Genomic DNA, 56,445 nt, shown 5'->3' on the forward strand with positions numbered 1-56,445 from the left:
TGGAAGCAAGTAGGGCTGTTCGGCTAAGCTTTGCAGGTGAGGCTTCACCGCCTGCTTCCAGGTCTTCGTCTGGATTCCGGCCTTTATGTGGTTGTACAAGATCTGCTGCCGCTCCTCAGGACTGAGCCAACCTACGTCCACGACCGCCCGACCATCCGCAAAAAGGGGGTGATTTCTGGTGCCGAGCTTGTGCTTTGCCGCATTCCAAATGTGTGTACGGGACGTGAGGATAAAGTGATTGCCCAATTCAATCGCTGCCTTCATTTTCGGCATAAATTCGATCCAAGCGTCGACATAGTCATATCTCAGCTGATTCGGACCGAAGGCATCGTCTATCCAGAACAAGCGATTTCGCTCATGCGGATTCCAACGCGATCGTAGCTCAAGAGGGCCTTCACACTTGAAAGTTTGGTGATGTTCGCTGTCTATCGCGGTGGTTGCCAGAATTGCCGCCAGCATTGACTTGCCCGCGGCGGGAGAACCCAATAGCAAAACGAACTTGTGTTCGCCGAGCGCTCGGACGGCAGTCCTGTGCGCCCCGGTGGGCACATAAACTTTCAAGCTTGGTAATAAGTGTCCGAGAAGGACTTCCGTTTGCGCTGCACATCTTTCATCGACAATAGTTGATAGATCACCCAAGCCGTAGACGCGTGGCACTAACGCCCGTAGTCGCGAGCTGCTTTTAATTTGAAGCGTGAGCCACTCGCGCCCGAGAACGTGAGGCTCAAGAACCCCGGCTTCAGTCAGCGCGTCTCGAATCTCCGACGCTACGGGAGCATCTATGCCAAGGTTGGTAATGAAGTAGTAGACAGATGCTTTGCCGGCGGAAACAAGGTTTCTGACAGTATCCAATTCGTCGGATATATCGGATGATCTCAGCCTGCCGTCTGCCCGACTGCTGAATTTGCATTGGACAGTTGCTTCAGTGGATTGGTCACGCCCGTCCCTTGCCGGAAGCATGAAGACAGCATCCTGCCCACCATCCTGCGCTTCGCGATAAACTGAAACGGTACGGTTGAACGCTACCTCACATACTTGGGCGCAAAGATCTTGAAAGGCCTTCCAGCCCAGCGTGTTTAACGCGAGAAACACATTCGGTGCCTGAGGAATCGATTTAAAGTCTTCCATACACATTTGTTCCCTTCAACTTCACCCGCCCAACACATCACTCGTTAGCTTGCCTGCAAACTTGATTTGGGGAGTTCAGCGATCAGGGAGGCGGCAGCGGTTCGACAGTTTGACCAAAGTAGGCCATGCAAACGGCTTCCCGAAACGCGGCTGGTAGCTGGCCTTGGGCGTGGAGATCTTCCACGGTTCTGACAGCTAGAAAAGGCTTGTTTTTGCGAGGCGCTTGATATCCCAAGAGGCCCTCCAGATCTGGCGCAACCAAATGCCGTTGATTGGCACCAGCGACTAAAAGGGCGAGAATATTCTGATTGTTTGCCTGCTCGGCCGGATTGTCAGGATCTTCGTCGTGCAGTACGCGATAGGGGATGTTGAATGCATTCAGCACGCGCTGAAACGCTGTGATGTTCGATTTGCCGTTGCAATCCACAAGCGACACTTCGCGCCGAAGCCGTAGATGTCGTTCGAACAGTCCCATTAGCTCGGCGCCTCGCTCGAAGGCTGCAATAGTGCTAAATTCCTCCATAAGCACGACCCGTTTGGCGAAGAAAAGCTCGTTCACGGTAGGATCGAAGCGTGCCACAGTATTCAGTCGCTGCCTGTCGGCTTGAAGAGGTTGCCCGGGAAAGAGATCTTGGGTCACCTGATGCGCAGCCGCGTCACCATGTGGCGTCTTGAACATCCTAACGATGGCTCGATACTTGGTGGCGATATCAAGGAACACTGGTGAATGAGTGCAGCACGCCACTTGGGTAGAAGCTTGCTCAGTCAAACGATACAGAACGTCACGCATCAACCGTTCCATTTGTGGATGAAGATATAGCTCCGGCTCTTCGATCAGCAGGATGTTGGCTCTTACCGGTGCAAGGGCCGCGCCGGGTACAACCTGTGCCTGTGCATCGGCCAGTGATTGCAGCAAGGTGATGATCAATGTTCTCTGAAGGCCGTGTCCTTGGTGTCCAACGTCAGTATCGATGCCTGCTTCCACGTCGCGGATGACCAGAGACGTTGATGGCAACACCATCGATCGAATCTCCGGCGCTTCCGTACGAATCAGCGCCTGACCTCCTACTACTTCGTTAAGGCTCCGGTTGATCCGGTCCTGTAGGTCCCGAACCTCCTGGGCTTGGCGTTGAGGATTGGCCTCGTCAGGGCGGAACAAGGCCAACACCTCGTCCAACGCCTCTTGCAACCGAACCATTTCCGGGCGCTGTGCCAAGCTTCGCTCGACAATGAGGTTCACCAGCTTGCCGTAGGTCGATGCATCCTTCGCGTTGGTTTCGTCGCTAGCTTCTTGCACCGCCCGTACCAGTATGGGGCGTGGCAGGATGGAGTTGGCGTTGCTTTTCCAATTTCCGCCGCCACCGGGGTTAGGCACCCAATTGGGCGCGTCGAAAGCCACGAGGTCAGGCCGCTGCTGTCGCACCGCCTCGCGCAGCGTCTCTCTCGCTGTGTTCGTTGGGCGAACTCCGCGATTTGGCAGCGCCGCAATGAGTGGTTGATATTCCTCTGGAAATGCATTCCAGGTCGCGTCAGCCTCTGGCCAGCCTTCAAATCGCTCCGCGCCAGAGAAGGAATACAGCGCCTCTTTCCACCCGCCCGATTCGCCGTCCTCGCCGGCCTCGAACCAGTAGCGCTTCTTCAGGACCCAGCGGTCGCCGTTCATGCGACCACGAACTGCTACCTGAGTTGTCTCTTCGTCGCTGAGACCGTCGAAATGTCCAATGAGCTCGATCGCGTTCGCCACATCGGTCAGGTGTCGCCGGAACAGCGAAGGGTCCTTAATGGCGCTACCGCTCAGGAACGTAGCAATGGCGGACAGGATGGTTGACTTGCCGGTGTTGTTCTCACCGATTAGTACCAACATGTCCTCCCACTCCAAGCTGGCATACTCGACGCACTTAAAATTTCTGACCTCGAAGCGACACAGACGCATGCGATCTCTCCCCGATATCAAACTGTCTTAAACACTGGCTCCTCAGTACATCAGCTTCATTTGAATCGTTCGATGACGTCGTAGTGTGACTAGTCATCGTCAATCTTACGTCAACAACCAGATAGCCGCGACTGACTACTTGCCGAACCCTGCGATCGACCGATATGGTCGGCCGCTTATCACAATAGGATCAGCCTTAGTTTCGATACCGCACCGGGGCGTCATCAATAGCCAACGGCATCACGTACTGCCTGATCGGCTATTTCGCGACTTATTATGGGCTGAATCTCCCGAATGCTCGTCCTCCCTGCAACGTCCTGGCCTTGCGCAACCGGAACGAAGTGAAGCAGTTGTCACTGCCATCAGATCACGAGTGGCAGCTTCACTTGCTTGGCACGAAACAGTGGCTGCATCGACTGGAAATTATCGACATGCGCACCCAATGCGGTCGCTCCTTGCGGAGTCAGATAAAACCCAACGAATACCGTATCTGACGCAATGGAACGCGTCGCAGGTCGACCCCGCCACCGCCCGGCCTCATTTCAACGGCGTGTTGGCGGCCTATTCGCTCCTCTACTGCGGCCAGACCTTCGGATAATCCGGATCCTGTAGCCGCCGACATACGCCAGCACTGGTACAGACAGCGTGCACTCTCAATCTCCTCGGGGACGTACGCCACAGGAGAAATGTGCGAGAAAACCAAACCACATCGACACCGCACCATGCTCGGCCGAGTCACCATGATCGGCTTCTCGCACTGTGGACAAACGTCAAGCAGTTGAACAGCATGCACGGGACATGCCGTCATCCACGTAAGACGATGTGACGCAAGCATGATGCCGCCGTCTAGAAGGCACAGCGGACAAATCCGCTCGCGCTCTCGAACAAGCAAATGCCTCGCTTCAATCATGTGACGCCCCACCGCGTAACTGAAGGCGGTCCCTCGTGCTCGTCCACCAACTTCGACCGGACACATCAATCTCATCGTCGATTGCCCGATCCGGCAAACACGAGACAATTCCGCAATCTCGGCGGAAACCAGTGGACCGAACGCAACGCAACCGGCGTCACGCAGCAACGCACCAACGCTTCTCAGGCCGTTGGCATCCACCAGGCGCATGAGCACCGACGACAACGACTCGTCGGGATAAGGTTCGACGCGCAGCGCAAGAGGTAGTCGTAATATCGCACTCGCCGGCCTGACGGAACACGATACCCAACTTTGATTTTCCATATCGAACTCCAGTTCGACGCAGCGCTTATCGATAGCGGTAGGCACCTGTCTGCATGCTCAGCAGCGTCCGGGCCACCAGTTCCTCTCCGTCGACGGTATCGAGATATGTGGCCGGCTTCTTCCATCCGAGTGACGGAACCTCTTCGTGTAACCACGTACACAACCACTTTTTCGCATCAAATCCTTCCGGCTCGCCTGACTCGTCAACCATTTTCTGCACAAGATTCACGAGCCTGTTCCAAACCGATTCAGGCACGTGCTCGACCATGCATTCGGATCGCCATGTGCCGCAACGACACGTTTTTATGATATTCACCTCACCCAGATTCGAAGTCCCACGTCGGAACCCGTGGCGATCCGATTCAAATCGGATCGCCACGGCTTATTGAGAACACCGCGTCACACGGCCTGCACCACTTGGCCGCCTATTGCGTCGACCAATGCACGATGGAGGAACGCGAACGGTGGCTCCGGCAACTCCGCGAACAAACGCATAGAGATGTGCTCAACGCTTCGGGCCGAGCTCAGGAGCGACCCCGACCGAGGTCGGTATTGCCGTTCCGCGTTGACCAGATCCTCGAATCCCCGCGGCCAGTCCGACATGATCCGTCCGATTTTCTGCATGCGAGTCGCAAGTTCGTGAATGGCCTTCGAGCGCAGCCCCTTATCTGTAGATCCGCTTGTTGCACCACTGACGCGATACAGGAACGAAAGCACACGCAACAGTTCCCCAAGGTCAAGCGCGGCGAAATCGGATGGGACGCCTGGCGGACAGTCCGGCACATCATGCTCAAAGCTCATGCGCCAGCGCCGATCGATGAGCCGAGTGATCATCAGGTCGTCCGGCTTCGCGGGTTGACATGCAATTGACCCGAGATCCATCCCGCACTGACAACGCGCCAGGGCCGGCCGCATGGACGACACATCGCGTCGACAGCTCGGACAGCGGTCGAGCAGCTGGACGCCGTGGACAGCGCAGCACGTAGCGAATACGTAAGCATTCACGCCCAGCACATGTCGGTGCTCGGCGATACACACCGGACATATGCGCTCGTTGGCGCCGACAAGGATTGCATCGGGTTCAACCCAGTGACCGTACAAGCTGATCTTCGCGTGCTTCGTCCCGCTACGGTCGATCGCGCCCACGGTCAACGGTGTCATCGCCCGGACCAATTTCGGGGAGAGCCGGCAAACGCGGGCAAGCGCATCGACCTCCGAGGCAAAGCGCGGCCGAGCAGCAGCCACGCCGGCGCGGCGCAGGACCATCCCTGGTCCACTCAACCCGTTGACCTCGGCAACACGATGCAGCAACGACGAGAGCGACTCTCCGCGATGCGGAGCAACGCCAAGAAGAAGAGGGGTCGTCATTGCACGTCCTCCGCAAACGGTTCACCTGGTTGGTCAAGCGGAACGCCATTAAACTTCGAATCGAAGGGATCGCGAGAAGGCGGTGCATCCTTCCAGATATGAACGCGAAACGCCGCGGCAAAATCGTTCAGCGTGACACTTTTCCCACCGCGTCTCTCGGCAACCTGGTAAGCACCGTTCAACAGCTTGCACATGTAGTCCACCAGTCCTGCAGTTGCGTAGTACAACTTCATCACGACACGCTTGTCGACAATATCCGTCATCGGCAATGGCATATCTTTGGCGAGCGCCTGCATCACGCCAATGAACGTTTTGGCGCCTTCGTTGGTGTTCACATTGAACGGGCGCATCTCCGTCACGCGAGAAAATCGGCGCCGCAATTGCCCATTGACTCGCAGCACACCCAACAGCGACGGCAGCCCCGCGAGCACAACAGCAGCTGGGAGCCGGTCCAGCAGCACCTTCAACCAGTTCGCAACCTGTCTCAGCGAACGGCGATCGCCCTCGACGAAGTGCTGAAACTCGTCGAGCATGATGATCTCCACGCCACAGCCGTGTACCAGTTTGACAATCTGCTCTGTCAGGCGCGCACTCGATTGCCCAGCTTGCGCGATTTCACCCAAGGCAATCAACATAGCTTCAGCCAGCGATCTGACAGTCGGTACTGCAGGCACGATGACATAGAGGACCGGCACGTGCCGGCGCAACACCTCCTCTCGCACCGGGAATTGGGCACGATAGCATTCGAGCACGGTCGATTTTCCGGCTCCGGACGCCCCGATCGTCGCCAGACACCCTGCTTCACCGGATTCCCGCAGCCATTGATGGATCTCCTCGATACTCTTGAGCGCAGTAACGAAATCGGGATGTTCGACAATGCTTTTACGGACATTAAATCGCTTCATGATCAGCTCCTTACCGTTCATTGCGCTTCGTAACAGAAAATTCAGGAACACTATCGAATCTAACGACCATGGAGTCCACTTGATCGGACTGGGCGGAATCGTCCACGGCGTTCCCGCCAGCGGCTCCCAACAAAAGATCCTTGCTCGACTTCCCCTTGATCTGCGCAACCCATTTGCGCTTCTTGAGTTTCTGATCAAGCTCTGCCTTGGCAATGTCGTCTGCGAGACGGATACGCGCTTTTCGAAGCGAGACAGAGTTGATATCGATGCTGCTGTCTCGCATGGTGCCGGTGACTTCGTTGTGCATCCATCTGGTCAAATCCTTCGTGTAATCTGGGTCGGTGCAATCAACGCGAAGGTATTCCTTCTGCCTTGGGTCGTAGACGTAGACAAAGCTGGTCTGCTCGTTGAAATACCGAACCTTGACTTTTTCGTCGTCCGAGATGCTGTGACGAAGCAGTTGCAACGCACTGGAGTTGTACGACAGGTGATCAAACGTCACGCCACTGTTCGTGATCGGACGCATAATGGTGTCCGAGAACGCGACGGAAAGCTGATCGGGATCGGCTGGCATGTAGATAGGGGTCAGCCGTGCACTTTCCTGCCATGCCTGAAACGGTGTCTTGCCCTTCAAGCCACGATGTGGCGCGTGCTGGTAACACTCCACAATCCAGCGCACGACAAACACCGTTAGCTGTTCGAGGGTCACACACGCAAGCTTCTCGGACGGGTACTCTCCACGATCCTTGGTATTCGACCAAGTCGTCCCCGGAATCAAATGGAAGAGTTGTTCCGCTATCGTGCGCATGAACCGCTCCACACGGCCTTTGAACCATGGTGCACGGCTCGGGCAGTACACGAGTGAAATCCCCAGCTCGTCGCAGCCAGCTCGTGTGGCGCCGCCGTGGAATTCCCACGCGTTGTCACCGAAGATCATCTCGGCTACACCTCGCGCCAACCATTCAAGATGCCCCAGGCCTAATCGGTTCAGTAGATCGCGCTTGCTGAGCATGGCCATTTGCATTGCCCATCCGACCTCCTCCTGGCCAGGTGAGCGCGCCCCGATATGAAACCCCATCACCATGCGTGTGTGCGCGTCAATGATGAGCGTCAGTACGGGACGGACGATGACCATACGGGTGCGCTCGCAAACGCACAGCAAGTTCACCGGTGTGTGGTCAATCTCCCACCGCTCGTTGAGTCGTTTTGTCTTGAGCCGACGGAACACCGGTCGATACTGCTTCAGTGCTTCGGTGCGGCCCTCCCGGGCCGCGGTGACGAGATAGCTGTTCAGTTTCCCGACATGACGATAAAGCGTCGCTCTACTAATTGTGGGTAACGGATTTTCCAGGTCACGTTCGTTATGGGCGTCAATGGCATCCTCTACTTGATCGTACAATCTCGTCACGTTGAGTTTCTGGCCATTGAGATAGTGCGTTTCGATGACATCTTCCACCAGCGTGAGCAGTGGACCATCGAGGATTTCGCGTCGCCCCTTGTTTTCATGGCGCGGCACCACGTCCATGGCATCACGTGACGGTTGGTAGCGTTTTCTCCACCGACAGAAGGATCGATAGGTTGGCGGTATCGTTGCACCAACCTCACACGCCACCCGGTTGATGACGGTCTCGACTTCGCGCACGCGCGAGCACTTCGCCTCCTCGACGGCTCTTAGGTAGACGAGTCGCGCACGCATCACGACAAGATCTTCTTCTTTGAAGGTGGTGACATCACGTCGAGCAACAACAATCGGTGATGCAGCCGTCTCACGTAGCGATTCGATACTGACGGACCATGTCCCATTACCGTGGCGTGCCCATATTTCAGTTTCGTGCAGGCGTATTGGCGAGCTGTAGTCGGAGCTGAGCTCGATTCGACCATCGGGCAGCGCAGTCTGAACGCGCCAGACATACTCGCCCTCACGGAACTCGACGCCACGCTTAAGCAAAAATTTTTGCATGACGCACCTCCGAAGGAGCGACGTAAATGGCTGCGTCGGAGGTCAGCGGCACATCGAGATCGATACCCGCGGCGCCATTGGCGATCCAGGTCAACGCAACGTCGCGCGAACGGGCCAGATGCACGAGGTTTCGGAAAGTTTTCGGATACTTCTTTTCAACGAGCCACTGTGCTTCCCGGATCCGTTCGGACGAAATTCGCCCCAGCCACGGCCGCAAGAGCCGCAGAGTCTCGTGACGGGTGCCGGAGATGTAGGTACGTTCATCCCAAATGAAGAGGGCGTGTCCATGCTCCGCAAGGACGGCTCTCGCACGCGCCATGCGGGCCTGCACTGAAGGCTTCTGCAGATCCTTTGCAGGCTTGGCTTCGACGAAGACAGTCGAACTGTCGCGCCGCACAATCTCATAATCCGGCGTGTACCGAAAAAGCTGGCCGGCCTCACGGAGAACAAATGTTCTATCTTGAGCGCTACGAAAGCGCAGTACCTCAGGGCTGAACTCGAGCAAGAGGGTCGTCGCCTCTTCCGCCAGGGAATACCAAGGCATCGAGCAAGCGTTTTTGACAGAGGGCGTGAAACCTCGAAAATTTCCGCCACTGCGGGTATCGTACGAAGGCATGATGATGTCTCCTGCGCCCTTTCGGGCGCGTGGATGTGGGGGGCGCCAGTCCGAATGGACGAGCGCTGGCCGCGCGGATGTCATTTCCACGCAACGAGGAGACGAGTTGGGCCTTGACGCCGATGAGGGGGGAGCTATACTGAAGTCGCTTAGGTTTCAGTTGTGCTCCCGCTCAGTCGGGTCGAAAGAACCAATCCGTCGTAAAGGGTTGGTTTTTTCTTTTCTGTCGAATAGGCAGTACTCCTAATTCAATAGGTTGATGGGGAAAGGCATTTTCAGGATGACGTTACCGATCCAGCCTCGCCACCAGCTCATCAAGCAAGGTGACTTCGTCACCGCTTAGACGCGTCGACGCTCGCACCAGGCGATTGATCAGGCGCAACGTATCTGAGTGCAGGTCGTCAGGTAACCGCAATTTCCTTTGCGAGTCCAGAGCGGCTTCAAGCAATGAAGCGACATCGGCGTTGCTCATGCCGAGTACCGCAGCAATCCGCTCGATTTGTTCGGTCGATGGTGGCGGCTTAACCGCGCGTTCCAACTTCCAGACATATTGAATCGCGACCCCAAGCTGCCTGGCCACATTCGTCTGACTGAGGCCGGCTCGCTTTCGGTAGTGCACCAATGCGTTTGAGAATGGAGTCATCGCCTTGCACCTACACATGTCCTATCTCTCAATGTATGTGGTGACCCAGCCGGCGGACAAGTAAATTTTTTCTTCTTCCAGGCGACAGCAAAGGCAGAAGAACCCTCGTGTTAGTCAAAAAATAGAGGCACGCGTTATGGAAACGCTGAAAAGGAGAAGAAAATAATTTCCCTTTTTGTACAAGTGTCGGCTCGTATGTTTCTCGAATAGGGTCGATTCATTCGTCAAACTTCTGAACGGCATACGCAAGGAAATCGACGAAAATTAATCCATAGGTGTTCAAACGACGCGCAGATTTGCGGTGACGGATGAACGGTGCCGGCCGGCCGATAAGCATCCGTTGCGCGAAAGTTACACTCCCAAGACAAGTGTGGGCCGGGTTGCAAAGCAACACAAATAGCCATGGCTCACATCGCCACGATTGGTATGACAATTTGAAGCGTGTGCCGCAGAAAGGCTGCACAGAGCCTCTAGGTCTACTTCGTCAGGTCATCAAGACGATCGACAAAGCCATCCCCGGCGATTCGATCAAGTTCTCGCTAAAGCAAGATCACGACAACCTTCGACTCGGAGCGGCCGTAGAAGCCAATCTTGGCGATGCGCTCAAGTGCCACATCGACCTGTACGGGGAGGGTTAGCCGAACGAGCCGAGTAGCTTCGGCAGATGGCTTGCGCCTTAAACTAAGCATCGACCTCCCCATTGGCTTGAGGAGACACGCCCCAGACGTGAAACGGCGATTGAGCGTCGTCAATGCGGCGACATCGATCTGACACCATCGACTAAACATTGCGTCGTAGGCCGTCACTGCCAAATATTCTCCGATCATTTTCTGCCTATCCATACGGATTACATGCCCAACGCATGAAAGGTAGCCAATTATTCAAAGACAACTTATTGAGACTGCGGACATCTTTTCTGAGAGACAACAAAAAAACCGCCGCCTGAAAAACCATCCCACCCGCCCCGTACCGGCAATCGTCAATCCAACTGTACCGGTACTGTACCGTCAACCGTCGCTAAACTGACTTCCATCCCAGTCTCGAACCGAATGGAGAATCCGCGATGGAATTCCTCACCCTGAGCGCGCTGCCTGCCGGCATGCTGTTCGCGCTCGTCACGTCGATCACGCCCGGCCCGAACAACACGATGCTGCTCGCATCCGGCGTGAATTTCGGTTTCCGCCGCACGATGCCGCACCTGTTCGGCATCAGCGTCGGCGTCGCGATCCTGATGCTCTGCGTCGGTTTCGGCCTCGGCGAAGCGTTCAAGCGCATGCCGCTGCTGTACACGATCCTCGAAGCCGCGAGCGTCGCGTACCTGCTCTACCTCGCGTGGCGCATCGGCACGTCGGGCGAAGTGAAGGCGAACGGCGGCAAGCCGCGGCCGATGACGTTCATCGAAGCCGCCGCGTTCCAGTGGGTCAACCCGAAAGCGTGGATGATGGTGCTGACCGCCGCGACGACGATCCGCCTGTCCGCCGACTACGGAATGAACGCCGCGTGGATGGCCGTCGTGTTCATCCTGATCGGCTTTCCGTGCATCAGCCTGTGGGCCGCGTTCGGCCTCGGCCTGCGCCGCTTCCTGTCGAACCGCCGCGCGTTGCGCATCTTCAACGTGACGATGGCCGTGCTGCTGATCCTGTCGCTGTATCCGCTCATCGCGCACTTGCTGCCGCAGTGAGCGCTCACAGCGCGCCCGTTGAGATTCATGTGATGCAGGCGTACCCTTTCGGTACGGGCGCGCGCAGCCGCTTCGCGGTCGCGCCGCTGCTGCCGGGAGAAAGCCGATGAAACCCATGCTGAGGACGGGCGAGCACATCGAGGGAATGCACTGGATCGCCGAGTATCGCCCGCTCACGCACGACATCCGCGTGCTGCGCGAGAACATCGAAGTCGGCATTTACTGTGCGCCGCCCACGCTGTTCGGCGAAGAGGAAGAGATGGGCGCCGCGAACCTCGCCGATCATCGCGGCCGGGAGGCCGCGCTGCGCGCGTATCTGCGCAACTTCGTCAAGGAACACGACGCGGAGGAATAGCGGCGCGGAAGGCGCCGTTCGCAAAGGGCCGGCGCATCGCACCGGCCCGCGCTGCGCTCAATGCCCGAGCGATTCGATCTTGCCTGCCGGCTGCGCGACGCCATGCGGCCGCGCCATCTGCTTGATCAGCAGCGCGATGCACGCGAGCACGCCCGCGACGGCGATCGTCGCGAACACGCCCGCGAACGTGAAGTGCCGGCGCGTCAGTTCGGCGACGAGGAACGACCCGGCGATCCCGCCGAAGCGGCCGACGCCGAGCATCCACGCGACACCGGTGCCGCGCCCCTCGGTCGGATAGAACGCGGCGGCAAGCGCCGGCATCGACGATTGCGCGGTGTTCATCAGCACGCCGGCCACGAACACGACCAGCACGAGCAGCCCGACGTTGCCGGCCGCCTGCCCGATCGCATACACGCTCACCGCCGTCAGCGCATAGCACACGGCGATCACGCGGTTCGCGTTGAAGCGGTCCATCAGCACGCCGCACAGCACGGCGCCCACGCCGCCGAGCGGGAACAGCGCCGAGATCAGCGTCGCGCTCTTCGGCGTCAGGCCGGCATCCTTCAGCAGGATCGGCATCCAGTTGATCGAGGCATAGAAGATCACGAGGCCCATGAAGTACGCGATCCACAGCATCACGGAGCCGACGATGTACGAACGCGACAGCACGACACCGAGGCCCTTGCCGCCCGTCTGAGGCGCGGCCTCGGTCATCGCGAACGAGCCGGCATTCAGCGCGTCGCGCGAGATGCGCGCAAGCGTTGCGCGGATCTTGTCGACGGCCTGGCCGCTCGCGACCATGAAGCGCACCGATTCGGGCATCTTCAGCAGCAACAGCACGCCGAGCAGCAGCGGCGTCACGCCGCCGAGCATCAGCACGCTGCGCCAGCCGAAATGCGGAATCATCCACGCGGCCAGGAAACCACCGAACGCGGCACCGAGCGGGAAGCCGCAGAACATCAGGTTGATCACGGTCGCGCGGCGCTTGTCCGGACAGAATTCGCCCATCATCGTGACCGCGTTCGGCATCGCCGCGCCGAGCCCGACGCCCGTGACGAAACGCAGGATCGTCAGGTGTCCGATGGTCGTCGAGAACGCGGACACGAAACACGCGACGCCGAACAGGAATACCGAGCCGAGCAGCAGCGAGCGGCGCCCGAGCCGGTCGGACAGCGGGCCCGACACGAGCGCGCCGCACGCGAGGCCGAACAGCGCGGCGCTCAGCACCGGCGCGAGATCGGGTTTGGTCAGGTTCCATTCGCCGAGCAGCGACGGCGCGATGAAACCGATCGCGGCCGTATCGAAGCCGTCGAGCAGCACGATCACGAAACACATGAGGAACACGAGCCACTGAAAGCCGCCGAACGGCTGCTCGTTGATGAAGGTCTGGACATCGACCACGGTTGCGCGATTCATCGCGAGTCTCCTGTGTCGACCGGCGTTGGCGCTTCAGCGCTTACTCCGGTCCCATGCAACGCTAATATATGTATGAGCAATACGGCATGGTTGCCGCGCCCTTCCTTTGTGCGCCCACCGGCCATCCGGTGTGCCGCGCGCCGATACTCTGCCGGCGCGTTCATCGCTCCCGTCGTCGACGGCCCGCTTGCGACAGCGGGCCACGCGATCGATTGCGGTCGCCCTCAGCCGACCGCTCCTGACCTGCCGTCTTACGCGGCCGCCCTAGGCGGCCCCGTCCTGTTCCTTGAAGATCTTGTCCGCGAGATGGAACGCGGAATTCGCGGCCGGCACGCCGCAATAGATCGCGGTCTGCAGCAGCACTTCCTTGATCTCGTCGCGCGTCACGCCGTTGTTGCGCGCGGCGCGCAGATGCAGTGCCAGTTCCTCGCCGCGGTTCAGCGCCACCATCATCGCGATGGTCAGCAGGCTGCGCGTGTGGCGCGGCAGGCCGTCGCGCGTCCAGATCTCGCCCCACGCATAGCGCGTGATCAGGTTCTGGAATTCGTCGGTCACCTCGGTGCGGTTCTCGAGCGAACGGTCGACGTGTGCATCGCCGAGCACCGCGCGACGCACCTTCATCCCTGCTTCGTAACGTTCCTGGTCATCCATTGCCGGTGCCTCACGCGGTCAGGAAATCGAGCAGCGCGCGGTTGAAGCCGTCGGTGCACTCGATGTTCGAAATATGCGCGGCGTCGAATTCGACGTGACGCGCGCCGGGAATCGCGGCAGCCAGCGCGCGGCCCTGGTCGGGCGGCGTCGACATGTCCTTCGCGCCGGTCACGACGAGCACCGGCAGCGCGATGCCTTTCACCTCTTCGCGCAGGTCGGCCGCGTTCAGCGCGTCGCAGTTCGCCGCATAGCCGTCCTTGTCGGTATGCACGAAGGTGTCGCGGATCGCGTCGAACAGGCGCGGCTCGCGCTCGACGAACGCATCGGTGAACCAGCGCGGCAGCACGGCGTCCGCGAGCGCGGCCATCCCTTCGGCGCGTGCCTTCTGCGCGCGCGGCACCCACACTTCCGGCGAGCCGATCTTCGCGGCGGTGTTCGACAGCACCGCGCGAACGATGCGCGACGGGTAGCGCGCGGCCAGCGCGGCGCCCGTCAGCCCGCCCATCGAGATCCCGCAGAAATGCGCGCGCGCGATGCCGACATGGTCGAGCAGGCCGATCACGTCGCCGGCGAGCTGGTCGATCGTGTACGAACCGGCCGGCGCGTCGGAATGGCCGTGGCCGCGCGTGTCGTAGCGCAGGATGTTGAAGTGCTGCGTGAGCGGACGGATCTGCGGCGCCCACATCTGCAGGTCGGCGCCGAGCGAGTTCGAGAAGACGAGCCACGGCGCATCGTCGCGCGCGGCACGGTCGATCCGGTAATGCAGTTTCACGCCGTTGACTGTGGCGAAAGGCATCAATGTTCTCCTGGTTGGGTCGTGCCCGCATGCAGCGCGAGCACGGCGTCGACATAGGCCTGCGCCTCGCCGACGTAATGTGCGGGATCGAGCAGCCGCGCGAGCGCGTCGCGCGACAGGTGGGCGGACACGGTTGCATCGGCGGCGAGCACGTCGAACAGCGTCGCGCCGGTGCGCACTGCTTCCTTCGACGCGTGCTCGACGACGTGATGCGCATCGAGCCGGCCGATCCGGTCGCCGAGCGCGAGCATCACGGCTTCGCCGAGGATCAGCCCGTGCGTCAGGTCGAGGTTCGCGGCAAGGCGTTCGGTGTTCACGTCGAGGCCCGCGACGATCTGCGCGATCTGCGCGAGCGCGCCGCCCGTCAGCCGCGCGAGGTCGGGCAGCGCATCCCATTCGGCCTGCCAGCCGCCGAGCGCGCGCTCGTGCTCCTGGACCATGCCCGCGAACACGGTCGCGACGAGGTTCGGCGCGCGTACGGCGGCGGTCAGCACGGCCGCGCAGCCGACCGGGTTGCGCTTGTGCGGCATCGTCGACGAGCCGCCCTTGCCGGCGGCAGTCGGTTCGCCGAGCTCGCCGACTTCGGTTTGCATCTGCAGCGACACGTCGCGCGCGATCTTGCCGAGCGTACCCGTCAGCATCCCGAAGCACGACGCGGCTTCCGCGATGCGGTCGCGCTGCGTATGCCACGGCACGGCCGGCACGGCGAGCTTCAGGTCGGCCGCGAGCGCGGCCGTGACGTCGCGCGCGTGCTCGCGCAGGCTCGCGAGCGTGCCGGCCGCGCCGCCGAACTGCAGCACCAGTACGCGCTCGCGCAATTCGGCGAAGCGCGCGCGATGGCGAAGCAGCGCATCGAGCCATTGGGCGAATTTCAGGCCGAGCGTGATCGGCAGCGCCTGCTGCAGCCAGGTGCGACCGATCATCGGCGTCGCGCGATGCGTGCGCGCGAGCGCCGCGAGCGATGCACACGCTTCGTCGAGCATCGGATCGAGCACGTCGAGCGTGTCGCGCAGCTGCAGCACGGTGGCGGTATCGATGATGTCCTGGCTCGTCGCGCCCCAGTGCACGAACTTCGCGGCCTCGGGGTCGTCGGCCTTCACTTGCGCGGTGAGCTGCTTGACGAGCGGAATCGCGAGATTGCCGCCGAGCGCCGCGCCGTGCGCGAGCGCGTCGGCGTCGAGCCGGCTTGCGTCGCATGCGCGTTCGATCGGCGCGACCGCGGCGGCGGGAATCACCTGCCGCGCGGCGAGCGCGCGCGCGAGCGCGGCCTCGACGTCGAGCATCCGCTGGATCGTCGCACGCGGCGACCAGATCCGGTTGAGCGGCTCGGTGCCGCAGATGAGGGAGGTCAGGCGGGCGCTGTCTTCGAGCATGGCATCAGATTGGGGAAACGGCGTGCGCCTATTGTCCACCCAAGCGCGCCGGCGTGCGCTCGATCGCGCGCGCCGGCACGCCTGCGGTTCAGGCAGCGGCCTTTTGCGTCGCGTCGATCAACGGCACGCCGGTCAGCTTCTGCAGTTCGTCGAACGACAGGTCGGTGAAGATCTCGCTCACCGCGAGGCCGTCGGCCGTCACGTCGAGCACGGCGAGATCCGTATAGATACGGCTCACGCATTGCACGCCGGTGACCGGATACGAACACTGCGCGACGATCTTGCTTTCGCCCTGCTTCGTCAGGTGCTCCATCATCACGAACACCTGCTTCGCGCCGATCGCGAGATCCATCGCGCCGCCGACCGCCGGAATCGCATCGGGCGCGCCCGTATGCCAGTTCGCAAGATCGCCGTTCGCGGACACCTGGAACGCGCCGAGCACACAGTAGTCGAGGTGGCCGCCGCGCATCATCGCGAACGAATCCGCATGGTGGAAATACGCGCCGCCGGTGAGCAGCGTCACGTGCTGCTTGCCGGCGTTGATCAGTTCGTCGTCTTCCTCGCCCGGCGCGGGCGCGGGGCCCATGCCGAGCAGGCCGTTCTCGCTGTGCAGGAAGATTTCCTTGCTCGGGTCGAGGTGGTTCGCCACCAGCGTCGGCACGCCGATGCCGAGGTTCACGTACGCGCCTTCGGGGATGTCCTGCGCGACGCGCTTGGCCATTTCATCGCGGGTCAGTCGTTTCATCTGGATATCTCCCTCAAGCGGCTTGCGATGCAGCGTGTTCGGCGGCCAGCTCGGCCGCATGAGCGGCCTGCGGCACCTCGACGATGCGCTGAACGAAAATGCCCGGCGTCACGATGTGTTCCGGGTTCAGCGCACCGAGCGGCACGACTTCCGACACCTGCACGATCGCGACCTTCGCGGCGCTGGCCATGATCGGCCCGAAGTTGCGCGCGGTCTTGCGATACACGAGATTGCCCCAGCGATCGCCCTTGTATGCCTTCACGAACGCGAAATCGGCGTGGATCGGCGTCTCGAACACATACTGCTTGCCGTCGATCACGCGCGTTTCCTTGCCTTCCGCGAGCTTGGTGCCAAAGCCCGTCGGCGTGAAGAAGCCGCCGATGCCGGCGCCCGCCGCGCGGATGCGCTCCGCGAGGTTGCCCTGCGGCACGAGTTCCAGCTCGATCTCGCCCGCGCGGTACAGCCCGTCGAACACCTGCGAGTCGCTCTGGCGCGGGAACGAGCAGATGATCTTGCGCACCTGTTTCGCCTTGAGCAGCGCCGCGAGGCCCGTCTCGCCGTTGCCCGCGTTGTTGTTGACGATCGTCAGGTCGCGCGCGCCCTGTTCGATCAGCGCGTCGATCAGCTCGGACGGCATGCCGGCCGTGCCGAAGCCGCCGATCATGATTGTCGCGCCATCGTGGACGTCGGCAACCGCCGACTGAAGCGATTCGAAAATCTTGTTGACCATGTCTCTTCCTGATACGAACCCGCGGCACGATGCGCGGCCTGTCGAGGGGACACGCGCGTGCCGCGTGCCGCGCCGGGGCCGATTTCGACTCCGGTATTTGTTCGCTATTCGAACCTAGATTCGATTAGCGAACGATGGGCCGATCATAGAGTCGTGCACAGCGCGTTGTCAAGGCGGGTTGCCTCGGGGGTCGCTGCGTCGTCGAACGGCAGCCCGACGTAGTTTTCGGCGAGCGACTGCGCGGCGGCCCGCGAGCGCGTCACGTATTTCAGCTCGGCAAACTTCAGGCGATTGACGAACGGCGAATCCTCCGGCGACGAATGCAGCATGTTCGTCATGAAGTACGAGAAGTGCTCGGCGCGCCACACGCGCTCGAGGCAGGTCGCCGTATACGTGTCGAGCGGCGTCGCGTCGCCCGTCCGGTAACGTGCGCCGAGCGCGCGGGACAGCGCGCGGACGTCGGCCACCGCGAGGTTCATCCCCTTCGCGCCGGTCGGCGGCACGATGTGCGCGGCGTCGCCGGCGAGGAACAGCCGGCCGTGCTGCATCGTCTCCGACACGAAGCTGCGCATCGGCGTCACGCTCTTCTGCGTGATCCGACCCTCGGTCGGCGTCCAGCCCGTGTCGTTCGAGAAGCGCGTGTGCAGCTCGTCCCAGATCCGCGCATCGGACCATTCGGCGAGGTTTTCGTCGGGCTTGCATTGCAGGTACAGGCGCGTGACCGTCGGCGAGCGCATCGAGAACAGCGCGAAGCCGTTGTCGTGATGCGCGTACACGAGCTCGTCGAGCGACGGCGCCGCGTCGGCGAGGATGCCGAGCCACGCGAACGGGTAGACGCGCTCGAACGTGTTCAGCCGCTCGGCCGGGATCGTCTGGCGCGCGATGCCGTGGAAGCCGTCGCAGCCGGCGATGTAGTCGCAGTCGATGCGGTCCACGCGGCCGTCCGCATGCTTGAACGTGACGAACGGGTGTTCGCCTTCGACGTCGTGCAGCGCGACGTCGCTGACTTCGAAATGCATCTGGTGGCCATGCTCGACACCGGCCGCGATCAGGTCGCGCACGACTTCATGCTGGCTGTAGACGGTGATCGCGCGCCCGCCGGTCAGTTCGGACAGGTCGATGCGATGGCGCTGCCCGGAGAACAGCAGTTCGATGCCGTGATGCTCGAGCCCTTCTCGGCGCATCCGGTCGCCGAGGCCGGCGTCGTTCAGCGTATCGACCGTGCCCTGCTCCAGCACGCCGGCGCGGATGCGGTTCTCGCAGTATTCGCGCGAACGCGCTTCGACGAGGATGGAATCGACGCCTTGCAGGCGCAGCAGATGGGACAGCAGAAGGCCGGACGGACCGGCGCCGATGACCGCGACTTGGGTGCGCATTGTTCGCCTCCTGAACATTGGTTCGAGTAATGGAACACATTTGAGCGCTTTCCCGACTATGCGGCAACGCGATTCAGGAGATATGTTGTATACGTTTTGGAGATATTGGCCCGGTGATGGATTCGCTCGATCTGAACCTCATTCCTTACCTCGTCGCGCTCGACGACACGCGCAACGTGAGCCGCGCCGGCGACCTGCTCGGCGTGAGCCAGCCGCGCGTGAGCACGGCGCTCGGCCGGCTGCGCGAGTATTTCGGCGATCCGCTGTTCGTGCGCACGTCGCGCGGGATGGAGCCGACGCCGCGCGCGCTCGCGCTGCTGCCGGCCGCACGCGACGCGCTCGCGCAGATCGAGCGCGGCCTCGTCGCGCCGCACGACTTCGATCCGGCCGCGAGCACGCATACGTTCTCGATCGCGCTGTCGGACGTCGGCGAGATCGTGTTCCTGCCGAAGCTGCTGCAGGCGTTCGCGACACGCGCGCCGCACGCGAACCTGCGTTCCGTCTCGCTCGCGCACGACGAAGTCGGCCGCGGCCTCGAAGCCGGGTCGATCGATCTCGCGGTCGGCTACTTCCCCGACCTGGACGGCAACAACTTCTTCCAGCAACGGTTGTTCACGCACCGGTTCGTGTGCCTGATGCGGCGCGGCCATCCGCTCGAACAGGCGCCGCCGTTCACGGTCGAGCAGTTCCTCGCGTGCGGGCACGCGGTGGTGCGCGCCGAAGGGCGCAGCCAGGAAGTGCTCGAGAAATACCTGGCGAAGCAGCGCATGCAGCGCCGCGCGGTGCTCGAGACGCCGCACTTCATGAGCCTGCCGTTCATCCTGAGCCGCACCGACCTGATCGCGACGGTGCCGCATGCGATCGGCTATGCGTATGCGGCCGAGCATGCGTTCATCGTGCCCGTCGAGCCGCCGCTCGCGCTGCCGCACTTCGACCTGAAGCAGCACTGGCACCGCAAGTATCACAACGATCCGCGCACCGCGTGGCTGCGCGGCGTCGTCGCGTCGCTGTTCAACGACGAGCAGGACGAATGGCCGAAGTGAGCGCTAAGGCCTGTTCGCGCTAGTACGCACGACCCGCGAAAGCATGAAACAATTGTCGGATATCGGCCGCCGCGGGCGGCCTTCGATGGAGCCACTACATGGGTAAAAAATCCGCGCGGCCCGAGCCGGCCGCATCCCGGCCGAGCCGCGAAGAAGCCGAGGCCGCCGTCCGCGTGCTGTTGCGCTGGGCCGGCGATGATCCCGCACGCGAGGGCCTGGTCGACACGCCCGCGCGCGTCGTGCGCGCGTACGAGCAGTTCTTCGCCGGTTATGCGGTGGAGCCGCGCGACATCCTCGCGCGCACGTTCAGCGAAGTCGACGGCTACGACGAGATGATCGTGCTGAAGGACATCCGCTTCGAGAGCTACTGCGAGCACCACATGGTGCCGATCATCGGCCGCGCGCACGTCGCGTATCTGCCGAACCATCGCGTGGTCGGCATCTCGAAGCTCGCGCGCCTCGTCGACGCGTTCGCGAAGCGCCTGCAGATCCAGGAAAAGATGACCGTGCAGATCGCCGATACGCTGTTCGACGTGCTGCAGCCGAAGGGTGTCGGCGTGATCCTCGAAGCCGCGCACCAATGCATCTCGACGCGCGGCGTGCACAAGCCGGGCGTCGAGATGGTCACGTCGCGCATGCTCGGCTCGTTCCGCACCGATCCGTCGACGCGGCGCGAATTCCTGTCGATCGTCGCCAATCCTTCTTCAGTCAACCTGACGAATACGTAATGGAGTCGACGAAGCAAACGGCGCATGCGCCCGTCGTGCTCGTGACCGGCGCCGCGCGCCGGGCCGGGCGCGCGTTCGCCGAGTATTTCGCCGCGCACGGCTATCGCACCGCGGTGCACTACGACCGTTCGGCCGATGCCGCAAACGCGGCGGCCCGTGCGATCGCCGAACGCGGGCACGATTCGATCGCGCTGCAGGCCGACCTGTCGGATGCCGCGCAAATCACCGCGCTGATCGACCAGGTGTATGCGCGCTTCGGGCGCCTCGACGTGCTCGTCAACAACGCGTCGGTGTTCTGGCAGGACCACTTCCCGAGCTTCGACCTCGCGGCATTCGACCAGGCGTGGGCCGTCAACTGCCGCGCGCCGATCCTGCTCACGCGCGCATTCTACGAACGGGCGCGCGCCTCCGGCACGCAGGGTGTCGTCGTGAATGTGGTCGACCAGAAGATCAAGGAAAACTTTCACCGCGACCATTTCAGCTACACGGTCGCGAAGGCCGCGCTCGGCAACCTCACGCAGATGCTCGCGCTGTCGTGCGCGCCCGTGCTGCGCGTGAACGCGGTGTTCCCGGGGCTGATGCTGCCGAGCGACGACCAGACGCAGGCCGACTTCGAACACGCGAGCCGCGCATCGACGCCGCTCGCGCGCATCGCGGGCCCCGACGACGTCGCGAGCGCGATCCTGCTGCTGACGGGCAACGCCTACAACGGCGTGGATTTCGTCGTCGATGCGGGGCAGAACCTGATCCGTGTGGACCAGGACGTGCTGTACAAGCACCGCTCGCCCGCCGGCAAGCACTGACGCACGCGCGGCGGCGGCCGGCGGCCGGCGGCCGCGCCGCGTTACGGCTTCTCGGCGCTGCCGCCTTCGCGGGCCCTGGTCTGCGCGACGCTCGTGCCGGGCGGCACGCTGTGCGTAAGCCACACGTTGCCGCCGATCACCGAGCCGCGCCCGATCGTCACGCGGCCGAGAATCGTCGCACCCGCATAGATCACCACGTCGTCCTCGACGATCGGGTGCCGTGCGTTGCCCTTGACCAGCGCACCTTCGCCATCGGCAGGGAAGCTCTTCGCGCCGAGCGTGACGGCCTGGTACAGGCGCACGCGCTCGCCGATGATCGCCGTCTCGCCGATCACGACACCGGTGCCGTGGTCGATGAAGAAGCTCGGGCCGATCCGCGCGCCGGGGTGGATGTCGATGCCGGTAGCCGAGTGGGCGATTTCATTGATGAAGCGCGCGAGCAGCGGCACGCCGAGCTGGTGCAGCGCATGCGCAAGCCGGTGGTGCATCATCGCCAGCACGCCCGGATAGCACAGCAGGATCTCGGTGATGTGCTGCGCGGCCGGATCGCCCGCGTACGCGGCCTGGATGTCGCTGACGAGCAGCGCGCGGACCGCCGGCAACTGCCGGCCGAACTCGCGCGCGATCTCGAACGCGCGCTCGTCGAGTTCCGCGAACGGCGTGTCCGCATGCTCGGGCAGGAACGGCAGCGCGCGGCGAATCTGCTCGCACAGCACGCGTAGCGTGCTTTCGAGCGTGTGGCCGACGTAATAATCGACGCTTTCGTCGGTGAGATCCGGCGCGCCGTAATGCGTCGGAAACATCGACGCGCGCAGGCCGGTCACAATCTTGCAGATCGCATCGCGGGACGGCAGTTCGCGGATGCCGCGCGGATGGCGCGTGCGATGGAGCTCCTCGCGCGACTCGCGCAAGCCGGCGACGATTTCTTCGAGGCCCCACTGACGGACGGGTGATGTCGACATATGCAAATGCACGCGGCCGCGCTCGGTCGCACGGCCGCTAATAAAGTGACGGGTTCCACAAGATTACCGCGTTTTTTGTCCGGAAGCGGCACACCGGGGATCGACCGGACGGCCGACGATGCCGGAAACGCGACGGCGTCAGATCACGATGCTGCTCGCGTCGATCCAGCGCACGGCCCAGTCACGCGCGTGCGCGATCGCGGCGCCTTCGTCGTTGAACTGGAGCTCGGTCGGAAAAAAACGGTTCGCAACCAACTCCCCGTCGCTCGATCGGGAGATCACGACGTAGGGCTTGAACGAACCGTCACTGGCGCGCGCGGGCGCGCAATTCAACAGATAACCGCGGTGCGTGAAGGCAGTAGTCGCTTGCATGAATCCGCCACCTCTAGTCCCTTGCTTTGTTGTTCACTACCCGTCTTTAAGGGTGCTGCGGCGCCCCGGCGCGGGCAGAGGCGGCGAGATCGCATCCCCTGTCGCCGCTTCGCAGGAAAAGAATCATACTCTGTAGAAAACGCGTCTTCTAGCTGAAATAAATCACGACAAATCAGTGCGCGTCGCGCGACCGCGGCGATCGTCCGCGCGCCTCTTCCCCGTCTTACCCGGAACGGGACTTGCTTCGATCCGGAACGCTTCGCCGCCAGGAGAGCCGTGATGGAATCATCCGGTCAAACAGGTCATTTGCATCCGCACAGCGTCGAGCTCGACAACGACGACACCCACGACAGCACGGTCGACACCGACGGCAAGAACCGCGAGGCGTGGCTGCTCGCCGGTGGCGGGCCGATCTCGCCCGACCAGATCACGGGCAGCAACGCGTCGCTCGTCAATGCGATGCCGGAAGCCGGCGACGGCCTTGCCGGTTTCGACAGCCGCACCGGCGGCAACCATCCGGCGTTCGCGCTGCGCGCGGGCTACGTAGTGATCGAGAAAGGCTTCGCCGCGCCGTCGCCCGCTGACGATGCGCAGTTCGGCCCCGTCCACCGGATGTACGGCAGCGCGTACTGGCCCGGCCACGGACGGCGGCCGGAACGAGTGATCGAACTGACGGCCGTGCCGAGGTAGCCGGCGCGGCGTTTGAATCGATCGTTCGTTTGCGGATCGACGTCGGTCGACAGTCGATGCCGGCGGATTGGTGCACGCGACGGTTGCGCAAGCGAACGATTCCGCGCATCGGCATCGGCGGTTTCATGCATCCCGCGAATCGCACCGAGCACATGCGTTGATCGAAGTCATGTCGAAACGGCGCGGTTGCGATTGAATGACGATGCTTGCAGTTCATCGGCGCGGCTGTTGCACCGTGTCGGTGCGGCATGCACGCGCCGCAATGCGTGCACCGGTGCAACGCGCGATTCCGATGCCCGCGTATCCGTTCCCCGCGACGATGCGGTCTTCATCCACCAGCGCTCCGGAGCCGGCTGTCGCGAACCACGCGAACCACGGATGCGACGCAGCCATGCGACACGCGTCGCGCAGCGCGGCATGCATTGCGTGCATGGCCGTGCGCCGCGGCGCCGGAGGCGCTGCTGTAGCGCGGCAGGACAGGCACCGCACTGCAAAGTCCCCGCCATTGGTTTACTCTGCCTCGCAGCATTGCTCAGACAGATCGGCCATCCGGCCGAGTTCGTTTCAACCCGCCACTCGGAGACACTATGTACAAGCGTATTCTGGTTGCCGTCGACGGCAGCGACACGTCCCGCCATGCGTTCGATGCCGCGCTGGCGCTCGCGAAAGCGCACGGCGCCGAGCTGCAACCGTTCTACGTCGTCGAGAACGCCGCGATCTACTACAACGTGCCGGGCTACGATCCGTCGGTGCTGCGCGATCAGCTCGTCGCGCAAGGCAACGAGCTCGCGAAGGATTTCACGAAGCAGATGCAGGCAGCGGGCGTGAAAGGCGACACGCGGCTGACCGAAGCGACGTCGCTCGTCGATGTGTCGTCGCTGATCCTCGAGGGCGCGAAGGCGTTCGGCGCCGATCTGCTCGTGCTGGGCACGCACGGCCGCCGCGGGTTCCGCCGTCTCGTGCTCGGCAGCATCGCCGAACAATGCGTGCGGCACGCGACGCTGCCCGTGCTGCTGATTCCGGCGGCCGCCAACACGGACGAGCAGGCCGCGTGAACGGTGTTCGACATCCGCGGCCGGTCGCGACGTTTTGTCACCCGACAGCGACAACTTGCGGTGGGACAATGATTCAGTCGATTCAACGCCGGAGTAAACGATCATGCTGACGCCCGTCGCCACACGCACCGCCGCCACGTCTCACGCCGGCAGCTGGGCTCCTCGCCAGGCCGCGCACTGCTCGACGTGCGCAATGCGGCACCTGTGCATGCCGCAGGGCCTGGCGCCCGAAGCGCTCAGCCGGCTCGAGTCGGTCATCTGCGCGGCGCGCCCCGTCAAGCGCGGCGAAGCGCTGTTCCGCGAAGGCGACGCATTCGACAACCTGTACGCTGTGCGCTCGGGTTCGCTGAAAACCGTCGCCACGCGCCATGACGGCCGCGAACAGGTCACAGGCCTGCATCTCGCGGGCGAAGCGCTCGGCCTCGACGGCATCTGCGACGACACGCATCCGCGCACCGCGGTCGCGCTCGAAGACAGCTCCGTCTGCGTGATTCCGTACAGCGCGCTGAAGGCGCTGTGCTCGGAAGCCGGCTCGATGCAGTTGCGCATGCACAAGCTGATGAGCGAACAGATCGTGCGCGAAACGTCGCAGACGATGCTGCTCGGTTCGCTGAATGCCGAAGAACGTGTCGCCGCTTTCCTGCTCGACGTATCGTCGCGCTACCTGAAGCGCGGTTACTCGCCGTCGGAATTCAATCTGCGGATGACGCGCGAAGACATCGGCAGCTACCTCGGCATGACGCTCGAAACGGTCAGCCGCACGCTGTCCAAATTCCAGAAGCGCGGCCTGATCGAAATGCAGGGCCGCCACGTGCAGATCATCGACTTCGACGGCCTGCATCACGTCTGACCCCGCACGGCGCGCGCATCTCGCGCGCCACCCGCGTGACGTTACCGATCAATCGAGAAACAGCGCGGCGCGCGCCTTCAGCGCCGCGCTGAAATCGTCGAGCCAGCCGATCGACAAACGCCAGCTCTGCCAGTAAAGATCGATGTCGACGGTCCGCCCGCGCGACATGTCGACCAGTTCGCCCGCCGCCAGCTGCCGGTCGACCATCCGGTCCGGGCACATCCCCCATCCCAATCCCGTTTCGCATGCGCGCAGATAGCCCGCGACGTGCGGTATCCAGTGCTGCGGCGGATCGAGATCCGCTCGCGTCACGCGCCGGATGAAACGCGCCTGCAACCCGTCCTTCGGATTGAACATCACGCACGGCGCGCGGCGCAACGCATCGCGCGTGATGCCCGCGCTGAAATAGCGTTCGTAAAACGCCGGCGAGCACACCGCGCGATAGCGGATACGCCCGAGCCGCTCCGACCGGCATCCCTGGATCGGCTCGGCCTGCGCGGTCACTGCGCCCTGCACGCTGCCGTCTCGGATGCGCGCGGCCGTGTAATCCTGGTCGTCGATCACGAGGTCGAGCAACGTCTCGCGCTCCGTGCAGAACGGCCCGACCGCGTCGATGAACCACGTCGCGACGCTGTCGTCGTTGACGGCCACGCGCAACATCGGCCATGCGCTCGCGATCTGGCCCGGCAACGCCGGCATCCGGCCGCCCAGTTCGGCCTCGAGCAGTTGCACGCGCTCGGTGTGCCGGCACAGCAGCGCGCCCGACGTCGTCGCGACGCACGGCTGCCCGCGCTTGACGAGCACGCTGCCGACGCGCTCCTCCAGCAGTTTCACGCGCTGCGATACGGCCGACGGCGTGACGTTCAGCTCCTTGGCCGCGCGCTCGAACGAGCCATACCGGATCACGGCCGCGAGCGCATCGAGCAGGGCGTAGTCGAGCATTAGATTTCCTTAATCCGCATTAGGTGAATTAGCTTCTCTTATTTTCATGCTGACCGCAGACTAGCGCCATCCGATTCATCCGTCTACTGCTTCCACTGCTGTCACCACCATGAACTGGCTCGCTTTTTCCCACGGCGCCGCACTGTGCGCATCGCTCATCGTCACCATCGGCGCGCAGAACGCGTTCGTGCTCCGCCAAGGCATCATGCGCTCGCATGTCGGCAAGATCGTGCTGCTGTGCGCGCTGTCCGACATGATCCTGATCGGCGCCGGTGTCGGCGGCGCATCGGTACTCGTCGAGCGGTATCCGACTTTCGTCCACGCGGTGCTGTATGTCGGCCTCGCGTATCTCGCATGGTTCGGCATCAACGCGCTGCGCCGTGCGTTCAAGCCGGGCCACGCAACGCTCGACGTGCGCGGCGACGCGGTCGCGCCGCCGCCGCAGAGCGGGCTCGCGATCGTGCTGATGACGCTCGCGTTCACGTGGCTCAACCCGCACGTATATCTCGACACGTTCCTGCTGATCGGCACGGCCGGCGCGCGCGAGCCGGAAGGCGCGCGGCTCGCGTTCGCGATCGGCGCGATGGCGGTCAGCGTCGTGTGGTTTCTCGGGCTCGGTTACGGTGCGCGATTGCTGGCGCCGTGGTTCCGCAAGGCCGTTGCGTGGCGCGTGCTGGACGGCGCGATCGGCAGCATGGTGCTGTTTCTCGCGGCGGTGCAGTTGCGCTGACCGACTCGCCGACGCACGGGCGGCTGCTTGCCGCCTGTCTGCCGATCTGCTCCGGTGCAACGCCGGGGCATCCGTCCCTCCCATCCGCTTCCGCCGACACGGCATCCCGCTTCCCGCAGCGCATCGCCGCCACGAAATTCAGCTCCAGATCCAACGCAGTCGTACGGACCACCAACGTGACGGACGATGCTTCCGTCATCTGTCGCAGGCCGTCCATCATCGCGGCGACGCGCCGCCTGCACGAATCCGATCGTTCGGCGAGAATGTCCGCTGTCCTGCGACAACGGCGCAACTGCTTCGCGCACCCCGTCGACTCGTCTCGCTCGATCTGGCCAATCGCGCAGTTCAATTCCGTCACCCCACCGATATCGGAGCAGAACATGGCACTACGCACTCTCGGCACATCGAACATCCAGGTTTCGCCGCTCGCCTTCGGCGGCAACGTCTTCGGCTGGACCGTCGACGAGAACGGATCGTTTTCGCTGCTCGACGCGCTCGCCGACACCGGCATCAACTTCATCGACACGGCCGACGTCTATTCGGCCTGGGCGCCCGGCAACAGCGGCGGCGAATCGGAAACGATCATCGGCAAGTGGCTCAAGCGTTCCGGCAAGCGCGAGCAGGTCGTGATCGCGACCAAGGTCGGCCTGCTTTCGACACGCGCGGGCCTGACGAAAGACAACATCCTGAAGGCCGCCGACGATTCGCTGCGCCGCCTGCAGACCGACTACATCGACCTGTATTTCTCGCACCGCGACCTCGCCGATACGGCCCCGCTCGAGGAAACGCTCGGCGCGTACCAGACGCTGATCGACGCGGGCAAGGTGCGCATCATCGGCGCATCGAACTACAGCGGCGCGCGCCTGCGCGAAGCCGCCGACATCAGCAAGCGCGACGGCCTGCCCGCGTACCAGGTCATCCAGCCCGAGTACAACCTGATCGACCGCGCCGACTACGAACGCGATCTCGAGCCGGTCGTGCGCGACCTGAAGCTCGGCGTCGTCAACTATTACGCGCTCGCGAGCGGTTTCCTGTCGGGCAAGTACCGCAGCGAGGCCGACCTGAAGAAGAGCGTGCGCGGCGATCGCGTCGCCGGTTATCTCGACGAGCGCGGCCTGCGCATTCTCGCGGCGCTCGACGCCGTGTCGGCGAAGCACGGCACGCAGCCGGCGGCAATCGCGCTCGCGTGGCAGATCGCGCGGCCGACGATCACCGCGCCGATCGCGAGCGCGACGTCGCTCGCGCAGCTCGAATTGCTCGGCGAAGCGATCCGCCTTCAACTCGATCAGGACGACATCCGGCAGATCGACGAGGCCAGCGCGACCTGAAGTCGGCGGCGGCAGGCCGCTCAATGGAATCGCGCGGTCATGCGGTTCCGCGACCGGCCTGCGTCATCTGTGCTCCGCTATCGCCGAAGTCGCAGTCGCAGTCGCAGATGCGGATGCGGATGCGGATGCGGGAACGATCGGGAATCTACGCGAACGTCTACGACCCAAAGCGGGCCGGCCACGTGAGCGTCGAATTCCTCGACAACACGATGGGATACGACAAAGACGTTTCGCTCGGACTGCCGTCGTCTTCGTCCAAGTAGGCCGGTCGCACCTGTCGGCAGCGCGTAGCGATACGCGCGCTACGTAGTCGAAAATCGCACTTGCGTTTTGACTCGCACGGCCGCTTCCGTTGACCCAGCCGGACATCGATCGCGCATCCGGCCGCAACGCCACGCTGCACGTGCGTCGCGCGCCGGCCCCGGTCTTTCACGGATTGACCGCGGCATTCGACGTGCCCGAGACTGCGCGGCAGCGATCCGGCCGCGCCGATCCTGTTCGACAGCGGCGCGCTGTCCGACCCGGCCGACGTCGACGGCCTCGTGCGCGGCGTCGCGCTCGCCCGGCGGATCATCCGCGCGCCGTCGCTCGCGCGCATCGTTCGCGAAGCCGAGACGCTGACCGATGCAGCACTTGCCGACTACGTGCGGCGCCGCGCGAAGACCGTCTACCACCCGGCCGGCACCTGCCGCATGGGCAACGACGCGCACGCGGTCGTCACGCCGCGCCTCGCGGTGCAAGACATCGACGGATTGCGGATCTGCGACGCGTCGGTGATGCCGCGCATCGTGTCAGGCAACACGAACGCGCCGACGATCATGATCGCGGAGCGTTGCGCGGAGTTCATGCCGGCGGAGTGACGCGGCACGTGTGCGCCGCGCTGCATCGTACCGAAAACAAAAACGGCGCGTGACATACGCGCCGTCGCCACATCGACTGCCGGGATCAGAATTCAGCCGCGCGCGCCGCATCGCGCAGCGCGATCGGCGACGCGCCGTAGCGCTCGCGAATCGCGCGGCTGAAGTGCGCCTGGCTCGAGAACCCCCAGCGGAACGCGATCTCGCCGACGCTCGTCTTGCGCAGCCGCGCATCCGTCAGCTCGCGATGCGCGTGCATCAGCCGTTCCGACCAGATATGCTGCGTGATCGACTCGCCTTCGGCCGCAAAAAGCCGGCCCAGATGGCGCAGCGACAACCCGACCGCGTCGGCAACAGCCTGCGGCCCGAGCTCCGGCTCGCCGAGATGCGTCGCGATGTACTGCTTCGCGGTCAGCAGGTACGACAACGACGCGCGCGATGCGCCCGCGCCGTTCACTTCCGCGTCGATGAGTTCCGCGATCAGCGTGCGCGTGTGCTCGGCAAAGCGCGCGGCATCGCGCTCGACCGGATCCTTCATGAAGCGCTCGACGCTCGCGCGCAGCGTCGCACCGAGCATCGCGCCCGCGCCCGGCTTCGGCGCGATCCGCAGCGGCAGCGCCGCCAGCTCCGCATCGAGCCGGTCGTCGAACGTCGTGATCGGAATATCGATCAGCAGTTGCCGCATCGGCGTCAGGAATCCGAACAGATAAGGCACGCGCGTGTCGTAGACGACGACATCGCCGGCTTCCGCAAGCAGGCACCGGTCGCGCTGGATGAAATACGCGCGCCCGCTCAGGATCTGGCACGCGAACAGCGATTCCTTCGGCAGTTGGCGCACCAACGCGGGACTGCGCTCGATCACGTGATCCTGGCCGCTGATGTCCGCGATGCCGAGGCCCGGCAGCGCAATGTCGGTCTTCTCGACTTCGAGCCCCGCCGGCGACAGCGACGAGCAGCGCAGGCCGACCAGCGTCGCGGCGTTGAACGCATCCCAGTACGCCATCCGGTCGCGCACCGGCACGTCGGCCGTCGAGCCTCGCGTGCGTGAAAAAACGGTCGAATTCGTCACGTCGCCTCCTGCTGGCGCCCGTCGTACGGGGCGGCATGCATCGCGGAATTGGGGGATGGATCGTTTAAACGTCGTGCGGTGCGATGTCCGGCCCGATCAAGCAATTCGTCCAGCCCAGTCAAGAGCGGCGCGCACCGGCTGGCTAAAGTCGAGCCCACGACACCCAAACACAAGGAGACAAACCGTGGTCGACAAAGCCGTAGCCGAATTCTGGCAAAACATCCCGCCGATTGCCAATCCGTTCAAGCCCGATGCGCTGCCCGAAGCCTACATCGCGAACGCGGCCACCGAAGACGAGCGCTATTACGTTCCGTTCACCGAAACGGTTTCGTCGCGGCCGCTGTGGATCTCGCCGTCGCAGAACAAATGGTGCGACATCCTGATGGCGAAGGAAGCGGGGCTCGTGAACCGGCACTATCACCCGCACGAGGTGTTCGCGTACACGCTGTCCGGCAAATGGGGCTACCTGGAACACGAATGGACCGCGACGAAGGGCGATTTCGTGTACGAGACGCCGGGCGAAGGCCACACGCTCGTCGCGTTCGATCACCCCGAGCCGATGCGCGCGTTCTTCATCGTCAAGGGGCCGCTGATCTGGCTCGACGAAGACGGCAACCCCGACGGCTATTTCGACGTGCATTCGTACATCGCGATGTGCAACGCGCATTACGAGAAGGTCGGCCTCGGCGCGCAGGCGATCGAGAAGCTGTTCCGCTGACGCGCGACGAGGCCCGCCATGACATCCCGCCCTTCCCCCAAGCTTGCATGGACGTATGAGAACAGGCTGCTGCTGATCCTGTTCATGACGTTCGGCTTCGTGTTCTTCGACCGCCTCGCGCTGTCGTTCCTGTTCCCGTTCATGTCCGCCGAACTGCACCTGACGAATGCGCAGCTCGGCATGGTGTCGTCCGCGCTCGCGCTCACGTGGGCGCTGTCCGGCGCCGCGACCGGCGCGTGGTCCGACGCGCGCGGCACGCGCAAGCCGCTGCTGATCGCGGCCGTGGTCGGCTTTTCCGTGTGCTCGGCGCTGTCAGGGCTCGTCGGCGGCTTCGCAAGCCTGATCGCGTTCCGCGCGCTGATGGGTATCGCCGAGGGCCCCGTGCTGCCGCTGTCGCAGTCGCTGATGGTCGAGAGTTCGACGCCGAGCCGCCGCGGGCTGAACATGGGTCTGCTGCAGGGCTCGGCCGCCGGCCTGCTCGGCGCGATGATCGGCCCGCCGGTCGTGATCGGCATCGCGACCGCATACGGCTGGCGCCACGCGTTCTACGTGTCGTGCATTCCGGGTTTCCTGATCGCGTTCTGCATCTGGCGCTGGGTGCGCGAAGTGCCGCCCGGCGGTGCGCGGCATGCGCAGGCTGACACCGTCGGCACGCCGGCGGCGGGCGGCGTGCCGATCAGCCGCTGGGCACTGCTGAAGGAACGCAACATCCTGCTGTGCGTGCTGATCAGCTGCTTCTTCCTCACGTGGTTCATCGTGATCATCTCGTTCGCGCCGGTTTTCCTCGTCGACAGCCGCCACCTGTCCCCCGCCGACATGGGCGTCGTGATGACCTGCCTCGGCGCCGCATGGGTGTTCTGGGGCTTCGCGGTGCCGGCGATCTCCGACCGGATCGGCCGCAAGCCGACGATGATCGTGTTCGCGCTGGTCGCCGCCGCGTGCCCCGTCGCGATGATTCACGCGAATTCGCTATGGGCGCTCTGCGCGCTCGTGCTCGCGACCTACACAGGCCTTGGCTGCTTCACGCTGTTCATGGCGACGATCCCGGCCGAAACGGTGCCGCCCCGCTCGATCGCCAGCGCGCTCGGGCTGATCATGGGCGCCGGCGAACTGATCGGCGGCTTCGTCGCGCCGACCGTCGCCGGCTTCGCGGCCGACAAGTACGGCCTGCAGTTCGCGATGTGGACGTCGGCAACCGGCGCGATCCTCGCGTGCGTGCTGTCGTTCGGCCTCGTCGAAACCGCGCCCGCCGTGCTGCGCAAGCGCGCGCTCGCCGGCGCCGCCGCGAACCGTCTCGATACGCAGAACCTCGGAGGACGCTGACATGCGTGCACTTCAATGGCATGGCCCGCGCGACGTCCGTCTCGTGGAAATCGACACGCCGCGCGTCGGACCAGGCGAGGTGCGCATCGCGGTTGCCTATTGCGGCATATGCGGCAGCGACCTGCACGAATACGCGGACGGCCCGCACGCGATTCCGGTCGACGCGCCGCATCCGCTGTCGCGGCGCACCGCGCCGCTGACGCTCGGCCACGAGTTCTGCGGCACCGTCGTCGAAGTCGGCGCCGGCGTGACGACGCTGAACCCGGGCGACTGCGTCGCCGTCGAGCCCGAATATCGCTGCCACCAATGCGCGTACTGCCGCTCGGGGTCGTACAACCTGTGCGTGTCGATGGGCTTCGCCGGGCTGATGGGCGACGGCGGGATGGCCGACTTCGCGGTCGTGCCGGCCTACATGCTGCATCGGCTGCCCGACGGCGTCAGTCTCGAACAGGCCGCCGTGATGGAACCCGCAGCCGTCGCGCTGCATGCGTTGCGCCGCGCCGAGCTCCGGCTCGGCGACACCTGCGCGGTATTCGGGCTCGGGCCTATCGGCCTGTTGCTGATCATGCTCGCGAAGCTGCAGGGCGCGACGACCATAGTGGCGGTCGATGTGTCGCCCGAGCGCCTCGCGGCCGCCGCGCGCTTCGGCGCGACGCACACGTTCAACGCGCGCACGCTCGACGCGTCCGTGCTGCGCGACGCGATCCGCGAAGCGTCGGGCGGGCTCGGCGTCGATGCGAGCTTCGAGGCGGCCGGTTTGCCCGCCACGTTCGAAGCGGCGATGCAGGCGCTGCGCAAAGGCGGCCGCGTCGTGATGGTCGGCCTGATGCCGCATGCGGGCTTCGATGCGTTCCGCGCGGTCAACGACGAGCTGACCTTCACGGCAAGCGTCGGCTACCGGCACGCATACGAAGACCTGCTGCGCATCGTCGCGTCGGGCGCGCTCGACCTCACGTCGATCGTCACGCGTACCGTGTCGCTCGAAGATGCCGTCTCCGACGGTTTCGACGCGCTGCTCGCCGATCGCACGCAGATCAAGATCCTGGTTTCCCCCGCGCAGCGGTCCGCCCGCCGCGCACACACTGTCGGGAGCATCGAACATGCGTCGTCCGTCGGCGTTTGAAGGCAAGACTGTCGTCGTGACGGGCGGCACGTCGGGCATCGGCGCGTGCACCGCATGGCGGTTCGCGGAAGCCGGTGCATCGGTCGTCGCGCTCGGGCTCGACGCCGCCGGCCCGCATGCGCCCGTGCACGAGCGCATCCGGTGCATCGAACTGAACGTGATCGACAGCGATGCGCTGACGGGCACGATCGCCGCGCTGCCGCGGCTCGACGTGCTCGTCAACGGCGTTGGCATCAGCCGGCACGCGGACGAATACCGGATGGACCAGTTCGAACTCGTGCTGAACGTGAACCTGACGTCGGTGATGCGCGCATCCGACGCCGCGCGGCCGGCGCTGTCGGCGCGCGGCGGCAGCATCGTCAATGTCGCGTCGATGTACACGTACTTCGGCAGCAAGGACCGGCCCGCGTACAGCGCGAGCAAGGGCGGCATCGCGCAGCTCACGCGTTCGCTCGCGCAGGCGTGGGCCGATCGCGGCATCCGCGTGAACGCGGTCGCGCCCGGCTGGATCGACACGCCGCTCAGCACCGGCCTGATGGCCGACACGCAGGCGTCGCGGCAGATCATCGATCGCACGCCGCTCGGGCGCTGGGGCACGACCGACGAGGTCGCGGAAGTGATCCTGTTCCTGTGCTCGCCCGGCGCGTCGTTCGTGACCGGTGCGGTCGTGCCGGTGGACGGCGGGTATTCGACGGTCTAGCGCACAGCGCGCGGCGTGTCGGCGGGCGGGCAGCCGCTCTCGATGCGCCGTGCGCGACCCGGTCCCTTTCGGTTGCACCTGAATCCGGATCATTCCGGTTCAGGTTTTTTCATATCAATCAGTAGTCCAATCAAAAAATATCCGACCCGATCGGAAACATGTGAGGAGCATTTGGAGATGACGAAAAAGACCATTCTGGCACTCGCGGCCTGCGCGATTCCGGCGGCGGCGTTCGCGCAGAGCAGCGTGACGATGTTCGGATTGATGGACGCCGGCCTCAGTTACGTCAGCAACGAAGGCGGCCACGGAAACGCGAAATTCGACGACAACATCTTCTTTCCGAACCTGCTCGGTTTCGAAGGCAAGGAGGATCTCGGCGCAGGCACGCGTGCGATCTTCCGGCTCGTGAACCAGTATTCGCTCGGCAACGGCTCGATCATCGGCGGCGGATTGTTCGCGCGGCAGGCCTACGTCGGGCTGGAAAACGACCGTTACGGGAAGCTGACGCTCGGCAACCAGTACGAGTTCATGGTCGATGCACTCGCCGCCGGCGGCAACGAGATCGCGCAGGATCTCGTCGGCCTGTACGGCTTCCGCAACGGGCCGTTCGACAAGCTCGCGCTGCCGAACAACCCGACCGGTGCGTTCGACTGGGATCGCGTCGCGGGCAGCAATCGCGTCGCGAATTCCGTCAAATACACGAGCCCGTCGCTGTCGGGCCTGACCTTCGGCGCGCTGTACGGTTTCGGCAACGTCGCGGGGTCGGTCGGCGCGAACAACACGGTCAGCGTCGGCGCGAGCTACGACAACGGCCCGTTCGGCGCGGGCGCGGCCTATACGAACCAGAAATACGGCGCGTCGGCGGGGCTGCCGCCGACCAGCGTGCGCAACTGGGGCGCGGGCGCGCACTACACGCTCGGCACGGTCACGGGGAAGGCACTCTTCACGACCGTGCGCAACGCGCAGAACGGCGCGGGCGTGTGGTCGGCGGAAGCCGGTGCGGCGTGGCATCCGTCGCCTGCGTGGGTGGTCGGCGCGAGCTACACGTACATGAAGGGCAACGACACGCTCGACAACGCGCATACGCACCAACTCCTCGCCGCCGTCCAGTACTGGCTGTCGAAGCGCACGATGGTGTACGTGGCAGGCGTTCACCAGCGCGCGAGCCGCGGCAGCCACGCGCAGATCAACGGCGTGATGGATGCGAACGGCGCGTCGAGCGGCGCGCTGCAGTCGATCGCGCGGATCGGGTTCAGTACGCGGTTCTGACACGCGCGGCGGCCGGCCGCGCGAACCCGCATGGCTGGCCCCGCCTCATCCCGTCCGGCCATGCCCTTTACGTCGTCAGAAGCGGATCGTCACCGATTTCGGCTCGGTATACGCATCGATGAACGCCGACCCGTATTCGCGGCCGATGCCGGACCCTTTCGCGCCGCCGAACGGCACGGCCGGATCGACCAGCGTATGCATGTTCACCCACACGGTGCCCGCCTGGATGCGCGGTACGTAGCGCAGCGCCTTCGACAAGTCGTTCGTCCAGAGGCTTGCCGTCAGCCCGAACGGCGTGTCGTTCACCATCGCGATCAGTTCCTCCTCGTCGTCGAACGGCACGAACGCGCCGACCGGCCCGAAGATTTCGTTGCGGTACACGCTCGACTGCAGCGACTTCGGCACGACGAGGGTCGGCTTCACGTAGAAACCGTCGCGCGCATACGCGCCGCCGCCCGCGACGATGTCGTCGCCCTCCGCCTTCGCCAGCGCGAACGCATCGAGGCACTTGCGGAACTGCGGTTCGTTGCAGACCGGACCGATCATGCCCGCGTCGTCCATCGGATCGGACGGCTCGAAGCTGTCGAGGCGCGCTTTCAGTTTTCCGACGACTTCATCGAACTGCGAACGATGCACGAAAAAGCGCTCCGCCGACGCGCAGATCTGCCCGCTGTGCAGGAACCCGGCCTCGACCACGCCGTCGAGAATCTTCTCGACCGGCGTATCCGGAAGGAACGCGGCCGCGTTCTTGCCGCCCAGTTCGAGCGTGAAGCGCGTGAAGTTCGCGTTGACGGCTTCCTCGCCGATGATGCGGCCGGTCGGCACCGAGCCCGTGAACGAGACCTTCGCGACGCGCGGATCCCGGATGACCTTTCCGCCGACCTTGCCCGCGCCGTTGACGACGTTCAGCGTCCCGGGCGGCAACCCGGCTTCGGTGCCGAGCTCGGCGATGCGCAGCATCGTCAGCGGCGTGAACTCCGACGACTTGATCAGCACCGTGTTGCCGGTCGCGAGCGCCGCACCGAATTTCCACACCGGAATCATCACCGGGAAGTTCCACGGGATGATGCCGAAGACAACGCCCAGCGGCTCGCGCAGCGTAAACGACGTGTACCGCTCGCCATTCATGCTCGGAAACGACGGCGCCAGCGTTTCGCCCGCGATCTTGGTGGCCCAGCCCGCGTAGTAGCGCAGCCAGCGCGCCGACCACGCCACCTCGATCATGCGCGACACACCGATCAGCTTGCCCGACTGCGCGGTTTCGATCTGCGCGATCTCCTCGCCGTGCGCGTCGATAAGATCCGCGAAACGCAGCAGGATGCGCTCGCGATCGGCCGGGGTCACGCGCGCCCACTCGCCGCGAAACGCACGATCGGACGACGCGATCGCGGCCTCGATCTCGTCGTCGGTCGCCTGCGCGACGGAACCGACGACCGCGCGCGTCGCCGGATTCACGACTTCGATCCGTTCGCCGCCGCGGCCGGCCACCGCCCGGCCGTCGATGTACTGACCATGCTCGCGCGCGAGAAACGCTTTGACTTCGCCAAGCATCTGCACCAACGCCATTTGTTTTACCTCCGGAAATCGATTGGGATGAAAAATCGGTCAGGCCGCGTTCGCGATCAGATCCGACGCCTTTTCGGCGAGCGCGATCGTCGGCGCGTTCGTGTTGCCGCTCGGGATGCTCGGCATCGTCGAGCTGTCGGCCACGCGCAGCCCCGCGATGCCGTGCACACGCAGTTGCGGATCGACGACGGACGACGCCGAGTCCATGCCCATCCGGCACGTGCCCACCGGGTGATAGACCGTCTTCGCGGCGCCGCGCACCCAGTCCTCGATCGCCGCTTCGTCGTCGGGCGGGCAGTCCGGCGAGAAGACTTCGTCGACGAGCTCGGCGAGCGCGGGCTGGCGCAACAGCTTCAGCGCGAGCTTCGTCGCGCGGATCTGGCCGTCGACGTCCCGGCGGTCGGACAGATAGCGGCCGTCGATGCGCGGCAGGTCGTCCGGGTTCGACGAGCGGATCGTCACGCGGCCGCGCGAACGCGGTTGCAGATGCCCCGTCTTGATCGTGATGCCGTGCGTGCGGCCCCGCGTGACGCCGACCGGATCGTCGAACGAGTCGATCGTCGGCAGGAAGTGGAACTGGACGTCCGGTTGCCCCTGCCCGCAGGTGTCGACGAACGCGAACCCTTCGAGCACCGGCGACGTCAGGACGCCCGAGCGGAAGCACTTCCACTGGATGCCGTGCTTGAGCGCGCGCCAGCCGCGATCCTCGCCGTAGAGCGAGATCGGGGCCTTGATGGTCGCGTTGACCGACATGTGCAGGTGATCGTGGAAGTTCTCGCCGACCGGCAGCACGTGCTTGACCGGCACGCCCGCATCGTCGAGCACGCCGCGCGGCCCGATGCCGGAAAGCTGCAGGATCTTCGGCGAACCGATCGCGCCGGCCGTCAGAATGACTTCCGCGCGCGCCCGGGCCGTCACCTTGCGGTTGCCCTGGCGATACGTGACGCCCGTTGCGCGGCCGCCTTCGACCTCGATGCGCTCCACCAGCGCATCGACTTCGAGTTGCAGTTCCTGGCGGTGCCTGACCGCCTTCAGATAGGTCGCGGCCGTCGAGCCGCGCTCGCCGTTGAAGATCGTCGCCTGATAGAACCCGACGCCCTCCTGCCGCTCGCCGTTGTAGTCGACCAGGTAATCGAGACCCATCTGCTGGCCGGCCCGCACGAACGCCTGCGAAAGCGGATGCCGGTAGCGGATCTCGGTGACTTGCAGATGCCCGCCGTTGCCGTGATAAGGCGCCGTCAGCGACTCGTTGTTCTCCGCCTTCGCGAAGTAGCGCAGCATGTCGTCGGCACCCCAGCCCTTGCAGCCGAATTCGTTCTCCCAACGGTCGTAGTCGTTGCGGTGCCCGCGCACGTAAAGCATCCCGTTGACCGAACTCGAGCCGCCGAGCACGCGCCCCTGCGGCACCGCGATCGACCGGCCCTTCACGTCGTCCGACGGCTCGGCCGCATACGGCCACGTGTAGCGCGGAATGGCCTTGGCGATCCCGCCCGGCATGTGGATGAACAGGTCCTTGTCGTGCCCGCCCGCTTCCAGCAGCAGGACGGTGCCCTTGCGGCGCTCGACGAGATGGGTCGCAATGGTGCAGCCCGCCGACCCGGCGCCAATGACGATGTAGTCGAAAGTTCTATCGGACATCCTGGTATGCGCCGCCGTCGTCCGCGCAACGCTCGCCGGCGCGTGCTGCCGCCGCGTGCGTCGCCTGGCCTTCGGCGGAGTCTCCTTGAAAATCGGTGGTTGTTCTTGAAGGCGCGAGCCAGCCTGTGCGGTTCGTCCCGCCGCCGCGGGAATCGCCGCGGCGAAAACCCGATGCGAGCCAATGACTTGTCGACCGCGTTTCGATTCTAGAAGCGCGCCACCGGCGTACCTCGGCGTTGCGTGCACACTTTTGGCTTCAGCGTGCAGAACGGCGCGGCGACCGTACCGGCTTGTTTCATTTGCATTAACCTTGGTGCGTTCCAGGAACCTTCCCTCTCCCGGCCATGGCACATGAACTCGTCGTCAGCGCCACCAGCGGCAGCGCAAACCTGCGAGAGCTCGTCGCAGACAGTTTCCTGCCGCTGGTTTTTCACGACACCGGCCCTCTTTTCCAGATGTCGGTGCGCGTTGCGTCGGTGGGCGGGCTGCGCATGGCGGAGGTGGACACCACGGCCGTCCGGGTGGACCGCGATCGCGCGCTGGCCGCGCGCACGGAAAGCGACTGCTACAAGATCCTGTTCCAGATCGCCGGGCAAAGCCGCATCACGCAGCGCAACACGACGTCGATCGTCAATCCGGGGGAATGGGTGATCTACGACGCGACCCAGCCATACCGGATCGACTCCGCGAACGCGTCGCGCTTCGTCGCCGCGCTGACGCCGCCGAGAAGCAGCACGATGTGGCGGTGGTTCGTGGAACGTGCGGGCGTTCAGGTTCGCCAGACCGTCGGCAATGCGCGGCTGGCGCTGCAGTCCATCCACTTTCTGATGGACGGGCAGGTGCCGAACGATCCGGAAAGCCTGTTCGGCTTCGAGCAGTCGACGCTGATGCTGCTCGATTCGGTGATCCGCCGCGAAGCCGGCGATTCGCTTACCGGCGCCGACGCGCGCAGCGCGACCTTGCGCATGAATGCCGAAATCCATCTCGCGCATCACTACCACGATCCCGACCTGTCGCCGGACCGGCTGGCAAGCGCATTGAACGTATCGCGGCGCACGCTTTACAGCGCGCTCGCCGCAACCGACCAGACGCCGCAGAGCCTGATCCAGGAATACCGGCTGCAGGCGAGCCGGCGCGCACTGGAGGATCCGGCGGATACCAACCGGAACCTGCTGGAGCTGGCGATCGCGTGCGGCTTCTCGGACATCACGCATTTCGGGCGGGCGTTCAAGGCGCGGTTCGGATGCAGCCCCGGGGCTTACCGGTTCGCGCATCGAAATATTCCGGGGGCTTGAAACGCTGTTTCCGGCGGCCGCTCATTCTTCCGTATGCCGTAACGAATGCGGAGCAGCAACAAGACAGCAGCGATCGAAGCATGCAACGGGAATAAATCCGGCCCGGCTCCGGTATATCGGCGGTCGCCACGCCGTTCGCCGCACCGGACGTGCGGGCGTGCGACGCCCCACCCGAAACAGCGAGACCGCTCATGTCACAGTCCAACCGCACCGCCTACGCACGCTTCGCGATCGCCATGCACTGGTCGATCGCGATCCTGATCCTGTCGAACCTGTCGATCGGGCTCTACATGGATACGTTCCCGCACAACTCGTCGCAGTTCAACGGCATCCTGTTCTATCACGCGTCGATCGGCAGCCTGATCTTCATGCTGACCGTGCCGCGCCTCGTGTGGCGCGCGACGCACACGCCGCCGCCGCTGCCGGACAGCGTTCCGGCATGGCAAGCGCGGATCGCCGGCGCACTGCACGGCGTGCTGTACCTGCTGCTGTTTCTCGTGCCGCTGACCGGCTACGTGCACCGCCTCGCGGGCGCGCATCCGGTCAGTTTCTTCGGCATCGCGGATTTGCCGATACTCGTCGGCCGCGACGAACCGTTGCGACTCCTGACCGATGCACTGCATCGTGCACTGGTGCTCACGCTCGGCTTGCTGCTGGCCATGCACGTCGCGGCCGCGCTGAAACACAAGTTCGTCGATCGCGACGGCGTTGCCGGGCGGATGGGCATTTGAGCGGGCGCGGCGGAATCGGGCCGGCGCCCGCCCCTCGTCGCGCATCGCGTTGCGTCAGTCGTCGCCCTTCTCGAGCACGTTCTGCGTGAGCGCGACCGACGGAATCGTCGGCTTGAGCGACGCGCGGTGCGCGCGGCTGCTCAGCCACTTCCAACCGATCACGAGCAGCAGCGCGACCAGCGGGATCGAAGCGATCGTCCACGTGCCGTTCGGATAGTCGAATGCCATCAGGACCAGCACGCCGAGCAGGAACAGCAGCGTCAGCCATGACGTCACGGGCGCGCCGGGCATCCTGAACGACACGTCGTCCACCTCGCCGCGCGCGACCGCTGAGCGGAACTTCATCTGGCAGACGACGATGAATGCCCACGTGCTGATGATGCCGAGCGACGCGATGTTCAGCACGATCTCGAACACGCTCGACGGCACCAGATAGTTGAGCAGCACGCCGACGACGTAGATCGCGACCGTCACGAGGATGCCCGCGTACGGCACGGATTGCCCGCTCATCCGCCCGAGGAACGCAGGGGCCGAGCCGCCCATCGACAGCGAACGCAGCACGCGTCCGGTCGAATACAGTCCCGAGTTGAGACTCGACAGTGCGGCGGTCAACACCACCAGGTTCATCACCGAGCCGATGCCGGGCACGCCGAGCGCGCCGAAGAACGTGACGAACGGGCTCTGGCCCGCCTTGTACGCGCTCCACGGCAGCAGGCAGACCAGCAGGACGACCGACGCGACGTAGAAGATCGCGATGCGCCAGATCACGTTGTTGATCGCGCGCGGCAGCACCTTGCGCGCGTCCTTGCATTCGCCTGCGGCGGTGCCGACCAGTTCGACGCCCGCGAACGCGAACACCACGCCCTGTACCAGGACCAGCGCCGGCATCAGCCCGTGAGGGAAGAACCCGCCGTTGTCGGTGATCAGGTGCATGCCCGTGTCGTGGCCCGCGACGTGCCCGCCGGTGCCGAGGATCACGCTGCCGATCACGAGGAACAGCACGATCGCGGCGACCTTGATCAACGCGAACCAGAATTCCATCTCGGCGAACCACTTCACGCCGATCAGGTTCATCGTCGCGACGATGCAGAGCGCGACGAGTGCGAAGATCCACTGCGGCACACCCGCAAACGGCGCCCAGTAATGCATGTAGAGCGCGACCGCGGTGATGTCGACGATGCCGGTCATCGCCCAGTTCAGGAAATACATCCACCCTGCAACGAACGACGCTTTCTCGCCCAGGAATTCGCGCGCGTACGACACGAAGCTGCCGCTGCTCGGGCGATGCATCACGAGTTCGCCGAGCGCGCGCAGGATCAGGAAGGAAAACGCGCCGCACACCAGATAGACGATCGCGAGCGACGGCCCGGCAGCCTGCAGGCGCGCGCCCGCGCCGAGGAACAGGCCGGTGCCGATCGCGCCGCCGATCGCGATCATCTGCACCTGCCGATTGCCGAGGGTCTTGTGATAGCCGGCCTCGTGGGATTCGAGCCAGTTCCGTTTGCTGGTGTCGCCGGTCGGCGCGGGTTCGGGAATCGATGCCATGATCGCATCCTCATGTGCTTGCGTGATTGCGTTCGGACCGTACCGCGATCCGGGCCCGTCGGCGCCCGCGGCCGCACGACGCCCCATCACGCCGCGCATCGAGGCCGCTGCACGCCGGACATGGCGCGCGGCACCGTCAACCGCAAACGTATGCAGCCGTAATTCCGCTCACAAACGCTATGCAAATTTCGACTTGCATGGCTCCGAATCGCGCATGCGACACGAACGGAAAGCATTTCGAAATACGTCAGAATTTCGAAAGATTCGGCGCGATCCGTCGGGTTCGGCAGGACTCGTCCCGCACGTGGACTCAACGCTCGAGCCCCCCGTGGAAGTCATGACGGCCGATACGGCCACGACACCTCGGGCGCGTGTCTCGCCCGCTGCCGCGTGGAGCGCGTCGGCGTCAGAAACAGCGGGAGCACGAGATAGAACTGCTCGTCGACCGACAGGCTCCAGTACTGCGCGAGCGGCACGCCCGGTGCGAACTTGTAATCGGGTACACGCGCGCACTGTAACCACGTGTAATCGACTCGTGGATCAGTCCTCCGTACGCTGTCGATACTCTTCCGCCCGCCCGATTTCTCCACAGGTGCTGCTTCGCAGGATGGGAGAGATACCGGCGCCACGGGCGTCGTCACTCAGCAGCGTGTTCTTCAACGATAAAACGTGAAAGGAACTGCCATGTCTCATAGCTTGGATACCTTCAAATTCATCGATGTCCTGATTGCGTTCGATGTCGATGAGATCCTGAAAAAGAACAACAACGCGCTCGGCACGGAGCCGGATAAGGCAACCTCGCTCGGGAACGACCCCGATTCCGTCTACATGATCACCCCGCTGGCGGATGCGGCGGATGGCTATGGCCAAGGGTCGGTGCAAGGTGTGTACCAGGGCGAGGCCGGCAGCAACTTGCTGCTCAAGGCCAATGTCAACGACAGGATTTACTGGCGCACCGTGTCTCTGACGGACACGGAAAACTACAAGTGCTTCCTGTATCGCTTCAAAGCGATCGGCCGCAACCTTCTGGGCGAAGTTTCGTACCGCACCGAGAACGTCACCGAGCCTTACCCGGTACAGGGCTGGCCCGACGACAACAGTGTGAAAACAGAGCAGCGCGCGGACTACTGGGCGCAAGCCACCGTGCTCGCTCCCGGCCAAGAGACCTATGCGTTCGTCGTCGCCGTTTACGACCGGCACGCGCAACTGAAGGGCTACGTCACCTGGGATGCTTACCTCACCATCAGCAAGGGGTAATCTCGAACCGGCGCCTCGACAAGACCGCGACGTGATCGGCACGAGGCGCCCGGCAGCACCGGGCGGCCGGAATCGGCCCACCCGTCGCTTTCCGCCGGCGAATCCATATCCCGCCGCCATGAAAGGACAAACGGCCAAGTCATAGAAACAGCAGTGCCGGATTCAGTTCCTGTTCGCCGCACGGCTGCGCGCGCCATCCCAGTTCCACCGGAACCGAATAAAGCCGTCGCGCGCCAAAACGCGGCCAGAAATGGCACAGCCCCGGCGCGATGACCTGCACCACGGACAAGCCTATATCGGGCCGCGTCTTGTCGACGACGAGCACGTCGATGCCGGCCGCCGCGATGCGCCCGACGCAATGCGCAAGCGCCGCCGGCAACGACGCGGCGTCGATCGGCTGCCACGTCGAGCGCGTCGTGCAGCGCACGCCGTTCGCCGGATACAGGAATCCGGTTACCGACAGTTTGTCGCGATCCCACGGGTGCGGCGCCTCCGCCGCGACATCGAGCAACTGGTTGACTTCGGTCAGCGCCCGCTGCACCGCGATTCGGCCGTCCGGATGGCAGCCGAAACCGATCGAGAAGCGCCCGTCCCGCGGATTTTCCGCCAGCGCGGCCACGGTCGGCACCCCGAGATCGGTGGTGATGTCGAGCGCCCACAAACGCCACCCGAACGTCGCGTATTCACGCACGAGCGCGTCGAAATACGGATCGTCGAAACTCGCGAGATCGATGCCGGAGCGCGGAATCCGGTTGTACCACCAGATCGCGACCGCATCGCGCTCGATCAATTCGAGCATGCCCTGCAAAATCGCCTCGTCGACGCTCGATCCCGCCGCGCAGCCGTTGGGATTGTGTACGCATGCTGCGTGTGCCCGCGCACTGTCGGGCGTTTCCGCATAGCAGTAGCTCAGCGGTACGAGGTGGCGCCTGCCGGTCACGAGCGACCAGGCCGGCGTCCAGTCGATGACGTCGCGCGCAGTGAAACGCGGCGGCACCTGCTTTCGAACATCGCGCGTCAATGCGTTGATCGCGTCGCGCGCGTCGAATTGCCGTTCGCTGAACTGCTGAAGATCGTTCACGTGAATCGGTGCGGCGTCGCATGCCGGATCGGCGAGCAGGCTTTCGATGCTTCCGGTCAACGTCGCCTCGTCGCCTTGATACACGCTGCTGAACCGTTCGAGCGCCTCGCATAGCGCGCTCACGCGGGCCTGATCGTCGGTGCGGCCTTTGCCGGAGCAGATCCTGTCGAACCGGTTGCTGTCCGGCACGGCGGCCGGGCACACGAGAAAACCCGACGCATAGACCTTGCGCAGCCCCGCATGCCGTTTCGGCATCGGGTGCAGGTATGCGATCGCGCCGGTGACCGGGGATATCAGATGCACATAACGCTCGAACACCTGTTGCGGATCGACGGTACGGTAGCCGCCGTCGGCGCGCGCCAACGGCGCATGATCGGCGAGCAGCGGCGCCCGCGCCGCCTGCTCGCGCATCCACGCGGGATCGCCGCAGCACGGGCATTGCGGACGCTTCAGCACGCGGTGCCGCTCGGCGGCCAACGTGTCGATGCGCTGCGCCACGACATGCGTTTGCGACCGTTCCGATGCCGTGCGGTTGACCGCGATCTGCTCGACCGTCGCCGCCACGAGCGCCGCCGCTGCCGCTGCCCCGGCGCGCGAGGCGGCCGGCGGCAGACGCGTCGCGTCGCTGCCGTGATGGCGCGCAAGCAGCGCCTCGACAGGCCGGTTGATGCGAATCCAGTAGCGCACGCATTCGATGCACGGTGCGTCGGCCAGCGCGCCGCGGCCGGCCAGCAGGGGCCCGATCAGCGTCTGCACGCCACCGGCCGCCACGACGAGCAATGCCCCGCCGCGCGCGGCCACGCGGGCGGCGCACGCGGCGAGATCGTCGCGATCGTGCGTATCGGCGATCGCGACGGTCAATTCGGCGTCCGGCACGACATCGATGCCGACCGTGTCGAGCGCGCGCCTGAGCGCCGCATCGTCGGCGCCGAACGCCTCGACCGCGACGCGCAGTTGAACGACGCGCGCACAAGCCGCGTCGCCGTCGAGTCCGGCACGCTCGAAGAAGCCGCGCGCCGAATCGTCGTCGTGCGGTGAGTCGGCGCGCACGTACCCGCGACGCACCAGATGATCGAGCCGTGCGAGCACGTCCCATTCTCCAAACGTGTCGGCAAGCGATGTCACGATCTCGGCGATCGTCATCTGCGCCCGCAAGCAGGCGGCGATCCGCACGAAGATCGCGCCCGACAGCATCGCGCGTTTGAATTCGTCGACGACGAACAGCGTCTCGGGGCCCGCATCGAGCACGAGCAAATGCGGTTTGAAGCGCAACACGCGCGAAAGGTCATCAAGCATCGTCGGGTTCCGTGCGGCGGGTCAACGAACATCGCGCGACCCGGGCAGCCGGCCCAGGGCCGCGCGACGGTGCGCGGCTCGGCCGCGCCAGGTCAGCAGCAGGTGAACAGGTAGCTCGGCCCGGCGTCGCAGTAGGCCGCGAGCGCGACGGCTTCTTCATCCAGGTCCGTCGGTTGCTCCGGTATGCCGACCGTCATCACGTTGCGCGGCAGGTTCCAGCTCCCGCTGCCGTTCCGGTGGTTGGTCCAGCCATGATCGCCGCCCGTTTTGACGACCTCGATGTCGATGATCCACGGGCACTGGTAACCGAAGTATTTCGCGAGCGTCTCCAGCGGCTTCTCCAGCAGTTCGCCCTTGAACTCCGGGTTCCGCCATGAAAGCGCGATCGCACGCAGGTAGACCTTCTGAAACTCCAGCATCGATTCGAGCGTCGGATTAGCGTTGTTCTGTGCCATGTCGGTTTCCCCGAGGTCATTCCATGATGGTGATGTGGTTCGCGTTGTACGCGGCCAGCGCCTGCGCGAATTGCGCCTCGTCCGCCGGTGCGGGCGGCAGAAACAGGGTGAGCTTGTTTTTCCGGCCGGACGTCCAGTCGCCGTTGACGCTCGGCGTCCAGGCCGACGACTTGGTCTGCACCTTCAGGTCGAGCTTGAACGGAAAGTGATAGCCGAAATGCTCGCGCAACGCCTGGACCGGATCGGCCTCGAGTTCGGCGACAAACGCCGGGGAATGCCACGCGAGGGCGATCGCCCGGATGACGGTTGCCCGGTATTCGAGAAACTGTTCGTACGTCGGTAATCGAAGATCCTTGCTCATCGCTATGTTCTCCTGAATGACGAATGGAACCACTTACGGCAACGACTGCAACATCGCTTCGGCCAGCCTGGCAATGCGGCCCATGCCCGCCGTTGTTGCGATTTCGCATGCGCGCCGGCACGCGGCCACGCCGCCGCATCGCGGATCGGCCTGGCGCAAGTACTCGCACTTCTTCAGCAGCAGCTGTGCTTCGTAATACCGTTCTCCGGTCGACTCGCACCACGCGAGGCACTGCTCGATCTGCGCGAGCGCGGCGTGGTAATCGCCGCGCCCGGCATCCAGCTCGGCCAGCAGCGACGCGTAGTAGGTCAGGCCGAGCAGGCCGCCCGACTGCCGCTGCGCATCGAGATGCGCGACGACACCCGCGCGATCGCCTTGCGCCCACGCATGAATGATCGCGGCGTAGTGCCCGACCGCGCGCAGCCGATGCACGTCCGACAGACGCAGAATCGCTTCCGACAGCGTGCGGGCCGCGTCGCGATCGCCCGCCAGTTGGTGCGTGCGTGCGAGGTACATCATCGTGACGCCGAGCGTCGGCAAATGGTCGAGGCAGGTCGCGCAATACACCGCGTCGCGCGCCATCGCGAACGACGCCTGCGGATCGTCGTCCGTGCACCAGCGCACGCTCGCGAGCGATGCCATCGTCCACGCGCGCGTATCGAGCCCCAGGATGCGCCGATGGTCCACGTCGCGCCGCACGTCGTAGCCGGCCAGCACCGCGTCGAACGCGGCGCGGGCGCGGGCATAGTCGCCGTCGACCCACAGGCTCATGCCGCGCATCGCATCCGCCGCGACCTGGACGCCGGCATCGCCGCGCTCGGTCGCGAGCGCGTCGAGCCGCATGCTGATCCCGCGCACGGTGGGGCGATCGCCGGCGACGTGGTAGTAGGTCGACAGCGTCCATAGCGCGCTGATCTCGAGCTCCGGATCGTCGAGCGTCTGCATCTGCCGCAACAGCTGCTCCGCATGCTCGCGCACCTGCGGATCCGCCCAGCCGAACCGTGCCATCGTCGCGTGCGTCAACGTGGCGCGGATGCGTGCGCTGTCGTGCTCGCGTTGCGCGTAGTCGGCGTTGCCGAGCCAGTCGAACACCGACTGCCCGTAGCGGATCGCGTCGTCGTACCGGGAACGTTCGAGCGCGCGGCGCGCCGCGTCAATGCCGTGAGCGATCGCGTCCGCGAAGGCGCCCGCGCGCGCGAAGTGCCCGGCGACGCCGAACGCATGCGCACCGGCGCCTCGATCGGCTTGCGCGACCAGCGCGCGGCCGACGCGTGCGTGGTTGCCGCGCCGCACGGCCGGCGGCATCGACTCATACGCCGTGTCGCGAATCAACGCGTGGCGGAACGAATAGAAGACGCGATCCCGCCGATGTTGCGCGTACACGATCCGCTCTTCGAGCAGCAGCCGCAGATGCGCGTCGAGCGTGGCCCGATCATGCGGCGATGCGTCGGCGAGCAATTGCGCATCCACCTCGAGCCCGATGGTCGCGGCGAGCTGCGCGGTGTCGCGCGCGTCGTCGATCCGGTCGAACGCGAGTCCGAGCATGTCGCCGAGGCTGAGCGGAAGCGGATACGGGTCCGTTGCCCGCAGCCCCGCGAGCGAACCGTCCGCGCCGCTCATCGTCAGCTCGCGCGCGACGGCCTCGATGAACAGCGGGATGCCCGCCGTGCGATGCGCGAGCTGGTCGAGCCAGGCCGGATCGAGCGCGCCCTGGCCCAGGCACGCCGATATCAGGCGCTGCGCGTCGTCGCGCGGCAGGCGGCGCAGCACCAGGCGTTCGGTCGCGCCGCGCCAGCGCCCGAGCTTGTCGGGGCGCGACGTGAACACGATGCCGAGGGCCGCTGCGCGCGGCGAGCGCTGCAGGTACGCAAGAAAGTCCTCGGTCGAGCGATCGATCCACTGGACGTCCTCGACCACGAGCAGCACCGGAGCGCCGTTGCCGAGCGACACGATCAGTTGCTCGAGGACGTCGAACAGCGCGTGTTGTTCGCGCGCACTCGACCACAGAAGGCCCTTCGCATCGCAGGGCAGCCCCAGCCAGGTCGCGAGCGCGACACGGGCCGCCGCGTGATCGCATTCGAGCGGCGCGATCATGGCGTCGATCGCCGCGAGCGCGAAACCGGCCGGGCTGTCGGCGTCGATATGCCAATGCGCGCCGATGAATCGCAGGATCGGAAACAGCGCATGATTCTCACGCTCGGGCAGGCACCCGCAATGCGCGAAGGCGTGGCCCTGGATCCGGACGGCCTCGCACAGCTCGTGCACGAGGCGCGACTTGCCGATTCCCGCGTCGCCGACGACGAGCCGCGGCACACCGTGCGGCGCAGGCTCGCCGCGCGTCACGCGACGATGTCGTGCGAGCGTCTCCTGCCACGCGCGCATCAGCGCGTCGAGTTCGCGCGTGCGGCCGACCATCGGCGCACGCATGCCGGCGTCGAGCGAATCGAACGGCGTATCGGCGCGCCGCTCGCCGAGCAATTCATGAACCGGCTGCGGCACGAGGCCCGCCCGCGCCAGCCGCAACGCGGTCGGCCGATAGTCGGCATGCCGTTCGAGCGCGAGCCGCGCATCGTCGCTGATCAGGATCTGCCCGGGCCCGGCAAGCCGCAGCAACCGCGCCGCCGCGGCGGGTGCCGATACGCCCGACATGCGCGACGCATGTGTGAGAACTTGCCCGACGTGAATCGCGGCGGCCACGTCGACACGCCAGCTTTCGCCACCGGCGGGGCCGCCGGCCGCAACCAGCGCCGGCAGCCGTGCGCGCTCGGCCATCCGCACCATGTCGAGCGCCGCGCGCGCCGCGCGGCGCGCCGGCCGGTCGATGTCGCCTCGCAGGCCGAAATGGAACAGCAGCGTGTCGCCGAGCCGCCCGTCGACCTGCGCGCCATAACCGACGGCGATGTCGGCGCACTTCGTCAGCCATTGCTCCTCGTAGCCGTCGAGCAAGTCGCCGTGATCGGGTCCGGCGTGGCGTTGCCGACCCTCTCCGGTTATCGTCACGCAACAACACAGCGTGGTGATCTGCCGGTACTCGCCAGCCGTTGCGACCGTGTCGCGGCGCGGCGCGAACGGGCGCGGATGCGTGTGCCCGCTTGCGCGGCCGGCATCGAACTGGCCGACGAGCGCGGCGAAGTTGAGCGCGCGAAACGGCTCCGCGAGTTCGTCGGCCGACGCGGCGCGCTGTTCCGGATTCTTGCTCAGCGCGCGCCGCAATACCGAGCCGAGCGGATGCGACGCGATCGACGGAGGGAGCGCGACATCCACCGGGCTGAGCTGCTGATAGAGAATGTCGGCCACGCTCGCGCCGCGCATGACGACTTCGCCCGTCAGGCATTCGATCACGACCAGGCCCCACGCATACAGATCGCTCCTGGGCGTCGGCGGCTCGTTGCGCAATTGCTCGGGCGCGCAATAGGGCGGCGAGCCGAGCACCTCGGTTTCCAGCGTCGAGGTCTGGCGCGCGATGTCTTCCGTGCCGGGCAACAACGCGCCGATGCCGAAATCGAGGAGCTTCGCGTGCGGCCCGTCGTCGGCCATCGTGATCGCGATGTTCTGCGGCTTCAGGTCCCGATGCACGATGCCGCGCCGATGCGCGGCCGCGAGCGCGTCGAGCACCTCCGTCATCAACAGGCCCGTGTCGACGGCCGACAGCGGCCCCTGAGCCGCGAGCTGGTCGCGCAGGGTCCGGCCCTGCACCAGCTCGAATACGGCGAACAGCCGGCCGTCGGGCGCTTCCCCCTTGTCCAGCAACGCCACGATGTTCGGATGCCGAAGCGCCTCGCACAGGCTCGTCTCGCGCTGAAAGCGCGCGCGCTCCGTCGCGGTCCGCACGGCGTCATCCCGCATCAGCTTGATCGCGACGTCTTGTCCCGTCTCGCCGCAGGTCGCGCGAAACACCACGCCATTGCCGCCTTCGCCGAGCAGCGAGCCGAGCCGGTAATGCCGCTTGCCGGCAAGTTCCGCGAAAGGCGCGGCGGGTCGCCGGGGTTCAAGTACTTCCGGCACGACGGGCGCGCGGGGCGCTATCGACAACACAGCCGGTTCTCCCGTGATCACGAGTAGTGGACGACCGGGTCCGGCGCCGGACGATGCACGCCGATACGCGGCTCGGCGCCCGGCACCGACTGGCATTCGAGATGCTCGCCGCGCATGACGCGGAACGGAAAATCGCCGAACCGGACGCTGCCGCGCCGGCGCTCGACGAGCTGGCTCGCATCCAGCCCCGGCAGGGCCGCGAACTGGCTCCGGGCGCGGTGGATCTGCACGTTGACATGGGATGTATCGATGCCGAGCATGCGCGCCAGCCGATCGAGTTCGATCCAGCCTTGCGTGGCGGCGTCGTAGCCGGCCTGCATGTCGGCCGAGCGCGCCCGGGCGAGCGTGACGAGACTGTAGTGATGAGCGCGCTCGCCGAGGTCGACCACGCCGCCGCGGACATGCAGCAGCATGCGCACGTGCTCTTCGTCCCGGCTGACGAAGAACTCGAGCAGTTGCGCCGGCACGGCCGGATCGGCGGGCGCGGCGAGCATCATCGTCGAGCCGTTGCGCACGAGCGCCAGGCGCCACGTGACGTCGCCGGTCGATATTTCATCGCCGTCATGGAGCGCGCGCGGCGGCAACGTGTCGTCGCACAGCCAATCGCCGGCCGGCGACCGGACGATCGTGACCGGCTGCGCGGCGCGTGCGGCCAGGATCTGGCGCGGCGCGAGCACGATCGGATGCGCGGCGCCTCGTATCGGCCAGAGCGTATCGGCCGGATCGTCGAGCGCATCGACGCGCCACGGCGCAATGCCTGCCCTGCCGAACCGGATCACGTCGCCCCGTTGCAGCACCGCGTGCTCGCCGTCGCGCAACGGCACGCCCGAGACCGACGTGCCGTTGCTGCTGTGATCGTGGAGCTCCCACCGCCCGCCGATCCAGCGGATATGGGCATGGACACGGGACACCGACGCATCCCGGATGACCGTGTCGCAGCGCGCGGCATCGCGGCCAAACACGTGATACGCGCGGAGCAGGCATGCTTCTCCGGATGAATCGTTCTTGAGTATCGCCATGGCAGCCCCGCGTCGGATTCGCCCGGATCGCTCGAGTGACGCATCGGCGCTGCCGGGCAAGCGATTGATTCGATGATCGCGAACAATGTCGACTGTTCGCCGCTTCGTTACCTGATTTCTCGTCAGCTTCCTTTCGAATCGTTGCTCATCCGGTGCCTGTCATTTCGGTCAATTGAATTGTCGACCGTTTTGTTGTTTTAAAAGCGAGCAACTTGTTGAAAATCCTGCCAAATAAAATCACGTGCCGCAATCAGAATACTCAATTCGGCGTTTTATATTGCAATGCTTTACATTTTCGACGAATTTTCGGGTTGCAAATAAAGGGTCGAAAATCTTCATCGCCGTCCAATCCATGCCCGACGTGCGTTGCCGGGACGAGATCACATTGAATGACGAGGTGGATTCAAACACCTTTGCTGCCGCGGAAATTTTGTTTGACGAATCGGAAATAAATTAAACCATTTCGGTAATTCAAACAATTACCGCCGACGTTTTTAAAATCAGCATTGCTTCTTTTATTCCGGCAGGTCGTTGCACCACGGCGAGTTTCTCGCCGCGTCAGCGGCAGGCGAATGAGGGGCGGCATGGTTGTGCCTCACGATCAATGACTCGCAGCAACGGCGAAATCAGACCTTACGGCGATCGTCCGATCGACTCGCCAAAGAGGTTGAGGGAACGCATCGACGGGAACCCTCATCGCAAGCAGACACACACGGTCGCCCCTCCATCCCACCCCAATAAATCACCTTGACGACCTATCTTTCGATATATATCTTTAGATATGTTTTAAGACATATAGGACACGATCATGCGACACAACCCCTCCCGCGGCCATGCCCGATGCGACGGTCATGGCGCGCATGCCCGCCCTGACTGGTTCGCCGGTCTCTGGTACGCGATCGGCCGCCACCGTCGCGGCCATGATCCGTTCGGTGGCGGCCCGTTCGGCGGCCGTGGCGGGCGCGGCGGCTTTGGCGATTTCGGCGACGACGGCATGCCGCGCGGCCGCCAGTTCAGCTCCGACGATCTCCAGCTGCTGCTGCTCGCGCTGGTCGCCGAGCAACCGAGCCACGGCTACGAGCTGATCAAGGCGCTCGACACGCGTTCGAACGGTTTCTACAGCCCGAGCCCCGGCATGGTGTATCCGGCGCTCACGTATCTCGAGGAAGTCGGCTTCGTCGCATCGCAGGCGGAAGGCAATCGCAAGCGCTATGCGCTGACCGACGCCGGCCGCGCGCATCTCGACGCGCAGCGCGAACGCGTCGACACGCTGTTCGCACGCCTCACGCACCTCGCCCGCAAGATGGAATTCATGCGCCGCGCGTTCGCCGGGGAATCGGCGGGCAACGACGCGCAGGACGAATCGCAGGCCGGCTGGCTGCCGGAGTTCGTCGAGGCGCGCGTCGCGCTCAAGCGGGCGCTGCTGCACAAGAGCGCAGCCGGCCCCGACGAACAGCGCCGCATCGCGGCAATCATGCGCCGCGCGACGGCCGAAATCGAAGGCGGCACCGGCGCGTAATCCGCGCCGCCCCGTCAGAACCTAAGGAGAACGGATTGATGCAGAACACCTCCGAGCGCACCGTAACCCGTGTGCGCCATACCCTCAAGTTTCGCCTGCTGCAGGTCGTGCGCGTGCATGCCGTGACGCCGCATCTGCTGCGCGTCACGCTCGGCGGCCCAGATCTCGCGGATTTCGAATCCGCATCGTTCGACGATCACGTGAAGGTGTTTTTCCCGCCGCCCGGCGCCGAACGGCCCGCGATGCCGACGCTCGGCGAGAACGGCCCCGAGTTTCCGGAAGGCGAACCGAAGCCGGTCGCGCGCGACTTCACGCCGCGCCGCTTCGACCGCGCCGCGTGCGAACTGGATCTGGAATTCGTGCTGAACCATCCGGGCCCCGCGTCGCAGTGGGCTGCACAGGCACGCGTCGGCCAATGGCTGGGTATCGGCGGGCCGCGCGGTTCGTTCGTCGTCCCGACCGGTTTCGACTGGCACCTGCTGATCGGCGACGACACGGCGCTGCCGGCTGTCGCACGGCGCCTCGAGGAACTGCCGGCCGGTGCGCGCGCGGCGGTCGTGCTGGAAGTCGCGGATCGCACCGCGCAGATCTCGTTCGATACGCGCGCCGACGTGCATGAAATCTGGCGCTTCCGCGCCGAAGCCGACGCAGAGGACGGTGACGCGCTGCTGAATGCGGTTCGCGACCTGCCGCTGCCGCCGTCCGGCGACGGCTACGTGTGGGCGGCCGGCGAAGCGCTGTCGATGCGCGCGGTGCGCCAGCACCTGACCGGCGAGCGCGGCGTCGACAAGTCGCGCATCCGCGCGGCAGCCTACTGGAAGCGCGGCGCGGCGGCCGTGCACGAAACGCTGGAAGACTGACGCCAACCGGTGGTATCCGGCTTGCGGGCACCCGGCCGGCGAACGGGTGATGCGACCGTGGCGCCGGCGCACCGGCGGGCTTGGCATAGGCATCGCGGCTGGTATATATGTATGTCTGCGTCGCCGCTGTCGCGCGACAGCCGCCGCAGCCCGCCCAGGAGCGCCCGGTCATGACAAGAGAAAGCCACGCTTCGCCTTTCCTTCGCAACCTGAAGATCGCCGGCTATTGCAGCCTCGCCGCGGTCGTACTCGCGCTGTTCGTCGCGATGTGCGCGATCCTGAAGGAAAGCGCCCTTGAGCGCGACGCCGCGCAACACCCGGCCGATACGCCCGAACTGCACGATGCGGGCGGCGGCCCGTCCGCGTCGGCCGAATCGGCCCACACGCCCGGCTCGCCCGGCTGACGGTGTCCTGCCCGGCTTCCTCCCGCTTACGGCGCGTGCCGACGCCCCATCACGACTGCGTGCACCGAATCGCCGAACCGTTCGAGCAGCGCGGTCGCGCGTTGTCCATACAGGTGCGCGGTCAATGCCCCGGCCGTACCGACCAGCACGCCGCCGGCCATGTCGAACGGCCAGTGCACGCCCGCATAGATGCGCCCCCACGCGATCGCCACGGCCATCGCGACCATCACATACCCGGTGAGCCGGGTCGTGCCGCCGAGCATCAGGCCGACCGCCACGCTCCACGCGAACGTCATGTGATCGCTCGGAAACGAGCTGTCCGGCGCGTGCGGAATCAGTTGCGTGCCGACGCCGGCCATGAACGGCCGCGGCGAGAACCAGAAATGCCCGATTACCTGTGCGAGCGCGAGCGCCACGCATACGCCGACGCCGGCTTCGATCGCCTGGCGCCGCGTCGGGCGCGCGCCGAAGATCCAGGTCAGCAGCAGCATCGCGGGCAGCGCATAGACAAGCCAGTCGGCGGCGAAGATGGCCAGGCGGGCCACGCCCGGCTGCGGCGCATGCCCGGCGTTGATGGCGGAAAAGAGGGCGAGATTGAGGTTCTGCATGAATCCGGTTGCGTGGGACGTAAAGATTTGACCGGTTGCCCGGTCGGACACGAACGATGCTAGGGTGCGCCCGCTTAAGCGATGCTTAATGCGGCAGGCCCGCGGGACAGGGCGCGACCGCCGCGGCGAACGCACTTAGAACCTGCAGTGCAACACAAGTTCACGCAATTGTCATATTCGCGCGCGACCGTCTCCCGGAAAGGCTCACCTGGCATCCCGTAAAGACTCACCTTTTTCACATCGTGGCGTCATCTACGCGTGCGAGCATCGGGCCGCCGGGCGCCATCCAGGCCGTTTGCGTCGTTTGTCTCAATATTTGCGCCGTAAATCCGTCGAAATCGGCAACAATTAATTCCAAATGCGGCATCGCACAACGGCAACGCACAGGCATACGATTACGAGCACTCATCCACGAAGCGATCAACAACAAGGAGTCCGCATGAAACCCAGCGATGTCCGATCGAAAGCGTTTGCGATGCCGTTGACCAGCCCCGCCTTCCCGATGGGCCCGTACCGTTTCGTCGACCGTGAGTTTCTGATCATCACGTATCGCACCGATCCGGACCGTCTCCGCGAAATTGTTCCCGAGCCGCTGCAGATCACCGAGCCGCTCGTGCATTACGAATTCATCCGCATGGCCGACTCGACCGGCTTCGGCGACTACACCGAAAGCGGCCAGGTGATTCCGGTCGAATACAACGGCCAGGCGGGCGGCTACACGCTCGCGATGTATCTCGACGATCACCCGCCGATCGCCGGCGGCCGCGAGCTGTGGGGCTTCCCGAAGAAGCTCGCGTCACCCACCCTGCACGTGAATACCGATCACCTCCTCGGCACGCTCGACTACGGCAAGGTGCGCGTCGCGACCGGCACGATGGGCTACAAGCACAAGGAACTCGACATCGCCGAGCAGACGAAGCGCCTCGCCGGCCCCAATTTCCTGCTGAAGATCATTCCGCACGTCGACGGCACCGCGCGCGTGTGCGAACTGGTGCGCTACTACATGCAGGACATCAAGATGAAGGGCGCGTGGACGGGCCCCGCATCACTCGAGCTGGCGCCGCACGCGCTCGCGCCGGTAGCCGACCTGCCCGTGCTCGAGATCGTCGAAGCCCGGCACCTCGTCGCAGATTTGACACTCGGTCTCGGCGAAGTCGTCTACGATTATCTGGCTCAGTAACACGTCCGCAGTCCTTTCTCCCTGTCAATCCTTTCACCACGGGAATTCGAAATGAGCAACCTGAATGGCAAGACCGCAGTCGTCACGGGCGCCGCGAGCGGCATCGGCAAGGAAATCGCACTC

The 56,445-nt window shown here is 64.7% G+C and carries 54 protein-coding genes (2 of these 54 running past the window's edge); 24 read left to right on the top strand and 30 right to left on the bottom strand.

The annotated features are described in order from the left end of the window. The 9 genes from OEJ37_RS22245 to OEJ37_RS22280 all read right to left on the bottom strand — a co-directional run. Positions 1–1,128: the 5' end (the start) of a hypothetical protein gene (locus tag OEJ37_RS22245; protein ID WP_263345665.1), read on the bottom strand. Its footprint begins 1,152 nt before the window's first position; the window shows 1,128 of its 2,280 coding nt (coding positions 1–1,128); its start codon is at positions 1,126–1,128; its stop codon lies off the left edge, out of view. A gap of 82 nt (positions 1,129–1,210) precedes the next feature. Continuing rightward, positions 1,211–3,061 (bottom strand): ATP-dependent nuclease, encoded by a 1,851-nt coding sequence (locus tag OEJ37_RS22250; protein WP_263345666.1) that lies wholly within the window; start codon positions 3,059–3,061, stop codon positions 1,211–1,213. Positions 3,062–3,524: 463 nt separating this feature from the next. Beyond that, complete coding sequence (locus OEJ37_RS35155; protein ID WP_411859281.1) at positions 3,525–4,295, bottom strand: TniQ family protein; 771 nt, start codon at positions 4,293–4,295, stop codon at positions 3,525–3,527. 25 nt (positions 4,296–4,320) lie between these two features. Next, positions 4,321–4,524 carry an MbcA/ParS/Xre antitoxin family protein gene (locus OEJ37_RS22255; RefSeq protein ID WP_263345667.1) on the bottom strand — a complete coding sequence of 68 codons (204 nt, stop codon included), beginning with the start codon at positions 4,522–4,524 and terminating at the stop codon, positions 4,321–4,323. A 170-nt stretch (positions 4,525–4,694) separates the two neighbouring features. Beyond that, entirely contained in the window at positions 4,695–5,663 is a 969-nt protein-coding gene (locus OEJ37_RS22260) for a TniQ family protein (RefSeq protein ID WP_263345668.1), read from the bottom strand. Continuing rightward, on the bottom strand, positions 5,660–6,589 hold the full coding sequence (locus OEJ37_RS22265) for a TniB family NTP-binding protein (protein ID WP_226200255.1): 930 nt from the start codon (positions 6,587–6,589) through the stop codon (positions 5,660–5,662). Before OEJ37_RS22265 ends, OEJ37_RS22260 begins: the two co-directional genes overlap by 4 nt. Further along, positions 6,579–8,528 carry a Mu transposase C-terminal domain-containing protein gene (locus tag OEJ37_RS22270; RefSeq protein ID WP_123850228.1) on the bottom strand — a complete coding sequence of 650 codons (1,950 nt, stop codon included), beginning with the start codon at positions 8,526–8,528 and terminating at the stop codon, positions 6,579–6,581. Before OEJ37_RS22270 ends, OEJ37_RS22265 begins: the two co-directional genes overlap by 11 nt. After that, entirely contained in the window at positions 8,509–9,144 is a 636-nt protein-coding gene (locus OEJ37_RS22275) for a hypothetical protein (RefSeq protein ID WP_226200259.1), read from the bottom strand. The genes OEJ37_RS22270 and OEJ37_RS22275 overlap by 20 nt, the downstream gene beginning before the upstream one ends. Positions 9,145–9,430: 286 nt before the next feature. Further along, entirely contained in the window at positions 9,431–9,787 is a 357-nt protein-coding gene (locus OEJ37_RS22280) for a helix-turn-helix domain-containing protein (protein ID WP_081103924.1), read from the bottom strand. Positions 9,788–10,850: 1,063 nt separating this feature from the next. Here OEJ37_RS22280 and OEJ37_RS22285 point away from each other — a divergent pair. Together OEJ37_RS22285 and OEJ37_RS22290 are read left to right on the top strand one after the other, a co-directional pair. Next, the gene (locus OEJ37_RS22285) at positions 10,851–11,468 is read left to right on the top strand and encodes a LysE family translocator (RefSeq protein WP_174416859.1); all 618 of its coding nucleotides are present in this window, start codon (positions 10,851–10,853) and stop codon (positions 11,466–11,468) included. A gap of 106 nt (positions 11,469–11,574) precedes the next feature. Continuing rightward, a complete protein-coding gene (locus OEJ37_RS22290; RefSeq protein ID WP_111019268.1) occupies positions 11,575–11,823 on the top strand; it encodes a hypothetical protein in 249 nt (82 codons plus the stop codon). Positions 11,824–11,880: 57 nt separating this feature from the next. On the opposite strand, the gene OEJ37_RS22295 is transcribed toward OEJ37_RS22290, so the two are convergent. From OEJ37_RS22295 to OEJ37_RS22325, 7 genes are all read right to left on the bottom strand, one after another. Next, entirely contained in the window at positions 11,881–13,239 is a 1,359-nt protein-coding gene (locus OEJ37_RS22295) for an MFS transporter (protein ID WP_175917245.1), read from the bottom strand. Positions 13,240–13,503: 264 nt separating this feature from the next. Next, on the bottom strand, positions 13,504–13,890 hold the full coding sequence (pcaC, locus tag OEJ37_RS22300; RefSeq protein ID WP_046548861.1) for a 4-carboxymuconolactone decarboxylase: 387 nt from the start codon (positions 13,888–13,890) through the stop codon (positions 13,504–13,506). 10 nt (positions 13,891–13,900) lie between these two features. After that, positions 13,901–14,686 carry a 3-oxoadipate enol-lactonase gene (gene pcaD, locus OEJ37_RS22305; protein ID WP_263345675.1) on the bottom strand — a complete coding sequence of 262 codons (786 nt, stop codon included), beginning with the start codon at positions 14,684–14,686 and terminating at the stop codon, positions 13,901–13,903. After that, the gene (locus OEJ37_RS22310) at positions 14,686–16,059 is read right to left on the bottom strand and encodes a 3-carboxy-cis,cis-muconate cycloisomerase (protein ID WP_263345676.1); all 1,374 of its coding nucleotides are present in this window, start codon (positions 16,057–16,059) and stop codon (positions 14,686–14,688) included. Before OEJ37_RS22310 ends, pcaD begins: the two co-directional genes overlap by 1 nt. Before the next feature lie 88 nt (positions 16,060–16,147). After that, positions 16,148–16,804, bottom strand: a complete 657-nt coding sequence (locus tag OEJ37_RS22315; RefSeq protein WP_089431929.1) for a CoA transferase subunit B — start codon at positions 16,802–16,804, stop codon at positions 16,148–16,150. Between the two features lie 13 nt (positions 16,805–16,817). Beyond that, complete coding sequence (locus OEJ37_RS22320) at positions 16,818–17,534, bottom strand: 3-oxoacid CoA-transferase subunit A (protein WP_047902047.1); 717 nt, start codon at positions 17,532–17,534, stop codon at positions 16,818–16,820. A gap of 143 nt (positions 17,535–17,677) precedes the next feature. Then, complete coding sequence (locus OEJ37_RS22325) at positions 17,678–18,910, bottom strand: 4-hydroxybenzoate 3-monooxygenase (RefSeq protein ID WP_263345679.1); 1,233 nt, start codon at positions 18,908–18,910, stop codon at positions 17,678–17,680. A gap of 116 nt (positions 18,911–19,026) precedes the next feature. On the opposite strand from OEJ37_RS22325, the gene OEJ37_RS22330 reads away from it, so the two are divergent. From OEJ37_RS22330 to OEJ37_RS22340, 3 genes are all read left to right on the top strand, one after another. Then, entirely contained in the window at positions 19,027–19,953 is a 927-nt protein-coding gene (locus OEJ37_RS22330; RefSeq protein WP_263345681.1) for a LysR family transcriptional regulator, read from the top strand. A 98-nt stretch (positions 19,954–20,051) separates the two neighbouring features. Beyond that, entirely contained in the window at positions 20,052–20,681 is a 630-nt protein-coding gene (folE, locus tag OEJ37_RS22335) for a GTP cyclohydrolase I FolE (protein ID WP_174416865.1), read from the top strand. Continuing rightward, positions 20,681–21,484 carry an SDR family oxidoreductase gene (locus OEJ37_RS22340; RefSeq protein ID WP_263345684.1) on the top strand — a complete coding sequence of 268 codons (804 nt, stop codon included), beginning with the start codon at positions 20,681–20,683 and terminating at the stop codon, positions 21,482–21,484. The genes folE and OEJ37_RS22340 overlap by 1 nt, the downstream gene beginning before the upstream one ends. 41 nt (positions 21,485–21,525) lie before the next feature. On the opposite strand, the gene epsC is transcribed toward OEJ37_RS22340, so the two are convergent. Both epsC and OEJ37_RS22350 read right to left on the bottom strand, forming a co-directional pair. Then, positions 21,526–22,446 (bottom strand): serine O-acetyltransferase EpsC, encoded by a 921-nt coding sequence (epsC, locus tag OEJ37_RS22345; protein ID WP_152855866.1) that lies wholly within the window; start codon positions 22,444–22,446, stop codon positions 21,526–21,528. A gap of 138 nt (positions 22,447–22,584) precedes the next feature. Then, positions 22,585–22,818, bottom strand: coding sequence for a hypothetical protein (locus tag OEJ37_RS22350; protein WP_034181465.1), 234 nt, complete (start codon positions 22,816–22,818; stop codon positions 22,585–22,587). 279 nt (positions 22,819–23,097) lie between these two features. Between OEJ37_RS22350 and OEJ37_RS22355 the strand changes: the two genes are divergently transcribed. The 3 genes from OEJ37_RS22355 (at position 23,098) to fnr (ending at position 25,413) form a co-directional block, all read left to right on the top strand. Next, positions 23,098–23,508, top strand: a complete 411-nt coding sequence (locus tag OEJ37_RS22355; RefSeq protein ID WP_174416867.1) for a DUF3005 domain-containing protein — start codon at positions 23,098–23,100, stop codon at positions 23,506–23,508. Positions 23,509–24,095: 587 nt separating this feature from the next. Then, a complete protein-coding gene (locus OEJ37_RS22360; protein WP_174416868.1) occupies positions 24,096–24,563 on the top strand; it encodes a universal stress protein in 468 nt (155 codons plus the stop codon). A 103-nt stretch (positions 24,564–24,666) separates the two neighbouring features. Next, a complete protein-coding gene (gene fnr, locus OEJ37_RS22365; RefSeq protein ID WP_152855863.1) occupies positions 24,667–25,413 on the top strand; it encodes a fumarate/nitrate reduction transcriptional regulator Fnr in 747 nt (248 codons plus the stop codon). A 48-nt stretch (positions 25,414–25,461) separates the two neighbouring features. On the opposite strand, the gene OEJ37_RS22370 is transcribed toward fnr, so the two are convergent. After that, on the bottom strand, positions 25,462–26,355 hold the full coding sequence (locus tag OEJ37_RS22370; RefSeq protein ID WP_174416869.1) for a LysR family transcriptional regulator ArgP: 894 nt from the start codon (positions 26,353–26,355) through the stop codon (positions 25,462–25,464). A 109-nt stretch (positions 26,356–26,464) separates the two neighbouring features. Here OEJ37_RS22370 and OEJ37_RS22375 point away from each other — a divergent pair, with 109 nt between their 5' ends. The 3 genes from OEJ37_RS22375 (at position 26,465) to OEJ37_RS22385 (ending at position 29,273) form a co-directional block, all read left to right on the top strand. Continuing rightward, positions 26,465–27,085 carry a LysE/ArgO family amino acid transporter gene (locus OEJ37_RS22375; RefSeq protein WP_034181470.1) on the top strand — a complete coding sequence of 207 codons (621 nt, stop codon included), beginning with the start codon at positions 26,465–26,467 and terminating at the stop codon, positions 27,083–27,085. A gap of 380 nt (positions 27,086–27,465) precedes the next feature. Continuing rightward, positions 27,466–28,413 (top strand): aldo/keto reductase, encoded by a 948-nt coding sequence (locus OEJ37_RS22380; protein ID WP_263345689.1) that lies wholly within the window; start codon positions 27,466–27,468, stop codon positions 28,411–28,413. A 464-nt stretch (positions 28,414–28,877) separates the two neighbouring features. Further along, positions 28,878–29,273, top strand: coding sequence for a GMC oxidoreductase (locus OEJ37_RS22385; protein WP_411859283.1), 396 nt, complete (start codon positions 28,878–28,880; stop codon positions 29,271–29,273). An 85-nt stretch (positions 29,274–29,358) separates the two neighbouring features. Here OEJ37_RS22385 and OEJ37_RS22390 read toward each other — a convergent pair whose 3' ends face one another. Next, positions 29,359–30,339: a helix-turn-helix domain-containing protein gene (locus OEJ37_RS22390; protein WP_263345690.1), complete on the bottom strand. Its 981-nt coding sequence runs from the start codon at positions 30,337–30,339 to the stop codon at positions 29,359–29,361. A 184-nt stretch (positions 30,340–30,523) separates the two neighbouring features. Between OEJ37_RS22390 and OEJ37_RS22395 the strand changes: the two genes are divergently transcribed. The 5 genes from OEJ37_RS22395 to OEJ37_RS22415 all read left to right on the top strand — a co-directional run bounded on the left by OEJ37_RS22395 (position 30,524) and on the right by OEJ37_RS22415 (position 35,472). Then, positions 30,524–31,057 carry a 2,4'-dihydroxyacetophenone dioxygenase family protein gene (locus OEJ37_RS22395; protein WP_174416873.1) on the top strand — a complete coding sequence of 178 codons (534 nt, stop codon included), beginning with the start codon at positions 30,524–30,526 and terminating at the stop codon, positions 31,055–31,057. A gap of 18 nt (positions 31,058–31,075) precedes the next feature. Further along, the gene (locus OEJ37_RS22400; RefSeq protein ID WP_263345691.1) at positions 31,076–32,380 is read left to right on the top strand and encodes an MFS transporter; all 1,305 of its coding nucleotides are present in this window, start codon (positions 31,076–31,078) and stop codon (positions 32,378–32,380) included. Position 32,381: 1 nt separating this feature from the next. Then, positions 32,382–33,503 (top strand): 2,3-butanediol dehydrogenase, encoded by a 1,122-nt coding sequence (locus tag OEJ37_RS22405; RefSeq protein ID WP_174416875.1) that lies wholly within the window; start codon positions 32,382–32,384, stop codon positions 33,501–33,503. Continuing rightward, positions 33,481–34,203 (top strand): SDR family NAD(P)-dependent oxidoreductase, encoded by a 723-nt coding sequence (locus OEJ37_RS22410; RefSeq protein ID WP_263345693.1) that lies wholly within the window; start codon positions 33,481–33,483, stop codon positions 34,201–34,203. The genes OEJ37_RS22405 and OEJ37_RS22410 overlap by 23 nt, the downstream gene beginning before the upstream one ends. 177 nt (positions 34,204–34,380) lie before the next feature. After that, positions 34,381–35,472 carry a porin gene (locus OEJ37_RS22415; protein ID WP_263345695.1) on the top strand — a complete coding sequence of 364 codons (1,092 nt, stop codon included), beginning with the start codon at positions 34,381–34,383 and terminating at the stop codon, positions 35,470–35,472. Positions 35,473–35,547: 75 nt separating this feature from the next. Here OEJ37_RS22415 and OEJ37_RS22420 read toward each other — a convergent pair whose 3' ends face one another. Both OEJ37_RS22420 and OEJ37_RS22425 read right to left on the bottom strand, forming a co-directional pair. Beyond that, positions 35,548–37,038 carry an aldehyde dehydrogenase family protein gene (locus tag OEJ37_RS22420; RefSeq protein ID WP_263345697.1) on the bottom strand — a complete coding sequence of 497 codons (1,491 nt, stop codon included), beginning with the start codon at positions 37,036–37,038 and terminating at the stop codon, positions 35,548–35,550. A 39-nt stretch (positions 37,039–37,077) separates the two neighbouring features. After that, positions 37,078–38,676, bottom strand: a complete 1,599-nt coding sequence (locus OEJ37_RS22425; RefSeq protein ID WP_175917234.1) for a GMC family oxidoreductase — start codon at positions 38,674–38,676, stop codon at positions 37,078–37,080. Positions 38,677–39,020: 344 nt separating this feature from the next. On the opposite strand from OEJ37_RS22425, the gene OEJ37_RS22430 reads away from it, so the two are divergent. Beyond that, entirely contained in the window at positions 39,021–39,971 is a 951-nt protein-coding gene (locus tag OEJ37_RS22430) for a helix-turn-helix domain-containing protein (RefSeq protein ID WP_174416880.1), read from the top strand. 191 nt (positions 39,972–40,162) lie between these two features. Further along, on the top strand, positions 40,163–40,702 hold the full coding sequence (locus OEJ37_RS22435) for a cytochrome b (RefSeq protein ID WP_174416881.1): 540 nt from the start codon (positions 40,163–40,165) through the stop codon (positions 40,700–40,702). 54 nt (positions 40,703–40,756) lie between these two features. Here the strand turns inward: OEJ37_RS22435 and ansP are convergent, their stop codons facing one another. After that, complete coding sequence (ansP, locus tag OEJ37_RS22440; RefSeq protein WP_263345701.1) at positions 40,757–42,247, bottom strand: L-asparagine permease; 1,491 nt, start codon at positions 42,245–42,247, stop codon at positions 40,757–40,759. 684 nt (positions 42,248–42,931) lie between these two features. On the opposite strand from ansP, the gene OEJ37_RS22445 reads away from it, so the two are divergent. Then, complete coding sequence (locus OEJ37_RS22445) at positions 42,932–43,504, top strand: AidA/PixA family protein (RefSeq protein ID WP_174416883.1); 573 nt, start codon at positions 42,932–42,934, stop codon at positions 43,502–43,504. 139 nt (positions 43,505–43,643) lie between these two features. On the opposite strand, the gene OEJ37_RS22450 is transcribed toward OEJ37_RS22445, so the two are convergent. The 6 genes from OEJ37_RS22450 to OEJ37_RS22475 form a co-directional block, all read right to left on the bottom strand. Beyond that, a complete protein-coding gene (locus OEJ37_RS22450; protein WP_263345704.1) occupies positions 43,644–45,881 on the bottom strand; it encodes a TOMM precursor leader peptide-binding protein in 2,238 nt (745 codons plus the stop codon). Between the two features lie 92 nt (positions 45,882–45,973). After that, complete coding sequence (locus tag OEJ37_RS22455; protein ID WP_174416885.1) at positions 45,974–46,336, bottom strand: BMA_0021/BMA_0022 family TOMM bacteriocin; 363 nt, start codon at positions 46,334–46,336, stop codon at positions 45,974–45,976. Positions 46,337–46,352: 16 nt separating this feature from the next. Then, positions 46,353–46,697 (bottom strand): BMA_0021/BMA_0022 family TOMM bacteriocin, encoded by a 345-nt coding sequence (locus tag OEJ37_RS22460; RefSeq protein WP_174416886.1) that lies wholly within the window; start codon positions 46,695–46,697, stop codon positions 46,353–46,355. Positions 46,698–46,730: 33 nt separating this feature from the next. Further along, the gene (locus OEJ37_RS22465) at positions 46,731–50,753 is read right to left on the bottom strand and encodes a TOMM system kinase/cyclase fusion protein (RefSeq protein WP_263345711.1); all 4,023 of its coding nucleotides are present in this window, start codon (positions 50,751–50,753) and stop codon (positions 46,731–46,733) included. Further along, entirely contained in the window at positions 50,750–51,751 is a 1,002-nt protein-coding gene (locus OEJ37_RS22470; protein WP_263345713.1) for an FHA domain-containing protein, read from the bottom strand. Before OEJ37_RS22470 ends, OEJ37_RS22465 begins: the two co-directional genes overlap by 4 nt. A gap of 403 nt (positions 51,752–52,154) precedes the next feature. Continuing rightward, the gene (locus OEJ37_RS22475) at positions 52,155–52,337 is read right to left on the bottom strand and encodes a hypothetical protein (RefSeq protein ID WP_263345714.1); all 183 of its coding nucleotides are present in this window, start codon (positions 52,335–52,337) and stop codon (positions 52,155–52,157) included. Between the two features lie 222 nt (positions 52,338–52,559). On the opposite strand from OEJ37_RS22475, the gene OEJ37_RS22480 reads away from it, so the two are divergent. The 3 genes from OEJ37_RS22480 to OEJ37_RS22490 all read left to right on the top strand — a co-directional run bounded on the left by OEJ37_RS22480 (position 52,560) and on the right by OEJ37_RS22490 (position 54,534). Next, positions 52,560–53,270: a PadR family transcriptional regulator gene (locus tag OEJ37_RS22480; protein ID WP_047903708.1), complete on the top strand. Its 711-nt coding sequence runs from the start codon at positions 52,560–52,562 to the stop codon at positions 53,268–53,270. A gap of 38 nt (positions 53,271–53,308) precedes the next feature. Continuing rightward, positions 53,309–54,130: a siderophore-interacting protein gene (locus OEJ37_RS22485; protein WP_263345718.1), complete on the top strand. Its 822-nt coding sequence runs from the start codon at positions 53,309–53,311 to the stop codon at positions 54,128–54,130. A gap of 170 nt (positions 54,131–54,300) precedes the next feature. Further along, complete coding sequence (locus tag OEJ37_RS22490) at positions 54,301–54,534, top strand: hypothetical protein (RefSeq protein WP_175942842.1); 234 nt, start codon at positions 54,301–54,303, stop codon at positions 54,532–54,534. A 26-nt stretch (positions 54,535–54,560) separates the two neighbouring features. On the opposite strand, the gene OEJ37_RS22495 is transcribed toward OEJ37_RS22490, so the two are convergent. After that, positions 54,561–55,142 carry an undecaprenyl-diphosphatase gene (locus OEJ37_RS22495; protein WP_263345722.1) on the bottom strand — a complete coding sequence of 194 codons (582 nt, stop codon included), beginning with the start codon at positions 55,140–55,142 and terminating at the stop codon, positions 54,561–54,563. 439 nt (positions 55,143–55,581) lie between these two features. Here OEJ37_RS22495 and OEJ37_RS22500 point away from each other — a divergent pair, with 439 nt between their 5' ends. Beyond that, complete coding sequence (locus OEJ37_RS22500; protein WP_152855851.1) at positions 55,582–56,322, top strand: acetoacetate decarboxylase; 741 nt, start codon at positions 55,582–55,584, stop codon at positions 56,320–56,322. A gap of 51 nt (positions 56,323–56,373) precedes the next feature. Then, positions 56,374–56,445: the start of a 3-hydroxybutyrate dehydrogenase gene (locus OEJ37_RS22505; RefSeq protein ID WP_175917225.1), read on the top strand. Its footprint extends 714 nt past the window's final position; 72 of the gene's 786 nt are visible here — the first part of the coding sequence; the start codon lies at positions 56,374–56,376; the stop codon falls past the right edge of the window.

It is taken from the genome of Burkholderia sp. BKH01, from assembly GCF_025685725.1.
GTDB lineage: Bacteria > Pseudomonadota > Gammaproteobacteria > Burkholderiales > Burkholderiaceae > Burkholderia > Burkholderia pyrrocinia_C.

Excerpts from the sequence above, each read along its gene's own strand:
- OEJ37_RS22460 (WP_174416886.1), bottom strand. The coding sequence starts at position 46,697 with ATGAGCAAGGATCTTCGATTACCGACGTACGAACAGTTTCTCGAATAC.
- OEJ37_RS22330 (WP_263345681.1), top strand. The coding sequence starts at position 19,027 with ATGGATTCGCTCGATCTGAACCTCATTCCTTACCTCGTCGCGCTCGAC.
- OEJ37_RS22340 (WP_263345684.1), top strand. The coding sequence starts at position 20,681 with ATGGAGTCGACGAAGCAAACGGCGCATGCGCCCGTCGTGCTCGTGACC.
- OEJ37_RS22325 (WP_263345679.1), bottom strand. The coding sequence starts at position 18,910 with ATGCGCACCCAAGTCGCGGTCATCGGCGCCGGTCCGTCCGGCCTTCTG.
- OEJ37_RS22430 (WP_174416880.1), top strand. The coding sequence starts at position 39,021 with ATGGCACATGAACTCGTCGTCAGCGCCACCAGCGGCAGCGCAAACCTG.
- OEJ37_RS22435 (WP_174416881.1), top strand. The coding sequence starts at position 40,163 with ATGTCACAGTCCAACCGCACCGCCTACGCACGCTTCGCGATCGCCATG.
- fnr (WP_152855863.1), top strand. The coding sequence starts at position 24,667 with ATGCTGACGCCCGTCGCCACACGCACCGCCGCCACGTCTCACGCCGGC.
- OEJ37_RS22425 (WP_175917234.1), bottom strand. The coding sequence starts at position 38,676 with ATGTCCGATAGAACTTTCGACTACATCGTCATTGGCGCCGGGTCGGCG.
- OEJ37_RS22285 (WP_174416859.1), top strand. The coding sequence starts at position 10,851 with ATGGAATTCCTCACCCTGAGCGCGCTGCCTGCCGGCATGCTGTTCGCG.
- OEJ37_RS22375 (WP_034181470.1), top strand. The coding sequence starts at position 26,465 with ATGAACTGGCTCGCTTTTTCCCACGGCGCCGCACTGTGCGCATCGCTC.
- ansP (WP_263345701.1), bottom strand. The coding sequence starts at position 42,247 with ATGGCATCGATTCCCGAACCCGCGCCGACCGGCGACACCAGCAAACGG.
- OEJ37_RS22320 (WP_047902047.1), bottom strand. The coding sequence starts at position 17,534 with ATGGTCAACAAGATTTTCGAATCGCTTCAGTCGGCGGTTGCCGACGTC.
- OEJ37_RS22350 (WP_034181465.1), bottom strand. The coding sequence starts at position 22,818 with ATGCAAGCGACTACTGCCTTCACGCACCGCGGTTATCTGTTGAATTGC.
- pcaD (WP_263345675.1), bottom strand. The coding sequence starts at position 14,686 with ATGCCTTTCGCCACAGTCAACGGCGTGAAACTGCATTACCGGATCGAC.
- OEJ37_RS22275 (WP_226200259.1), bottom strand. The coding sequence starts at position 9,144 with ATGCCTTCGTACGATACCCGCAGTGGCGGAAATTTTCGAGGTTTCACG.
- OEJ37_RS22280 (WP_081103924.1), bottom strand. The coding sequence starts at position 9,787 with ATGACTCCATTCTCAAACGCATTGGTGCACTACCGAAAGCGAGCCGGC.
- folE (WP_174416865.1), top strand. The coding sequence starts at position 20,052 with ATGGGTAAAAAATCCGCGCGGCCCGAGCCGGCCGCATCCCGGCCGAGC.
- OEJ37_RS22265 (WP_226200255.1), bottom strand. The coding sequence starts at position 6,589 with ATGAACGGTAAGGAGCTGATCATGAAGCGATTTAATGTCCGTAAAAGC.
- OEJ37_RS22380 (WP_263345689.1), top strand. The coding sequence starts at position 27,466 with ATGGCACTACGCACTCTCGGCACATCGAACATCCAGGTTTCGCCGCTC.
- OEJ37_RS22370 (WP_174416869.1), bottom strand. The coding sequence starts at position 26,355 with ATGCTCGACTACGCCCTGCTCGATGCGCTCGCGGCCGTGATCCGGTAT.
- OEJ37_RS22495 (WP_263345722.1), bottom strand. The coding sequence starts at position 55,142 with ATGCAGAACCTCAATCTCGCCCTCTTTTCCGCCATCAACGCCGGGCAT.
- OEJ37_RS22470 (WP_263345713.1), bottom strand. The coding sequence starts at position 51,751 with ATGGCGATACTCAAGAACGATTCATCCGGAGAAGCATGCCTGCTCCGC.
- OEJ37_RS22420 (WP_263345697.1), bottom strand. The coding sequence starts at position 37,038 with ATGGCGTTGGTGCAGATGCTTGGCGAAGTCAAAGCGTTTCTCGCGCGC.
- OEJ37_RS22405 (WP_174416875.1), top strand. The coding sequence starts at position 32,382 with ATGCGTGCACTTCAATGGCATGGCCCGCGCGACGTCCGTCTCGTGGAA.
- OEJ37_RS22450 (WP_263345704.1), bottom strand. The coding sequence starts at position 45,881 with ATGCTTGATGACCTTTCGCGCGTGTTGCGCTTCAAACCGCATTTGCTC.
- OEJ37_RS22400 (WP_263345691.1), top strand. The coding sequence starts at position 31,076 with ATGACATCCCGCCCTTCCCCCAAGCTTGCATGGACGTATGAGAACAGG.
- OEJ37_RS22485 (WP_263345718.1), top strand. The coding sequence starts at position 53,309 with ATGCAGAACACCTCCGAGCGCACCGTAACCCGTGTGCGCCATACCCTC.
- OEJ37_RS22490 (WP_175942842.1), top strand. The coding sequence starts at position 54,301 with ATGACAAGAGAAAGCCACGCTTCGCCTTTCCTTCGCAACCTGAAGATC.
- OEJ37_RS22250 (WP_263345666.1), bottom strand. The coding sequence starts at position 3,061 with ATGCGTCTGTGTCGCTTCGAGGTCAGAAATTTTAAGTGCGTCGAGTAT.
- OEJ37_RS22290 (WP_111019268.1), top strand. The coding sequence starts at position 11,575 with ATGAAACCCATGCTGAGGACGGGCGAGCACATCGAGGGAATGCACTGG.
- OEJ37_RS22310 (WP_263345676.1), bottom strand. The coding sequence starts at position 16,059 with ATGCTCGAAGACAGCGCCCGCCTGACCTCCCTCATCTGCGGCACCGAG.
- OEJ37_RS22480 (WP_047903708.1), top strand. The coding sequence starts at position 52,560 with ATGCGACACAACCCCTCCCGCGGCCATGCCCGATGCGACGGTCATGGC.
- OEJ37_RS22445 (WP_174416883.1), top strand. The coding sequence starts at position 42,932 with ATGTCTCATAGCTTGGATACCTTCAAATTCATCGATGTCCTGATTGCG.
- OEJ37_RS22270 (WP_123850228.1), bottom strand. The coding sequence starts at position 8,528 with ATGCAAAAATTTTTGCTTAAGCGTGGCGTCGAGTTCCGTGAGGGCGAG.
- OEJ37_RS22360 (WP_174416868.1), top strand. The coding sequence starts at position 24,096 with ATGTACAAGCGTATTCTGGTTGCCGTCGACGGCAGCGACACGTCCCGC.
- OEJ37_RS22260 (WP_263345668.1), bottom strand. The coding sequence starts at position 5,663 with ATGACGACCCCTCTTCTTCTTGGCGTTGCTCCGCATCGCGGAGAGTCG.
- OEJ37_RS22500 (WP_152855851.1), top strand. The coding sequence starts at position 55,582 with ATGAAACCCAGCGATGTCCGATCGAAAGCGTTTGCGATGCCGTTGACC.
- OEJ37_RS22355 (WP_174416867.1), top strand. The coding sequence starts at position 23,098 with ATGGAATCATCCGGTCAAACAGGTCATTTGCATCCGCACAGCGTCGAG.
- OEJ37_RS22410 (WP_263345693.1), top strand. The coding sequence starts at position 33,481 with ATGCGTCGTCCGTCGGCGTTTGAAGGCAAGACTGTCGTCGTGACGGGC.
- OEJ37_RS35155 (WP_411859281.1), bottom strand. The coding sequence starts at position 4,295 with ATGGAAAATCAAAGTTGGGTATCGTGTTCCGTCAGGCCGGCGAGTGCG.
- OEJ37_RS22315 (WP_089431929.1), bottom strand. The coding sequence starts at position 16,804 with ATGAAACGACTGACCCGCGATGAAATGGCCAAGCGCGTCGCGCAGGAC.
- OEJ37_RS22295 (WP_175917245.1), bottom strand. The coding sequence starts at position 13,239 with ATGAATCGCGCAACCGTGGTCGATGTCCAGACCTTCATCAACGAGCAG.
- OEJ37_RS22455 (WP_174416885.1), bottom strand. The coding sequence starts at position 46,336 with ATGGCACAGAACAACGCTAATCCGACGCTCGAATCGATGCTGGAGTTT.
- OEJ37_RS22415 (WP_263345695.1), top strand. The coding sequence starts at position 34,381 with ATGACGAAAAAGACCATTCTGGCACTCGCGGCCTGCGCGATTCCGGCG.
- OEJ37_RS22475 (WP_263345714.1), bottom strand. The coding sequence starts at position 52,337 with ATGCCGCCCCTCATTCGCCTGCCGCTGACGCGGCGAGAAACTCGCCGT.
- epsC (WP_152855866.1), bottom strand. The coding sequence starts at position 22,446 with ATGTCGACATCACCCGTCCGTCAGTGGGGCCTCGAAGAAATCGTCGCC.
- pcaC (WP_046548861.1), bottom strand. The coding sequence starts at position 13,890 with ATGGATGACCAGGAACGTTACGAAGCAGGGATGAAGGTGCGTCGCGCG.